At 72.1% G+C, this 53871-nt stretch carries 58 protein-coding genes (1 of these 58 running past the window's edge); 23 read left to right on the top strand and 35 right to left on the bottom strand.

The features are described from left to right. Positions 1 to 64: 64 nt before the first annotated feature. Genes AC2EAQ_RS10845 through AC2EAQ_RS10830 form a run of 4 tightly spaced genes read right to left on the bottom strand, consistent with a single transcriptional unit; the run spans position 65 to position 2088 of the window. Positions 65 to 472 carry a YkvA family protein gene (locus AC2EAQ_RS10845; protein WP_484643337.1) on the bottom strand — a complete coding sequence of 136 codons (408 nt, stop codon included), beginning with the start codon at positions 470 to 472 and terminating at the stop codon, positions 65 to 67. Positions 473 to 483: 11 nt separating this feature from the next. Continuing rightward, a complete protein-coding gene (locus AC2EAQ_RS10840; RefSeq protein ID WP_484643332.1) occupies positions 484 to 981 on the bottom strand; it encodes a TspO/MBR family protein in 498 nt (165 codons plus the stop codon). Positions 982 to 1013: 32 nt separating this feature from the next. Beyond that, positions 1014 to 1556 (bottom strand): hypothetical protein, encoded by a 543-nt coding sequence (locus AC2EAQ_RS10835; protein WP_484643329.1) that lies wholly within the window; start codon positions 1554 to 1556, stop codon positions 1014 to 1016. Positions 1557 to 1590: 34 nt separating this feature from the next. Beyond that, the gene (locus AC2EAQ_RS10830) at positions 1591 to 2088 is read right to left on the bottom strand and encodes a DUF6265 family protein (protein WP_484643327.1); all 498 of its coding nucleotides are present in this window, start codon (positions 2086 to 2088) and stop codon (positions 1591 to 1593) included. 101 nt (positions 2089 to 2189) lie between these two features. Here AC2EAQ_RS10830 and AC2EAQ_RS10825 point away from each other — a divergent pair, with 101 nt between their 5' ends. Together AC2EAQ_RS10825 and AC2EAQ_RS10820 are read left to right on the top strand one after the other, a co-directional pair. Next, the gene (locus AC2EAQ_RS10825) at positions 2190 to 2876 is read left to right on the top strand and encodes a hypothetical protein (RefSeq protein ID WP_484643325.1); all 687 of its coding nucleotides are present in this window, start codon (positions 2190 to 2192) and stop codon (positions 2874 to 2876) included. Beyond that, on the top strand, positions 2876 to 3646 hold the full coding sequence (locus AC2EAQ_RS10820) for an ankyrin repeat domain-containing protein (RefSeq protein WP_484643323.1): 771 nt from the start codon (positions 2876 to 2878) through the stop codon (positions 3644 to 3646). Before AC2EAQ_RS10825 ends, AC2EAQ_RS10820 begins: the two co-directional genes overlap by 1 nt. Before the next feature lie 60 nt (positions 3647 to 3706). On the opposite strand, the gene AC2EAQ_RS10815 is transcribed toward AC2EAQ_RS10820, so the two are convergent. Further along, positions 3707 to 4072 (bottom strand): DUF1428 domain-containing protein, encoded by a 366-nt coding sequence (locus AC2EAQ_RS10815; RefSeq protein ID WP_484643321.1) that lies wholly within the window; start codon positions 4070 to 4072, stop codon positions 3707 to 3709. A 105-nt stretch (positions 4073 to 4177) separates the two neighbouring features. Here AC2EAQ_RS10815 and AC2EAQ_RS10810 point away from each other — a divergent pair, with 105 nt between their 5' ends. Then, a complete protein-coding gene (locus AC2EAQ_RS10810) occupies positions 4178 to 4756 on the top strand; it encodes a flavin reductase family protein (protein ID WP_484643315.1) in 579 nt (192 codons plus the stop codon). Between the two features lie 13 nt (positions 4757 to 4769). Here AC2EAQ_RS10810 and AC2EAQ_RS10805 read toward each other — a convergent pair whose 3' ends face one another. Further along, on the bottom strand, positions 4770 to 5240 hold the full coding sequence (locus AC2EAQ_RS10805; protein WP_484643313.1) for a YybH family protein: 471 nt from the start codon (positions 5238 to 5240) through the stop codon (positions 4770 to 4772). 85 nt (positions 5241 to 5325) lie between these two features. Between AC2EAQ_RS10805 and AC2EAQ_RS10800 the strand changes: the two genes are divergently transcribed. The 6 genes from AC2EAQ_RS10800 to AC2EAQ_RS10775 all read left to right on the top strand — a co-directional run bounded on the left by AC2EAQ_RS10800 (position 5326) and on the right by AC2EAQ_RS10775 (position 10579). Next, a complete protein-coding gene (locus AC2EAQ_RS10800; RefSeq protein ID WP_484643310.1) occupies positions 5326 to 6630 on the top strand; it encodes a M16 family metallopeptidase in 1305 nt (434 codons plus the stop codon). A 149-nt stretch (positions 6631 to 6779) separates the two neighbouring features. Then, the gene (locus tag AC2EAQ_RS10795) at positions 6780 to 7589 is read left to right on the top strand and encodes a GntR family transcriptional regulator (protein ID WP_484643305.1); all 810 of its coding nucleotides are present in this window, start codon (positions 6780 to 6782) and stop codon (positions 7587 to 7589) included. Then, positions 7586 to 8374 (top strand): transporter substrate-binding domain-containing protein, encoded by a 789-nt coding sequence (locus AC2EAQ_RS10790; RefSeq protein WP_484643300.1) that lies wholly within the window; start codon positions 7586 to 7588, stop codon positions 8372 to 8374. Before AC2EAQ_RS10795 ends, AC2EAQ_RS10790 begins: the two co-directional genes overlap by 4 nt. Positions 8375 to 8483: 109 nt before the next feature. Continuing rightward, on the top strand, positions 8484 to 9161 hold the full coding sequence (locus AC2EAQ_RS10785; protein WP_484643297.1) for an amino acid ABC transporter permease: 678 nt from the start codon (positions 8484 to 8486) through the stop codon (positions 9159 to 9161). Between the two features lie 7 nt (positions 9162 to 9168). Then, positions 9169 to 9819: an amino acid ABC transporter permease gene (locus AC2EAQ_RS10780; RefSeq protein WP_484643294.1), complete on the top strand. Its 651-nt coding sequence runs from the start codon at positions 9169 to 9171 to the stop codon at positions 9817 to 9819. Next, positions 9809 to 10579 (top strand): amino acid ABC transporter ATP-binding protein, encoded by a 771-nt coding sequence (locus tag AC2EAQ_RS10775; protein WP_484643291.1) that lies wholly within the window; start codon positions 9809 to 9811, stop codon positions 10577 to 10579. The genes AC2EAQ_RS10780 and AC2EAQ_RS10775 overlap by 11 nt, the downstream gene beginning before the upstream one ends. Positions 10580 to 10589: 10 nt before the next feature. Here AC2EAQ_RS10775 and AC2EAQ_RS10770 read toward each other — a convergent pair whose 3' ends face one another. Both AC2EAQ_RS10770 and AC2EAQ_RS10765 read right to left on the bottom strand, forming a co-directional pair. Continuing rightward, a complete protein-coding gene (locus tag AC2EAQ_RS10770) occupies positions 10590 to 11576 on the bottom strand; it encodes a questin oxidase family protein (RefSeq protein WP_484643289.1) in 987 nt (328 codons plus the stop codon). A gap of 70 nt (positions 11577 to 11646) precedes the next feature. Beyond that, entirely contained in the window at positions 11647 to 11859 is a 213-nt protein-coding gene (locus AC2EAQ_RS10765) for a hypothetical protein (protein WP_484643287.1), read from the bottom strand. 175 nt (positions 11860 to 12034) lie between these two features. On the opposite strand from AC2EAQ_RS10765, the gene AC2EAQ_RS10760 reads away from it, so the two are divergent. Both AC2EAQ_RS10760 and AC2EAQ_RS10755 read left to right on the top strand, forming a co-directional pair. After that, positions 12035 to 13255 carry a hypothetical protein gene (locus tag AC2EAQ_RS10760; protein ID WP_484643284.1) on the top strand — a complete coding sequence of 407 codons (1221 nt, stop codon included), beginning with the start codon at positions 12035 to 12037 and terminating at the stop codon, positions 13253 to 13255. Between the two features lie 11 nt (positions 13256 to 13266). Beyond that, complete coding sequence (locus AC2EAQ_RS10755; protein ID WP_484643282.1) at positions 13267 to 14415, top strand: HupE/UreJ family protein; 1149 nt, start codon at positions 13267 to 13269, stop codon at positions 14413 to 14415. 8 nt (positions 14416 to 14423) lie between these two features. On the opposite strand, the gene AC2EAQ_RS10750 is transcribed toward AC2EAQ_RS10755, so the two are convergent. Together AC2EAQ_RS10750 and AC2EAQ_RS10745 are read right to left on the bottom strand one after the other, a co-directional pair. Next, positions 14424 to 15146: a GntR family transcriptional regulator gene (locus AC2EAQ_RS10750; protein ID WP_484643279.1), complete on the bottom strand. Its 723-nt coding sequence runs from the start codon at positions 15144 to 15146 to the stop codon at positions 14424 to 14426. 2 nt (positions 15147 to 15148) lie between these two features. Further along, complete coding sequence (locus AC2EAQ_RS10745; RefSeq protein ID WP_484643274.1) at positions 15149 to 15748, bottom strand: malonic semialdehyde reductase; 600 nt, start codon at positions 15746 to 15748, stop codon at positions 15149 to 15151. Between the two features lie 91 nt (positions 15749 to 15839). Here AC2EAQ_RS10745 and AC2EAQ_RS10740 point away from each other — a divergent pair, with 91 nt between their 5' ends. From AC2EAQ_RS10740 to AC2EAQ_RS10730, 3 genes are read left to right on the top strand one after another with little or no spacing between them, the layout of a single operon-like run. Beyond that, positions 15840 to 16832 carry a tripartite tricarboxylate transporter substrate binding protein gene (locus AC2EAQ_RS10740; protein ID WP_484643271.1) on the top strand — a complete coding sequence of 331 codons (993 nt, stop codon included), beginning with the start codon at positions 15840 to 15842 and terminating at the stop codon, positions 16830 to 16832. Between the two features lie 16 nt (positions 16833 to 16848). Next, positions 16849 to 17715, top strand: coding sequence for a fumarylacetoacetate hydrolase family protein (locus tag AC2EAQ_RS10735; RefSeq protein WP_484643269.1), 867 nt, complete (start codon positions 16849 to 16851; stop codon positions 17713 to 17715). Positions 17716 to 17738: 23 nt separating this feature from the next. Beyond that, a complete protein-coding gene (locus AC2EAQ_RS10730; RefSeq protein ID WP_484643266.1) occupies positions 17739 to 18581 on the top strand; it encodes a dioxygenase family protein in 843 nt (280 codons plus the stop codon). Positions 18582 to 18615: 34 nt separating this feature from the next. On the opposite strand, the gene AC2EAQ_RS10725 is transcribed toward AC2EAQ_RS10730, so the two are convergent. From AC2EAQ_RS10725 to AC2EAQ_RS10695, 7 genes are all read right to left on the bottom strand, one after another. Further along, entirely contained in the window at positions 18616 to 19395 is a 780-nt protein-coding gene (locus tag AC2EAQ_RS10725; protein ID WP_484643262.1) for a DUF4198 domain-containing protein, read from the bottom strand. 34 nt (positions 19396 to 19429) lie between these two features. Continuing rightward, positions 19430 to 20092 carry a HupE/UreJ family protein gene (locus AC2EAQ_RS10720; RefSeq protein ID WP_484643259.1) on the bottom strand — a complete coding sequence of 221 codons (663 nt, stop codon included), beginning with the start codon at positions 20090 to 20092 and terminating at the stop codon, positions 19430 to 19432. Beyond that, positions 20089 to 20667: a HupE/UreJ family protein gene (locus tag AC2EAQ_RS10715; RefSeq protein ID WP_484643257.1), complete on the bottom strand. Its 579-nt coding sequence runs from the start codon at positions 20665 to 20667 to the stop codon at positions 20089 to 20091. Before AC2EAQ_RS10715 ends, AC2EAQ_RS10720 begins: the two co-directional genes overlap by 4 nt. A gap of 2 nt (positions 20668 to 20669) precedes the next feature. Next, positions 20670 to 22781 carry a TonB-dependent receptor gene (locus AC2EAQ_RS10710; RefSeq protein WP_484643255.1) on the bottom strand — a complete coding sequence of 704 codons (2112 nt, stop codon included), beginning with the start codon at positions 22779 to 22781 and terminating at the stop codon, positions 20670 to 20672. A gap of 78 nt (positions 22782 to 22859) precedes the next feature. After that, complete coding sequence (locus tag AC2EAQ_RS10705; RefSeq protein ID WP_484643253.1) at positions 22860 to 23288, bottom strand: hypothetical protein; 429 nt, start codon at positions 23286 to 23288, stop codon at positions 22860 to 22862. A gap of 25 nt (positions 23289 to 23313) precedes the next feature. Next, the gene (gene gshB, locus AC2EAQ_RS10700; protein ID WP_484643250.1) at positions 23314 to 24261 is read right to left on the bottom strand and encodes a glutathione synthase; all 948 of its coding nucleotides are present in this window, start codon (positions 24259 to 24261) and stop codon (positions 23314 to 23316) included. 17 nt (positions 24262 to 24278) lie between these two features. Continuing rightward, on the bottom strand, positions 24279 to 25457 hold the full coding sequence (locus AC2EAQ_RS10695; RefSeq protein WP_484643248.1) for a benzoate/H(+) symporter BenE family transporter: 1179 nt from the start codon (positions 25455 to 25457) through the stop codon (positions 24279 to 24281). Between the two features lie 131 nt (positions 25458 to 25588). Between AC2EAQ_RS10695 and AC2EAQ_RS10690 the strand changes: the two genes are divergently transcribed. Further along, on the top strand, positions 25589 to 26290 hold the full coding sequence (locus AC2EAQ_RS10690; protein ID WP_484643246.1) for an outer membrane lipoprotein: 702 nt from the start codon (positions 25589 to 25591) through the stop codon (positions 26288 to 26290). Between the two features lie 15 nt (positions 26291 to 26305). Here AC2EAQ_RS10690 and AC2EAQ_RS10685 read toward each other — a convergent pair whose 3' ends face one another. From AC2EAQ_RS10685 to AC2EAQ_RS10660, 6 genes are all read right to left on the bottom strand, one after another. Further along, on the bottom strand, positions 26306 to 26596 hold the full coding sequence (locus AC2EAQ_RS10685; protein ID WP_484643244.1) for a hypothetical protein: 291 nt from the start codon (positions 26594 to 26596) through the stop codon (positions 26306 to 26308). Positions 26597 to 26768: 172 nt separating this feature from the next. Beyond that, positions 26769 to 28652, bottom strand: a complete 1884-nt coding sequence (locus AC2EAQ_RS10680) for a potassium transporter Kup (protein WP_484643242.1) — start codon at positions 28650 to 28652, stop codon at positions 26769 to 26771. 70 nt (positions 28653 to 28722) lie between these two features. Further along, a complete protein-coding gene (gshA, locus tag AC2EAQ_RS10675) occupies positions 28723 to 30018 on the bottom strand; it encodes a glutamate--cysteine ligase (RefSeq protein WP_484643239.1) in 1296 nt (431 codons plus the stop codon). Positions 30019 to 30152: 134 nt separating this feature from the next. Next, entirely contained in the window at positions 30153 to 31643 is a 1491-nt protein-coding gene (locus tag AC2EAQ_RS10670) for an ammonium transporter (RefSeq protein ID WP_484643237.1), read from the bottom strand. Between the two features lie 25 nt (positions 31644 to 31668). Beyond that, positions 31669 to 32007 (bottom strand): P-II family nitrogen regulator, encoded by a 339-nt coding sequence (locus AC2EAQ_RS10665; protein WP_484643234.1) that lies wholly within the window; start codon positions 32005 to 32007, stop codon positions 31669 to 31671. Between the two features lie 28 nt (positions 32008 to 32035). Next, positions 32036 to 32761 (bottom strand): TorF family putative porin, encoded by a 726-nt coding sequence (locus AC2EAQ_RS10660; RefSeq protein WP_484643232.1) that lies wholly within the window; start codon positions 32759 to 32761, stop codon positions 32036 to 32038. 282 nt (positions 32762 to 33043) lie between these two features. Between AC2EAQ_RS10660 and AC2EAQ_RS10655 the strand changes: the two genes are divergently transcribed. Genes AC2EAQ_RS10655 through AC2EAQ_RS10645 form a run of 3 tightly spaced genes read left to right on the top strand, consistent with a single transcriptional unit; the run spans position 33044 to position 36028 of the window. Next, entirely contained in the window at positions 33044 to 34576 is a 1533-nt protein-coding gene (locus AC2EAQ_RS10655; RefSeq protein WP_484643229.1) for a YifB family Mg chelatase-like AAA ATPase, read from the top strand. Positions 34577 to 34598: 22 nt separating this feature from the next. Then, positions 34599 to 35189: a putative signal transducing protein gene (locus tag AC2EAQ_RS10650; protein WP_484643227.1), complete on the top strand. Its 591-nt coding sequence runs from the start codon at positions 34599 to 34601 to the stop codon at positions 35187 to 35189. An 8-nt stretch (positions 35190 to 35197) separates the two neighbouring features. Further along, positions 35198 to 36028: a sterol desaturase family protein gene (locus tag AC2EAQ_RS10645; RefSeq protein WP_484643225.1), complete on the top strand. Its 831-nt coding sequence runs from the start codon at positions 35198 to 35200 to the stop codon at positions 36026 to 36028. Positions 36029 to 36052: 24 nt separating this feature from the next. Here the strand turns inward: AC2EAQ_RS10645 and AC2EAQ_RS10640 are convergent, their stop codons facing one another. The 8 genes from AC2EAQ_RS10640 to AC2EAQ_RS10605 form a co-directional block, all read right to left on the bottom strand. Beyond that, the gene (locus AC2EAQ_RS10640) at positions 36053 to 36979 is read right to left on the bottom strand and encodes a sugar kinase (RefSeq protein WP_484643883.1); all 927 of its coding nucleotides are present in this window, start codon (positions 36977 to 36979) and stop codon (positions 36053 to 36055) included. A 46-nt stretch (positions 36980 to 37025) separates the two neighbouring features. Then, positions 37026 to 37910 (bottom strand): 2-hydroxy-3-oxopropionate reductase, encoded by an 885-nt coding sequence (locus AC2EAQ_RS10635; RefSeq protein WP_484643223.1) that lies wholly within the window; start codon positions 37908 to 37910, stop codon positions 37026 to 37028. A gap of 16 nt (positions 37911 to 37926) precedes the next feature. Then, positions 37927 to 39216 (bottom strand): glucarate dehydratase family protein, encoded by a 1290-nt coding sequence (locus AC2EAQ_RS10630; RefSeq protein ID WP_484643222.1) that lies wholly within the window; start codon positions 39214 to 39216, stop codon positions 37927 to 37929. After that, complete coding sequence (locus tag AC2EAQ_RS10625) at positions 39213 to 39986, bottom strand: HpcH/HpaI aldolase family protein (protein ID WP_484643220.1); 774 nt, start codon at positions 39984 to 39986, stop codon at positions 39213 to 39215. Before AC2EAQ_RS10625 ends, AC2EAQ_RS10630 begins: the two co-directional genes overlap by 4 nt. A gap of 22 nt (positions 39987 to 40008) precedes the next feature. Continuing rightward, on the bottom strand, positions 40009 to 41574 hold the full coding sequence (garD, locus tag AC2EAQ_RS10620; protein WP_484643218.1) for a galactarate dehydratase: 1566 nt from the start codon (positions 41572 to 41574) through the stop codon (positions 40009 to 40011). Beyond that, positions 41571 to 42566 carry a Bug family tripartite tricarboxylate transporter substrate binding protein gene (locus AC2EAQ_RS10615; protein ID WP_484643216.1) on the bottom strand — a complete coding sequence of 332 codons (996 nt, stop codon included), beginning with the start codon at positions 42564 to 42566 and terminating at the stop codon, positions 41571 to 41573. Before AC2EAQ_RS10615 ends, garD begins: the two co-directional genes overlap by 4 nt. Before the next feature lie 76 nt (positions 42567 to 42642). Beyond that, positions 42643 to 43998 (bottom strand): glucarate dehydratase, encoded by a 1356-nt coding sequence (gene gudD / locus AC2EAQ_RS10610; protein WP_484643213.1) that lies wholly within the window; start codon positions 43996 to 43998, stop codon positions 42643 to 42645. Between the two features lie 124 nt (positions 43999 to 44122). Further along, entirely contained in the window at positions 44123 to 44905 is a 783-nt protein-coding gene (locus AC2EAQ_RS10605; RefSeq protein ID WP_484643208.1) for a FadR/GntR family transcriptional regulator, read from the bottom strand. A gap of 157 nt (positions 44906 to 45062) precedes the next feature. Between AC2EAQ_RS10605 and AC2EAQ_RS10600 the strand changes: the two genes are divergently transcribed. From AC2EAQ_RS10600 to AC2EAQ_RS10580, 5 genes are all read left to right on the top strand, one after another. Continuing rightward, complete coding sequence (locus tag AC2EAQ_RS10600) at positions 45063 to 45884, top strand: NAD-dependent epimerase/dehydratase family protein (protein ID WP_484643204.1); 822 nt, start codon at positions 45063 to 45065, stop codon at positions 45882 to 45884. Between the two features lie 70 nt (positions 45885 to 45954). Next, positions 45955 to 46929, top strand: coding sequence for a TRAP transporter substrate-binding protein (locus tag AC2EAQ_RS10595; RefSeq protein ID WP_484643200.1), 975 nt, complete (start codon positions 45955 to 45957; stop codon positions 46927 to 46929). A 90-nt stretch (positions 46930 to 47019) separates the two neighbouring features. Beyond that, complete coding sequence (locus tag AC2EAQ_RS10590; RefSeq protein WP_484643197.1) at positions 47020 to 47547, top strand: TRAP transporter small permease; 528 nt, start codon at positions 47020 to 47022, stop codon at positions 47545 to 47547. Next, the gene (locus AC2EAQ_RS10585) at positions 47547 to 48830 is read left to right on the top strand and encodes a TRAP transporter large permease (RefSeq protein ID WP_484643195.1); all 1284 of its coding nucleotides are present in this window, start codon (positions 47547 to 47549) and stop codon (positions 48828 to 48830) included. The genes AC2EAQ_RS10590 and AC2EAQ_RS10585 overlap by 1 nt, the downstream gene beginning before the upstream one ends. 10 nt (positions 48831 to 48840) lie before the next feature. Then, the gene (locus AC2EAQ_RS10580; RefSeq protein WP_484643192.1) at positions 48841 to 49794 is read left to right on the top strand and encodes an SMP-30/gluconolactonase/LRE family protein; all 954 of its coding nucleotides are present in this window, start codon (positions 48841 to 48843) and stop codon (positions 49792 to 49794) included. Positions 49795 to 49892: 98 nt separating this feature from the next. On the opposite strand, the gene AC2EAQ_RS10575 is transcribed toward AC2EAQ_RS10580, so the two are convergent. From AC2EAQ_RS10575 to AC2EAQ_RS10560, 4 genes are all read right to left on the bottom strand, one after another. Next, positions 49893 to 50735: a carbohydrate ABC transporter permease gene (locus AC2EAQ_RS10575; protein ID WP_484643190.1), complete on the bottom strand. Its 843-nt coding sequence runs from the start codon at positions 50733 to 50735 to the stop codon at positions 49893 to 49895. After that, positions 50732 to 51604 carry a carbohydrate ABC transporter permease gene (locus AC2EAQ_RS10570; protein ID WP_484643185.1) on the bottom strand — a complete coding sequence of 291 codons (873 nt, stop codon included), beginning with the start codon at positions 51602 to 51604 and terminating at the stop codon, positions 50732 to 50734. Before AC2EAQ_RS10570 ends, AC2EAQ_RS10575 begins: the two co-directional genes overlap by 4 nt. Before the next feature lie 480 nt (positions 51605 to 52084). Continuing rightward, on the bottom strand, positions 52085 to 53371 hold the full coding sequence (locus AC2EAQ_RS10565; RefSeq protein ID WP_484643182.1) for an ABC transporter substrate-binding protein: 1287 nt from the start codon (positions 53369 to 53371) through the stop codon (positions 52085 to 52087). A 72-nt stretch (positions 53372 to 53443) separates the two neighbouring features. After that, positions 53444 to 53871 carry the final stretch of an ABC transporter ATP-binding protein gene (locus AC2EAQ_RS10560; RefSeq protein WP_484643178.1) on the bottom strand. 586 nt of this gene lie beyond the right edge of the window, so only the last 428 of its 1014 coding nucleotides appear in the window; its start codon lies beyond the right edge, outside the window; its stop codon occupies positions 53444 to 53446.

The following is a 53871-nucleotide window of genomic DNA, read 5'->3' as shown; positions in this document are numbered from 1 at the left end:
AGGCCGCCATCTGCCGCTCCGTGGAGAGGGACACCGCACGCCATGCTACGGCACCGCACGCGTTTCAGCGAAGCCCCGGCGCCCAGCTGTTCCAGGCCCACAGTCCCAAGCCCAGCGCGGCGGCCAGCCAGATCGCGACGATTGCCACCGCACCGACCCGACTGCGCGGTCGCTCGCGCGACGACGCCATCCACGCCTCGGCCTGCTCGCGACACTGCGCCAGCACGTCGGCCGGCAGCCAGCGCACGGCCAGCCAGATCAGCGCGGGCAGCAACAGCACGTCGTCCAGATAGCCCAGCACGGGGACGAAGTCGGGGATCAGGTCGATCGGGCTCAGTGCATAGGCCACGATCACCGCCGCCAGGACCTTGGCGTGCCAGGGCGTCCCGGGATGTCGGCCGGCGAACCACAAGGTCAGGCCGTCGCGACGCACGCGGTGAGCCCAGGCCCGCAGGGTGGCACCGGCCCTCATCGCGGCCGCCCTCAGCCCAGCAGCGACGGGTTGAGCCGCCACAGCGTGAAGTTCAGCGCCGACGCGAACGCCACCCACGCGAGGTAGGGCACCAGCAGCAGCGCCGCCAGCCGGTGCAGGCGCCAGAACTGCCACGCGGTGGCGGCGATCAGCAGCCACAGCACGATCACTTCCGCGAACGCCAGCGCGCCCTGTCGCCAGGCGAAGAAGAGCCAGCTCCACAGTGCATTGGCCACCAGCTGCACGCCAAACAGGCGCAGCGCGAGCGCGGCGCCCGAGAACCCATGGTCGCGCCACACCAGCCACGCGGCGACGGACATCAGCACGAACAGCACGGTCCACGCCGGCCCGAACAACCAGGCCGGCGGCGCCCACGCGGGCTGCACGAGCTGGGCGTAGAAGCCCGCGGCGTCGATGGACGCCAGGGCGCCGATGGCCCCGGTGACGAAGCTGGCCAGCAGCCAGGCGGCCAGGCCCAGGGCCTGGGTGGTGGGGGGCGGTCGGGTCATGGACGGACTATGGGGCATCGTCACCGGTCGCGTCAGGGGCGACCGCGTGCTGCCTCGATGCGCCGGAACAGCGTGCGGTTCCACTCGGCGTGGACCTGAGGATGCAGGTGGTTCGCCGCCCTGGGCGGGATCTCCACGCCGGCTGCCACAGCCGCGGCCTGGAGGTCGTGCAGCCGATCCGGCCAGCCGGCGGGCCAGGGGTGCAGCAGCGCGCGAAGCATCTGCAGGTCGACGTCCCAATGGCGGTCATACAGCGACTGGGCATCGTCACCCAGGCGGAACCAGTCCGCGAAGCTGCGGCATGTCGGGATCCAGGCCCAGAACTCGTCGACCGGGCCGCAGAACGCCACCACCTCGGCCGCGAGGCGAGCGCGGCTGAAGCGAGGCTCGGTGGGCGAGATGAGCCGGAACACCCCCGACATGAAAGCGTTGCGCGTGGGGTCGATCTCCACCTCGGACGAGATGCCGTACCAGGAGCGGCCGTCCTCGTCCGCGAGGCCCACCCACATCAGCGCCGCGTCGGGCGACCAGGGCGGCGCCGTCCACTCGGTGTCGACGAAGATGCGGCGCGTCATGACCTGTGCCGCTCGTCGAAGGACGTCGCGGCGCTCATCGCGCCGGCCCGCCGGCCGCCGTGTCGCAGCCGATGCGCGTGAACGCGAACTCGATGCTTCGCGCCGATCCCTGGCGAACGCCCTCGATGCGGGCCAGCAGGCGCGTCGGCTCCGGCCGCGCATAGACGACGCGCTGCGGGAAGTCGTGCTCGCGGTTCTCGAACACGGCTTCGCCGGGGCGCACGCTCTGCGCGCGGAACACGGTGGGCGGGCGGCCCGAAGGCTGGGCGATGAAGGCGAGCATGCCGTCGGGCAGCAGGCGCAGCTGCATGAACTCGAAGCCGACCGTGCGGCCCTGGCGGACCGTGCGGCTGACGCCGAGCATCGTGCCGCCTGCGGGCGCCAGCCAATGCTCGACGGTACCGGGCTCGCCGGGATCCGCCTGCCAGCAACCAGCCAGCCACGACAGGGCTTCGACGCCGCCGTCGTTCGCGAGCGCGCCGCCGCTCGCCAGACCGGCCGCCGCAGCGAAGACGAGGGATGCGATGCGCATGGCAGCCTCCGATGTGCCTGACCCGGGCCCGCCCGGCCGGGCCAGCCCGCAGCGCGGATGATGACATCGGCGCGCGCCGCACCATGCCTACACTGCCGGCCATGTGGTGGCAGAACCCCGCGGAGTACGTGAAGGGCGCGCTCGGCATCGCCGCCGCGCTGGCCGTGGTGGCGCTGGCGCTGTGGATCGAGTGGCGGCGCCTGCGGCGATGGCCCTGGCCGCGGGACCGGCGGCCCGCCCTGGGCGTGGCGATGGCCATGGTGGGCGTGGCCGCCGGCTTCGTGGCGCTGATCGGCGGCGGCTACCGGTTCCACGGCGGCCACGCGCCGGCCGGGCTGGACCGCGCGTTCTGGCCCGCACTGGCGGTGCTGGTCGGCGTGGTGGCCTGGTTCGCCGCGGTGCAGGTGCCGAAGTGGCGGGCCCGCGCGGGCGGGCTCCGCACCCCCGAAGCCGTGGACTACCACCTCGACCCCGACGCACGGGCCCTGTGCGCCCACCTGAAGCCGCTCGAGGACGATCTGCGCCGTGCCGTGCCCGGCCTGCACCGGCTGCCGGGCGCGTCGCTGCACGTGCCGTGCCGGCTCGACCGGCCGGCGCTGCAGCGCCGCCTTTCGCTGTCCGATGCGGTGCGCTACGAGGAGCCGGTGTACCGCAACCGCCATGGCGACGACGAACTCGGCGCCCTGCTGCGCTGCACCCACTGCGCAGCCACGGTGAGCTTCGTGCACGACAGCGTGGCGCGGCCCGGCACGCCGGTGTATCCGCCCGGGCCGGGCGGCAGCGGCTGATGACGGCCGGGCCGACGGCGCGCGGCCTGGTGCTGGCGCTGGGTCTCGCGTGGGCCCTGGTGGGCGCGGCCCCGCGGATCGCTTCCGCGCAGGCCGCCACCCTGCCCGAGGCCTGGGCCAGCGCACTGAAGGCCCGCGACGCGTCGCGCCTGGGCATGCTCGCGCGTGATGCCGGCGGTGTGCTGCCGCGCGGCCGGCATGGCATGACACCGCTGCACAGCGCGGTGGTGGACGACTGCCTGCCCTGCGTCGACGCGCTGCTGGCCGCGGGCGTGTCGCCCGCGCTGGCGCGCGACGACGGCGGCACGCCGCTGCACCGGGCCAGGCCGCCGATCCGCCAGCGGCTGATCGCTGCCGGCGCCGACGTGGCCGCGCGCGACGCGCTGGGCCGCACGCCGCTGATGACCAGTGCCGAGCCGGGCCCCGAGCTGCTGCCCGCGGGCGTGAACGCGGTGGACCGGCACGGCTTCACCGCGCTGCACTGGGCCGCGCTGGCCGGCAGCCACGACAGCGTGGCCTGGCTTCTTGCCCAGGGGGCGGACCCGCGCCTGCGCAGCACCGCGCGCTACGAGCATCGCGAGGGCGTGCTGGCCGCCGAGTTCGACCCCGTGATCCCGTTCGAGCCCGGCCAGCGCGCCTTCGACCTCGCGCGCTTCCAGCACGACCGCACCAAGTGGGCCACCAGCCGCTACACGCGCACGAAGGAACTGCTCGACGCCGCCACGCCGGCCGACCCCGGCGGCTGGCTGCGCAGGCTCACCGGGCGCTGAGGCTCGGCTTCAGCCGGACGCCGGCCCGCGACCCACCGCGGCGTGCTCGCGAACGCCACGTCAGTCGCCCATGCCCACGATCTCCTTGAACCCGCCCCAGAACATGCGCTTCGGATCGAAGGGCACGTCCGACGAGTCCATCGCGGCGATGCGGGGGTCGGCCATCACCTTGCGGTTGACGCTGTCGCGGTGACGCCGGCTGCGGTAGAGGATCCAGGACAGCATCACCGTCTCGTCGGGCTCGAGCAGCACGGCCTGCGGGAACGACGTCACCTTGCCCGGCTTCACGTCGTCGGCGATGCACTCGTGGAAACCGAGCGCGCCGTGCTCCATCCACACCTTGCCGGCGGCGCGCGCCAGGCGGCGGTAGTCCGCCACGCGCGCGATCCTGACCGGCAGCACGAAACCGTCCACATACAGGGCCATCGGTGTCTCCTTCGGTTGCAGACGCCAAAGCATGCCGCGGCATGGCGGCCGCTGTCGAGCCAGGCACACAATGCAGGCCGTCCATCCAACCCGTGCCGACGCCCCGTGAACGCGCCCCGCATCGCCCCCGTCGCGCTCGCCCACGCCTGCCGCCTCGTCAACCACGGCCCCACCGTGCTGGTCTCCACCGCCCACGGCGGACGGCGCAACGTGATGGCCGCGGCCTGGAGCATGCCGGTGGAGTTCACCCCGCCGCGCATCGCGGTGGTGGTGGACAAGAGCACGTTCACGCGCGAGCTGCTGCTGGCGTCGGACCGCTTCGCGCTGAACCTGCCGTGCCGCGCCCAGGCCGACCTCGCCTACACCGTGGGCAGCGAGAGCGGGCGCGACGGCGACAAGTTCGCGCGGCACGGCATCGGTGCCTTCGACGGCCCGGCGCTCGGCCTGCCGCTGATCGAGGGTTGCGTGGCCTGGCTGGAATGCCGCCGCCTCGCCGAGCCGCACAGCGAGGCGGCCTACGACACCTTCTTCGGCGAGGTGGTGTCGGCGCAGGCCGACGCGCGCGTGTTCGCCGACGGCCGCTGGCGTTTCGCCGACGACAACGCCGCGTTGCACACGCTGCACCACCTTGGCGGCGGCCTGTTCGCGCTGCCCGCCGCCACGGTGCAGGGTCGGCGCCTGTAGGCCTGCGCCGGGCCTAGCGCGGGCAATTGCAGACGGCGTAGCCGTTGTCGAACACCACCTGCCAGCGCCCGCTGGCCGGGTCGCGGCGCCAGGTGGAGACGTAGCGCACGGTGACCTTGCCGTCGGCATTGGTGACGGGGCCTTCGCTGTAGCCCAGTTCCCCGCCGGCGGCCACTTCCACGATCTCGGGCCGCCAGGAGAACGGCGCGACCGGCCCGTCGAAGTAGGCCTTCCACTGCGCCAGCACGGCGGCCTTGCCGCGCAGCGGACGACCGCCGCCGATGAACACCGCGTCGTCGGCCACATGGGCGGCAAAGGCGGCGAAGTCGCGCTCGGCCATCGACCGGGCGAAGGCCGTTTCGGCGGCGCGCACCTCGGCGGCACGCGCGTGCAGGTCGACCGTGCCGCCCGCGCCGGGCGCGACGACGGCGCAGCCGGCGAGCGCCAGCGGCAACAGCAGGTGCAGGGTCCGGGTCGGCGGCATGAGGCGATCATCGCCCCGCCGCGCAGTCGCATCAAGGGCGCGACTACGATGCATGCTGGCCGCAGCCCCTGATTCGCCCGCCCGCATGCCGACCCCTGCTCCCGACACGCTCACCCTGCCCAGCGGCGCCCGCGTCGTGGCCCTGCCCACGCCGGCGCAGGCCACCGCCACGGTGGCGGTGTTCGTGCGCAGCGGCAGCGCGCACGAGGCGCGCCTGGTCAACGGCATCAGCCATGTGGTGGAGCACATGCTGTTCAAGGGCACGGCGCGGCGCGACGCGCGGCGCATCAATGTGGACGCCGAGCGCCTGGGTGCCGAGGTCAATGCGCACACCGACCGCGACCACACCGCGTTCTACATGCGCGGCCTGCCCGAGCACGTGGGCGAGTTCACGCGCATGCTGGCCGAGCTGGTGCTGGAGCCGGCGTTTCCCGCCGACGAGCTGGAGCGCGAGCGCCAGGTGCTGCTGCAGGAGCTGGCCGAGGACGAGGACGACCCCGTCTCCACCGCCTACAAGCTGTTCGACGCCGCCTGCTACGGCACGCACCCGGCGGCGATGCCGGTGATCGGCTCGCGCGCCCGGGTGGAACGGCTCACGCGCGACGACCTCGTGCAGTACGTGCAGGGCCAGTACCGCGGGCCCAACGTGGTCGTCGGCGCCGCCGGTGCGTTCGACGCCGACGCGTTCCTGCGCGACGCGGCCGCGGCCTTCGCGCCGCTGCCCGCAGGCACGCCCAACCAGGTGCCACTGCCCGGCTACGTGGGCGGCGTGCGCACGCGTGCCCAGGCCGGATCGAGCCAGACCCACGCCGTGCTGGGCGGCGCGCTGACGGCGCGGCGCGAGGCCTCGCCGGCGCAGGAGGCGGCGGCGGCGCTGGCCGCGGCGGTGCTGGGCGAGGGCATGAGCTCGCCGCTGCTGCACGAGCTGCGCGAGAAGCGCGCGCTGGCCTATCACGCGTCGGCAGCGGCCGACGCGATGGACATGTGCGGCCAGTTCGTGATCGAGACCTCGACCGCGCCGGAGCGCTTCGACGAGTGCCTCGACGCAGTGCTGGAACTGCTGCTGGCCCACGCGAAGGCCATCGACCCGGCCGAGCTGGCGCGCGCCAAGCGCCAGCTCGCGGTGCGCCGCCTGCGCGCCCAGGACAAGCCGCTGCGCCGCATCGAGGAGGCCGCGCTCGACCTGTTCGCCCGCGGCCGGCTGCATTCGCCGGCCGAGCGGCTGGCGGCGATCGAGGCCACCAGCGCCGCAGCGGTGCGCGCCGTGTTCGAGCGCATGCTCGACGCCGGCCTGTCGCTGGCGATCACCGGCGAGCTGCGCCGCGCGGCGGGGCAGCGGGCGCGGGCCCGGCTGACGGCCGCCGGCCTCGCCCCCCGCGCTATCTCCTAGCGCGCCGTGCCCCTCGGGCATGCCTCTTGCCTGCTGCTTGCTCAGCAGGCTTGCATACAAGTCTGGCATGTAACGCTTGCACTCCCAGGGTGCGCGGCCAGTCCCGGCCGCACCACCGGGGAGCGCCTTCCGAGGAACCCGCACCGCCGATGAGCACGCGCGCCAGCCCCGACGAGATCGCCGACCGCATCGTCGACGCGATCCTGGCCGGCAGCCTTGCGCCGGGCCAGCGCCTGGGCGAGCAGTCGCTCGCCGACCTGTTCGGCGTCAGCCGCACGCTGGTACGCGAAGCGCTGGCGCGGCTGTCCGCGCGCGGCATGGTGGAGGTGAACTCGCGCCGTGGCTGGTTCGTCGTGCAGCCCTCGCGCGAGGAGGCGCTGGAAGCCTTCCAGGCGCGCGTGGCCATCGAGACCGGCCTGCTGCACTCGATCGACGCGGCGCCGCCGCGCGCCGCGCTGCGCCGGCTCAAGCAGCACGTGAGCGCCGAGCGCGCGGCGATCCGCGCCGGCGAGCCCGGGCCGCGCAGCTACCTGCTCGGCGACTTCCATGTCTGCCTGGCCGACTGCCTGGGCAACCCGGTGCTGGCCGAGATCCTGCGCGACCTGACCGCGCGCACCACGCTGATCGCCACGCTGTTCCAGTCCAACCACGACGCGGCGCAGTCCTGTGCCGACCATGCCGCGATCGTCGCCGCCCTCGAAGACGGCGACCTGCCGCAGGCCCGCCGCCTGGTGCGCGAGCACATCGAGACGGTGGCGCAGCACCTCGGCGTGCGCCATGCCGCGGCCGACCCCATCAACCAGTTGCGCCAGGCGCTCGCCGCCGCGCCGGCCGCCGCGGCGCGCGCGCCGTCGGCCGCGGCGGCGCGCCCCGCCCGCAAGCTGTTCACCGCCCTCGTTCCCCCCTCAACCCCCACAGCCCGTGCCGTGCGCGGGCGCACCCAGGAGAAGTCCGCATGAACCGCAACCGACGCCTCGTCGCCCTGGCCCTGGCCGCCATCCCCTGCCTGCCGCTGACCGCGGCGGCCCAAACCGCGCTCGACGACGTGATGACGCGCAAGCTGCTGCGCGTGGCCATCCCGACCGACTTCCCGCCCTACGGCTTCGTCGGTACCGACCTCAAGCCGCAGGGCCTGGACATCGACATGGCCAACTACATCGGCGCCAAGCTCGGCGTGCCGGTGGAACTGGTGCCGGTGACCAGCGCCAACCGCATCCCCTACCTGCAGACGAAGAAGGCCGACCTCGTGATCTCCACGCTGGGCAAGAACGCCGAGCGCGAGAAGGTCATCGACTTCTCGGCCGCCTACTCGCCGTTCTTCCAGGCGGTGTTCGCGGCCAAGGCGCTGCCGGTCAAGGGCGCCGCCGACCTCGCCGGCAAGACCGTGGGCGTGACGCGCGGTGCCATCGAGGACCTGGAGCTGACCAAGATCGCCCCGCCGACGGCCGACATCAAGCGCTTCGAGGACAACAACGCCACCGTCGCCGCCTTCGTGTCGGGTCAGGTGCAGGTGCTGGCCACCGGCGCCTCGGTGGCCGGCAACATGATGGCGCGCAACCCGCAGCTGGGCACCGAATACAAGTTCGTGCTGAAGGACTCGCCGAACTTCATCGGCCTGAACAAGGGCGAGGACAAGCTGCGAGCCAAGGTCAACGAGATCATCGCCGGCGCCAAGGCCTCGGGCGACCTCGACAAGATGGCCGTCAAGTGGCTCGGCCGCCCGGCGGGCGATCTGCCGAACTGAGGCCCCCCCCGTTGCGCCTTCGGCGCTCCCCCCCGGGGGGGCGGCGCTGGCGGACCGGCGGAGCCGGATCCGCGGCGCCTGCTGGGAACTTGCACAGGACATCTGGTTGATGGTGACGTTGGACTTTGCGGCGGTGCTGGGGGAGTGGCCCTCGTTGGCGCGCGGCGCGGCCTTCACCGTGGGGCTGACGGCGGTGTCGGCGGTGCTCGGCGTGGCGCTGGGCGTGGCCTGCGGCTGGGCGCGCGCGTGGGGCCCGCGCTGGCTGGCGGCGGTGGTGGCGACCTATGTGGAGCTGATCCGCAACACGCCGTTCATCGTGCAGCTGTTCTTCGTGTTCTTCGGGCTGCCGAGCCTGGGCGTGAAGCTCACGCCCGAGCTGGCCTCGGTGATCGCGATGGTGATCAATCTCGGCGCCTACGCCGCCGAGATCGCGCGCGCCGGCATCGAGGGCACGCCGCGCGGCCAGATCGAGGCGGCGCGCAGCCTCGCGCTCACCGAGACCCAGGTCTTCGTGCGCGTGGTGCTGCCGCCGGCCCTGGCGCGCGTGTGGCCGGCAATGACGAGCCAGATCGTCATCGTGATGCTGGGCTCGGCCGTGTGCGGCCAGATCGCGGCGCAGGAGCTGAGCTACTACGCCAACCTGATCCAGAGCCGCAACTTCCGCGCCTTCGAGGCCTACATCGTGGCCACGCTGGTGTACCTGGGCCTGGCCGTGGCGCTGCGCCAGGTGCTGAACTGGGCCGGGCCGCGGCTGATCTTCGGCCGCGTGCCGTCGGCAGGAAGGTAGGCGCGCGATGGTCGACTTCAGCTTGTGGGACATCCTGCGCAACCTGCTGCTGGCGGCGCGCTGGACCGTGGCCCTGTCGCTGATCGCCTTCGTCGGCGGCGCGCTGGTGGGGCTGGCACTGCTGCTGGCACGGCTGGCCGCGCTGCCCGGCGCGGTGCGCGGCGTGTCGCTGTACGTGCAGCTGTTCCAGGGCACGCCGCTGCTGATGCAGCTGTTCCTGGCCTACTTCGGCATGGCGCTGCTGGGCTGGGAGGTGTCGGCGTGGCTGGCGGCCAGCGTGGCGCTCACGCTGTACGCCAGCGCGTTCCTGACCGAGATCTGGCGCGGCTGCGTCGACGCCATTCCCAAGGGCCAGTGGGAGGCGGCCGACAGCCTGGCGCTGTCCTTCGGCGAGAAGATGCGCCACGTGATCGGGCCGCAGGCCGCGCGCATCGCGGTCGCGCCGACCGTGGGCTTCCTGGTGCAGGTGATCAAGGGCACCGCGCTGGCGTCGGTGATCGGCTTCATCGAGCTGACCAAGGCCGGCACCATGATCAGCAACGCCACCTTCAAGCCGTTCACCGTGTACGCCTGCGTGGCGTTGATGTATTTCGCGCTGTGCTGGCCGGTGTCGGCCTGGAGCCGGCGCCTCGAGAGGAAGCTGAGCCGTGCCCACTGACGCGAACCCGACCGACCGCCCCTCCGATCGTCCGATCGTCAGCGTGCGTGCGCTGCGCAAGCGCTTCGGCGACAACGAGGTGCTCAAGGGCATCGACCTCGCGGTGCAGCGCGGCGAGGTGATCGCCATCATCGGCAAGAGCGGCTCGGGCAAGAGCACGCTGCTGCGCTGCATCAACGGGCTGGAGGTGTTCCAGGACGGCACGCTCGAGGTGGACGGCCAGCCGCTCGAGCATGGCAACGCGAAGGCGATGCGCGCGCTGCGCCAGCACGTGGGCATGATCTTCCAGAGCTTCAACCTGTTCCCGCACCTGAGCGTGGGCCGCAATGTGATGCTCGCGCCCACGCTGGTGAAGCAGGAGAACGCCGCGCAGGCCGAGGCGCGCGCGCGCAAGCTGCTCGACCGCGTGGGCCTGGCCGAGAAGTTCGACGCCTGGCCCGACCAGCTCTCCGGCGGTCAGCAGCAGCGCGTGGCGATCGCGCGCGCGCTGGCCATGGAGCCCAGCGTGATGCTGTGCGACGAGATCACCTCCGCGCTCGACCCCGAACTGGTGGGCGAGGTGCTCAAGGTGGTGGAGTCGCTGGCCGACGAGGGCATGACGCTGCTGATGGTCACGCACGAGATGAACTTCGCGCGCAAGGTGAGCGACCGCGTGGTGTTCATGCACGCCGGCCGCATCCACGAGATGGGCCCGCCGGAGCAGTTGTTCGGCGCCCCGGCCACGCCCGAGCTGAAGCAGTTCCTCTCGGCCCTTCACTGAGCCGCGCGGCTCAACCCAGCGCGCGCGCCGCGGCGGCGTGCCACACCGCGCCGCCCCAGGCGCGCTCGAGCTCGCGGCAGGTGTCCACCAGCTTGATCACGTGGTCGTCGTCGCTCTCGGCGGCGCGCGCCACGATCTCGGGCCAGGGCAGCAGGGTCAGCGGCGGCAGCGGCGCGGCGGTGGCCGGCACCGTGGCCCAGCCGGCCAGGAACGCGCGCGCGTAGTGCGCCACCGCCAGCGCCCGGTCGGGCTCGTCCAGCCAGGGCAGCAGCACCTGCATGGCATGCGCGCTGGTCACGAGGTGCAGCACGGTGAAGTCGGCGCTGGCGACGTAGCGCTCGGCGGCGCAGTGCGCCAGACGCGGCAGCGTGCGGCCCGCGTCCACGTGCAGCCGGTCGGCCACCTGCGCGAAGCGCGGGTGCGCCGCAGCGGCGGCCAAGCGCTGCGAGATCAGCGGCGCGGCCGGCAGCGACGACGCGAAGTCGAGCTGAGCCAGCAGCGGCGCCGGGTCGGCCTGGCTGCCGGACCGCGGCGGATCGCCGATCGGGAACCAGCGGCAGGCCCAGTAGGCCAGCGCGTCGGCCAGTTCGTCGGCATGGTTGGCCGCCAGGGCATAGGCGGTGCGGATGGCGCCGTGGAAGGCCGCCGCGCCCACGCCGCGCATCAGCTCGGGCAGCACCTGCTCCAGCACATCGGTCGGCCCCTCGTGAAACATCCAGTCGCGAAAAAGGCTGCGGTACTGCGGCCAGGCCCGCGGCCGGCCCAGGTCGGCGCGCCAGGCGTCGCCGGTGGGCCAGGGCTCGGCCGGCGGGGCGGCGTGCAGCCGCTGCGCGTAGTGCTGCGCGAACGCGGCACAGCGCTCGCCGTCGGCGCCCAGGCGGGTCAGCGCCGTCAGCGCCATCGGCAGGTGGTTGGTCAGGCTGGCGCCGTACTCGGCGTCGTACCGGCGCGCATCGTCGATGCGCAGGCGCAGGTCGGGGGTGTCGACGGTGTTCATGGCAGCGGCAGAAACGACAAAGGCAGGAGCTTGCGGCCCCTGCCTTCGATTCGAGAAGGTCCGAAGCGGATTACTTCTTCTTCTCGTCCTTCTTGGCGGCGCTGGCAGCCGCGGCAGCCGGCTTGGCGTCCTTCTTGGCTTCTTCCTTCTTGGCCGGCGCGGCGGCAGCCGCCGGCTTGGCCTCTTCCTTCTTGGCCGGGGCGGCGGCGGCGTGGGAAGCGGCGAAGGCCGGAGCGGCGGCGACGCCGAGGGCCATGACGAGGGCGGTCAGGAGCTTGCTCATGAGATTTCCTTGTTTGAAAGGGTCAGGATTGCTTGGAGGCCGCCTCTGGCGACCCCAGGGCCGATTTCAGCGACGGCGCACGATAGCGCAGCCGGCCCCGAGCCTGTAACAGGGCTTGCACGGAGGGTTCCGGGCAGCAGACCGCTGTCACGGGACCTGAGTAACATGACCGGCCTTGCTTGCGACCTCCCCGATCCCCTTTCGCCGCCTCTGCGCCGCCGCCTGCGTCGCCCTGACCGGGCTGGCACCAGCGGCCCAGGCGGCTCCGTACAAACCCGGATCCGACGCCCAGGTGCTGGAACGCGTCAGCGCCCGCGCGTCCGACCCCCGAACGCGCGAGATCGAGGCCCTGCGCGCCGCCTGGCAGCGCGACCCGCGCAACCTGGACGTCGCGGTGCGGCTGGCGCGGCGCTGGTTCGACGAGGCGCTGGCCCAGGGCGACCCGCGCTACGTCGGCCATGCGCAGGCCGCGCTCGGCCCCTGGTGGAGCGACCCGGCCCCGCCCACCGCGGTGCGGGTGCAGCGCGCCCGCGTGCTGCAGTACGGCCACCGCTTCGCCGAGGCCCTGGCCGATCTCGAAGCGGTGACGCGCGCCGACCCCGCCGACGCCGAAGCCTGGGCCACCGCGGCGGCGATCCGCATGGTGCAGGCCGACTATGCCGGCGCCCGGCGCGACTGCCTCACGCTGGCGCCGCTGACCACGCCGCTGCTGGGCGCCGCCTGCACCGCCTATGCCGAGTCGATGACCGGCCGCATCGACGAATCCGCGCGCGCCATCGAGGCCGCGCTGGCCGCGGCCCCGGCCGACACGAGCGCGGCCGAGCGGCTGTGGGCGCTGACCCGCCTGGCCGAGATCGAGGACCGCCGCGGCAGCGACGTCGGCGCCGAGCAGGCCTTCCGCAGCGCGCTCGCGCTCGGCCTGCCCGACGTGTACCTGCTGGCGGCGTATGCCGACTTCCTGCTCGACCGCAACCGCGCCGCCGACGCGCTGACCCTGCTGACCACGCCGCGCGGCGGCATGCAGGAAGCCGCCCGCGCCGACGTGCTGCTGCTGCGCCTGGCGCTGGCGGCCAAGGCCGCCGGCGACGGCCGCGCCGTGGCCTGGACGCGCGAGCTGGCGGCGCGCTTCGACGCCGCCCGCGCCCGCGGCGACACCACGCACGAGAAGGAGGAGTCGCGCTTCGCCCTCGTGCTGCAGGGCGACGCCAAACGCGCCGTGGCGCTGGCGCGGCGCAACTTCGAGGTCCAGCGCGAGGTGGCCGACGCGCGCGCGCTGCTGGAAGCCGCCGTGGCCGCGGGCGACGCCGCCGCGGCCGAGCCGGCGCTGGCCTGGATGCGCACCCACGGCGTGCAGGGCGTGGTGCTGCGCCGGCTCGAGAAGCAGGTGAAGAAGTGAGGGCCGGCGCGATGCGGCGGATGCGCCTGCTGCTGGCCCTGGCGCTGTGGGCGCTGGCGGGCCCCGTGCTCGCGCACAAGCCGTCCGACAGCTACCTGGCGCTGGAAGTGCATGGCGACACGATCACCGGTCGCTGGGACATCGCGCTGCGCGACCTCGACTTCGCGCTCGGCCTGGACGCCGACGGCAATGGCGAGATCACCTGGGGCGAGGTGCGTGCGCGCCACGACGACATCGCCGCCTACGCCGTGGCGCGGCTCACGGTGCAGGGCGACGGCGCGGTCTGCCTGACCAGCGTCGGCGAGCAACTGGTGGACGACCACACCGACGGCGCCTACTCGGTGCTGCCGCTGGTGCTGCGCTGCCCCACGCTCGGCCGCACGGCGCCGCAGCAGCTGTCGGTGGCGTACTCGCTGTTCGCCGACCTCGACCCGCAGCACCGCGGCCTGCTCAAGCTGCAGGCCTGGGGCAGCACGCGCACCGCGGTGCTGGTGCCGCAGTCGCCGCCGCAGGTGTTCGACCTGGGCGCGGCCAACCGCTGGAACCAGTTCACCGACTACGTGCGCGAGGGCGTCTGGCACATCTGGATCGGCTTCGACCACATCCTGTTCCTGCTGTCGCTGCTGCTGCCGGCGGTGCTGGTCTGGGACGCGGCGGCCGCGCGCTGGCGTGCCGTGTCCAGCGCGCGCGAGGCGGGGATCGACGTGCTCAAGGTCGTCACCGCGTTCACGCTGGCGCACTCGATCACGCTGTCGCTGGCGGTGCTGGGGGCGGTGGAGCTGCCGTCGCGCTTCGTCGAGTCGGTGATCGCCGCGTCGGTGGTGGCCGCGGCGCTGAACAACGTCTACCCGCGCGTCACCGCGCGGCTGTGGCTGGTGGCCTTCGGCTTCGGCCTGGTGCACGGCTTCGGCTTCGCCAGCGTGCTGGCCGACCTGGGCCTGCCCGGCGACGCGCTGGCGCTGGCGCTGGTGGGCTTCAACGTCGGCGTCGAGCTGGGACAGCTGGCCATCGTGCTGCTGTTCCTGCCGCTGGCCTTCGCGCTGCGGCGCACCTCGTTCTACCGCCGCTGGGTGATGCAGGGCGGCTCGTTCGCGATCGCGCTGCTGGCGGCGGTGTGGTTCGTCGAGCGCGCGTTCGCGGTGCGGCTGCTGGGCGTCTAGACCCGCCGTCAGGCCTTGCGCCGCGCCTGGCGTGCCACGGTGCGCTCGGTGCGCTGGAAGTGCGCTTCCAGCAGGCGCACTGCCTCGTCGGCCTTGCCGTCGATCGTGGCCTGGAAGATGGCCAGGTGCTCCGCGTGCTCGTCGCGCCGCGTGAAGGTCGCGCCCGCAGCCACCTGCCGGTAGCGGTAGGCCTCGTCGGCGAGCGCATCGCAGAATCCGCGCAGCCAACGCGACGGGCAGCGCGACAGCAGCGCGCGGTGGAACGCCCGGTGCAGCGCCTCCCATTCGGGATTCGGCTGGTACTGGGTGGGCGACAGCGATCGCGCCGTGCGCCCGAGCCTGTGCACCAGCAGCACCAGCTCGTCCTCCCAGGCCGCGTCACGCCGGGCAATCGACTCGCGCAGCGCGATCTCCTCGAGCTGGATGCGGTTGCGGGTGAGCACCGGCAGCTCGTCCCACTGCAGCGGCGCCACGCTGAAGCCGCGCTGCTCGCTGCGCAGCACCAGCCCTTCGGCTGACAGACGGCTCAGCGCCTCGCGCAGCGGCGTGGCGCCGACGCCGTAGCGCTGCACCATGGCTTCCATGCGCAGCTTGCCGCCGGGAGGCAGCAGGCCGCGCGTGATGTCGTCGCGCAGCCTCTCGTACACGGCGCTGGCGCGGGTCAGGCCGCCGGCGTCGGCCTCGGCGCCGCGCGAGGCGGCGGCCACGGGCAGGGCGGGCTTGCGTGCCACGGCTAGAGGATCCTGCACGCCTCGTCGAAGCGCAGGCGCCTCGGGCGGGGCTTGAGATGGCTGCCGTCGCCGTAGCCCAGGCTGCACAGGAAGTTCGTCCGCACCGTGGTGCCGGCCCAGAACGCCCGGTCCACCGCGTCGGCATCGAAGCCCGACATCGGCCCGCAGTCGAGCCCGACCAGCCGCGCGGCCAGCATCAGCCAGGCCGCCTGCAGGCTGCTGTTGCGCAGCGCCGTGGCCTCGGTGAACGCCGGCTTGCCGGCGTAGTAGGCCGGCGCGTCGGCCTTGTGCGGAAACAGCACCGGCAGCCATGCGGGGAAGTCGAGGTCCATGCCGAGCACGGCCACCACCGGCGCGCGGCGCACCTTGTCGACGTTGCCGGCGTTGACGCACTGCGCCAGCCGCTCGCGCTGCGCCGGGCTGCGCAGGAACAGCACGCGCAGCGGCTGCGTGTTCATCGACGTGGGCGCCATCGCCGCCAGCTCGTGGATCTCGCGCAGCAGGGTGTCGGGCACTTCGCGCGGCAGCCAGTGGGCCAGGCTGCGCGCCTCCGTGAAGAGCCGGGCGCGGGCGTCGATGGGGTCGGGCGAGTGAGTCGGCATGCGGGAAACTCCGGCCCGAAGATTATCGCGAAAACGACCCATTCCATTTTTTATCGATTAAATTGAAGCATCTCGAACGTCAGGAGCCGCCATGCCCGACCCCCGCTTCTCACGCCGGGCCGCCGTCGCCCGCGCAACCGCTCCGCTGCTGCTGGCTGCGGCGGCGCTGTGGGCGCCGCTGTCGGCCCGCGCCGCCTTCCCCGACAAGCCGGTCAAGCTGGTGGTGGCCTTCGCCCCCGGCAGTTCCACCGACATCGTCGCGCGGTTGATCGCCGAGCAGATGCAGGCCTCCATCGGCCAGCCCGTGGTGGTGGAGAACAAGCCCGGGGCCGGCGGCAACATCGCCACGCAGCAGGTGATGAACTCGCCGGCCGACGGCTACACGCTGCTGTTCCACAGCGTGGCCTACACGGTCAATCCGTCGCTGTTCGCCAATGCCGGCTACGACGCGGTGAAGGACCTGCAGCCCGTGGCCATGGCCGCAGTGACGCCCAACCTGCTGTACGTGCACCCGGAGGTGAAGGCGAACTCGCTGGCCAAGCTGATCGCGCTGGCGCGCAACTCGAAGATGGCCTACGCCAGCTCCGGCAACGGCACCACGACCCACCTGGGCGCCGAGCTGCTGTTCCGCGCCCTGGCCAAGGTGGACGTGACGCACGTGCCCTTCCAGCCCGCGGCTGCGACCAACGCGGTGGTCAGCGGCCAGGTGCCGATCGCCAGCACCAGCATGCCGCCGGCCGTGCCGCATGCCAAGGCCGGCAAGGTACGGCCCATCGCGGTAATGTCGGCGCGCCGCAGCCCCGCGCTGCCCGACGTGCCCACGGTGGCCGAGAGCGGCTACCCCGGCTTCGAGGCCGTGACCTGGTTCGCGGTGTTCGCACCGGGCCGCACGCCCCCGGCGGTGCTCGACCAGCTCAACGCGGAGATCAACAAGGCCCTCGGGCAGAAGGCCGTGCGCGATCGCTTCGAGGCGCTGTCGCTCGATGCGCAGCCCAGCGACCGCGCCAGCCTGCGCGCCTATGTCGAGGCCGAAGTCGCCAAGTGGGGCAAGCTGGTGCGCGACATCGGCATCAAGGTGGACTGAGGACCGGGACCGCACCATGCGCTACGTGAGCTTCCTGCATCAGGGCGCGCCGGGCTGGGGCGTGGAGCGCGCCGACGGCAGCGTCGTCGCCGCCGCGTCGCTTGGCGCCCTGCCCGCCACCTTGTCGGGCTGGGTCCGGCAGCTCGCCGCGCTGCCCGACGCGCCGGCGCGGCACGCCGCACTGGCGGCGCGGGCAGCGGCCGCCGCCGCCCTGCCGGCCGCGTCCCTGACGTGGCTGCCCGTGCTGCCCGACGCGGGCAAGCTGGTCTGCCTGGGCGTGAACTACCACGACCATGCCAAGGAAGGCGGCAACACCATCGTCGAGTACCCGGCACTCTTCCTGCGCTGCAACACGTCGCTGCTGGGCCACGAAGCGCCGCTCGTGGTGCCGCCGGTCAGCAGCCACCTCGACTACGAGGCCGAGCTGGCGGTGGTGATCGGCCGCACGGCACGTCGTGTGGCCGAGGCCGACGCGCTGACGCACGTGTTCGGCTACGCCTGCTTCAACGACGCGACGTTGCGCGACTACCAGCGCAAGACCTCGCAGTGGACGATCGGCAAGAACTTCGACGCCACGGGCGGCTTCGGCCCCAGCCTGGTCACTGCCGACGAACTGCCGCCGGGTTGCACCGGGCTGCGCATCGAGTCGCGCCTGAATGGCCAGGTGATGCAGCACGCGAACACCTCCGAGATGGTGTTCGGTGTGGCCCGCACCATCAGCCTGCTGTCCGAGGCGATGACCCTCGAGCCCGGCGACGTGCTGGTGATGGGCACGCCGGCCGGCGTGGGCTATGCGCGCAAGCCGCCGGTGTGGATGAAGGCCGGCGACGTGATCGAGATCGACATCGAGCGCGTGGGCGTGCTGCGCAACCCCGTGCGCTAGGGCGCGCCCCCGCACCGCCGGCCATGCGCAACATCCACCTCGGCAACATCACCGACGCCGCCGCGGCCAGCTTCGCCGGGATCGCGGACGAACGCCGCCGCCAGCTCACGCAGGCGCTGGTGCGCCACCTGCACGCCTATGCGCGCGAGGTGGGCCTGACGCACGCCGAGTGGCGCGCCGCGCTGGCCTTCCTGCACCGCACCGGCGACATCAGCAATGCCGAGCGCAGCGAGTTCTCGCTGCTGTCGGACGTGCTCGGCCTGTCCAGCCTGGTGGACCTGATCGCCAGCCGACCGGGCGCCACGCCGGGCAGCGTGCTCGGTCCGTTCCATGCCGTCGGGTCGCCGTGGCTGGACAACCCGGCCGACCTGGTGCGCGACAACGCCGGGCAGCCGGTGCGGCTGGAAGGCCGCGTCGTCGGCGCCGGCGGCCATCCGCTGGCCGGCGCGGTGATCGACTTCTGGCAGAACGCGGCCAACGGGCTGTACTGGCAGGTGGACCCGGCCCAGCCGCGCGACAACCTGCGCTGCCGCCTGCGCACCGACGCCGGCGGCCGCTTCGCGCTGCGCACGATCCGGCCCGTGCCCTACCCGATCCCGACCGATGGCCCGGTGTGGCACGACCTGGTGCAACCCGCCGGGCGAGGCTGCTGGCGGCCGGCGCACTTCCACCTCGTCGTCGAGGCCGAGGGCCATCGCACGCTGGTGACCGAGCTGTTCGACGCCGAGGACCCGCACCTCGACGACGACGCGGTGTTCGGCGTGCGCGAGGCGCTGGTCGGGCGCTTCGAGCCGCGGCCGGGCGGCGACGCCGTGATGCAGGTGGAGATCGCGCTCGCCCGCGACGGCGGCGCGACCGGCCCGTGACCGGGCGCTGGCGCGAAGCCGAGCGACGCTGCGCTCAGCGCGCCACGTCGAACGCGTACGTGATGAACTGGCTGTCCCAGCGCGTGGGGTCGTCCGCGCGCAGGCGCAGATCGGTGCCGCGCAGCAGCCAGCGGCCCGGCTGCGGCAGGCGCGCGCGCACGCGGCCCTGCGCATCGGTGCGCAGCCACTGCGCCGCCGCGGCGCCCTCGTGCACCAGCTCCACGTTGAAGTCGGCCAGCGGCCGGCCCTCGCGCAGCACCTGGAACACGGCGTCGGCGCCGCTGACCAGCGGCCCGGCCGGGGCTTCGCGCAGCACGTCCATCGCCGTGCCCACCGGCCGCGGCGCGGCGCTGGCGCCGTCGATGCGCGCGCTCTTGGTGTAGCGCTCCACGAAGGGCAGGCCGCGCGCGCGCAGCGAGGCCCAGGCCGCCAGCACCGCCGCGCCCGGGCGGATCTCGTCGAAGTAGACCTCGATGCGGTCGGCCGGCAGCTCGAACTCGAACGGCTCGAGCTGCACGAAGCACGCGAGCGCGGCGCGCGGCGCCGCGGGCACGCGCAGCAGCGTGGTGGTGTCGGTGTAGCGCAGCATCTGCAGGCCGTGCGCGCGGCCGTCGGCAGCGCGGCAGCCGGCGCGGGTGAAGTACTTCGGGTCCACCGCCAGCTCGGTGACGGGAAAGCGGTTGCCGGTGCCGAGCGCGAACTGCGCCTCGCCGGCCGGGGCGGGCAGCGGCGCGAACCAGGTGTCGTGCGCGCGGGCGCCGGAGGCGGCGCACAGCAGGGCGGCGGCGATCGCCGCGGGCAGGCAGGAGCTCATGCCCCGACTCTACGCAAGGCGGGCCGGCCCGGCGTCAGCCGCCGCGCGCCGGCGCGAACGACAGCGCCAGCACCAGCAGCGCCGCAGCCGCCATCCACGAGCCGAGCACGCGCACGCCGATGGCCAGCCAGGGCGGCCGGCGCGCCATGGCCACCATCGCCGCGACATAGGCGCCCAGCAGCAGCGCCGCGACCGCGGTGCCGGCCAGCGAGGTCCAGCGGTCGGCGCTGGACACGCCGCTGGGCGCCGACGCGAGGCCGGCGGCCAGGCCGACCGCCAGCGCCACGACCAGCCGCACGCCGGCCGGCGCACGCCACGCCGCCGCGACCGCGAGCCCGGTGGCGGCGGCCAGCGCGAGCAGCACGCGGTCGGTGTCCGGCTCCTCGGCGGGATGCAGGCCGGCGCGCAGCACGCCCGCGCCCAGCGCGACGGCCAGGGCCACCAGCGGCGCGGCCAGCACGGCCAGCGGCGCGTCGTCGTCGCCCTGCACGCGCTGGCCCGCCTGGCCCAGCAGCAGGCCCAGTGCCAGCAGCGCGATCAGGTGCGGCGGCGTCACCAGCGGATGCAGCGCGCCGCTGTAGAAGATGCCGATGCCCTCGATCGGGCTGTGCGCCCACGACGGCGCCGACAGGGCCGCCAGCAGCGCGACGGCGCCCAGGCGCGCGCCCCGGCGCGCCGCGGCAGCCACCGCCCTCACAGCGCGCGCGCCAGGAACACCAGGCCCAGCAGCGCGATCACCGCGCCGAGGCCGCGCACCACGTGCATGCCGCGCGCGCCGTGCGCCAGCAGCGACAGCGCGATGCCCGCGGCATGCAGCAGCCCGGTGGCGATGACGAAGCCCAGGCTGTAGGCCAGCGGGTTGGCCGCCTCGGGCAGCTCGGTGCCGTGGGCGTGGCCGTGGAACACCGCGAACACGCCGACGATCACGGCCGCCACCCACAGCGGCGGGCGCGCGGCCGCGGCCACCATCGCACCGAGCGCGATGGCCGACGCGGCGATGCCCACTTCCACCCCCGGCAGCGGCACGCCCAGCACGCCGAGCGCGCCGCCGAAGGTCATGACCAGCGGGAACACCACCGGCAGCAGCCAGACCGCGGGGCGCCCGAGGAAGGCGCCCCACAGGCCCACGGCCACCATGGCCACCACATGGTCCCAGCCGGCGATGGGATGGAAGAAGCCGGAGACGAATCCGCCGGCGGCGTCGCCGGCTTCGTGGGCGAAGGCCGGGCCGGCCGCCAGGGCGGCGACGATCAGTGCGATGAGCTTGTTCATGGTCAGAAGCGTAGTTGCAGGGTGAGACGGATCGATCGGGGTTCTGCCGGATGCACGTGCCGGTCGGCCACCGGGGCGGCCTCTCCGGGGAGCTGGGACTCGTAGAAGTACTGGATGTCGTTGAGCCGGCGGTCGAACAGGTTGAACACGTCCAGCGTGGCCTCGGCGCGGGGCGTGATGCGGTAGCCCACGCGCAGGTTGGTCGACAGCGACGACAGCGACCGCACGCTGTTGTCCTCGATCAGCGCTCCCGGGCCGAGGTAGCGCCACTGCAGGCTGGCCGACCAGCGGCCGAGGTCGCGCACCGTGGCGGCCACCGAGGCCACGCGGTCGATCGAGTTGGGAATGCGGTCGCCGTTGCGGAAGCGCGCCCGCGTCCAGGCCAGGTCGGCGTCGAACAGCAGCCACGGCGCGGGGATCCAGCGGTTGTTCCACTCGATGCCGCGCCGCGTCGACGCACCGCTGGCCTCGGTGGCGCCGGCGTCGCCCACATAGACCAGCTCGGAGTCGAAGTCGAGCTTCCACAGCGCCACCGAGCTCTGCAGGCCAGGCAGTGCCTGCGTGCGCGCGCCCACCTCGACGCCGCGCGACGCCACCAGCGGGGGCACCTTGTCCACCGGGTCGCCGGTGCGCGGGTCCTGCGTGGCGGTGGTGCCACGGGCGTCGTTGCTGTGCAGGCCGCGGCCGGCGTTGAGGAAGAACTCGGTCTTCGCGAAGGGCCCGACCACCAGGCCCATCCGCGGCGAGACCTGCGTGTCGCTGGAGCGGCCGCCGTTGGCGGCCAGCGTCAGCGCGTCGACCCGGCTGCGCAGGTGGTCCACGCGCACGCCGCCCAGCGCGCGCAGCCACGGCGCCAGCGCCACCGAGGTCTGCGCGTAGACGCCGGTCATGGTCTGGCGCACCTCGTCCTCGCGCGTGGTGGCCACGATCTGCCGCGCCACGGTGTCGTACAGCCCGACGCGCGCGCGGTCGTGGCGCAGCGACAGGCCCACCTCGCTGCGCGCTTCCAGGCCGGCGATGTCGTGGTCGATGCCCTGGCTGGCGTCGAGCCCGACCACGGTGCGGCGGTCGCGCTGCTTGAACTGGTCGCTGCCGGCACCGGCGGGGCCGGGCCGCTCCAGCGCATAGGCGAAGTTGGAGTTCAGGTCGAGCGTGTAGCGGATCGCGTAGGCCGCCACCTTGCTGCGGCCGAGGGCGCCGTCGCGGTGCCACTCGGCCGACAGGCTGGCCCGCGTGGTGTCGCCGCCGGTGGTGGGGTCGAGCGAGTCGAAGCGGCCGAACGGTCGGCCGTCGAAGGTGCCCGCGTCGATCAAGCGCTGCGGCACCTGGTCGGTGGCGGTCCACTCGGCGCGGTAGCCCATCAGGCTGGCGCTCCAGCCGTCGGCCGCCGTGCCGCCCGACAGCGTGAGCACGCCGTTGTGCTTGCGCATGCGCTCGGGCACGGTCCACGGCCCGTCGTTGCGCGCCACCTCGCCGGCGGCCAGCAGCGTGACGCCGGGCGCCACGGCCCACGACCCGCCGGCCACGCCGCGTCGGTAGCGGCCCTCGCCCAGCGTGATCTGCCCGAACGGCGCCTCGAGCTGCTGAAGGTAGACGATGTCGGCCGCGCCGGCAGAGGCAAAGTCGCCGCCGGTGGCGAAGTACGGGCCCTTGCGATAGTCGATGCGCGACACCAGCTCGGGCAGCAGGAAGTTCAGGTCCGTGTAGCCCTGGCCATGACCATGCGACGGCATATTGACCGGCATGCCATTGATGCGCGTGGCGAAGTCGGTGCCGTGGTCGAGGTTGAAGCCGCGCAGGAAGTACTGGTTGGCCTTGCCGTCGCCCGAGTGCTGCGTGACGATGATGCCGGGCACGAACTCGAGCACCTCGCCGGGGCGCTGCGCCGGGCGGCTGCGCAGCAGCTCGCGCTGGATCACGCCCTGCGACGCGGCGTCGGACGTGCCGACCGCGTTGTCGTAGTGGCCCTTGACGGTGATGGTCTGCGCGTCCGGCGGCGGCGCCGGCTTCTTCGGCGGCTCCGTGTCGGTCTGGGCCCCTGCGAGGGGCGATGTCAATGTCGTGGCGGCCAGTGCGGCCGCGGCCAGCGCATGGCGCCGGAAAGCGGAATTCATGGGGCAAGCTCCTGCCTGGAAGTGCGGGACCGCCGGCGCGCGAGCGCGGCGCCGGCGGCGAAGTCGGGACAGCCGGGCTCAGGCGCGGCGGGGCGGCTTCAGGGCAGGAGACGGTGTGGTGCTGCGCCAGCGCGACGCGGGGGCGGCATGCCAGACGTGCCGACGCGCGTCGGCGGGGCGGGCCGGCGATGCGCCGATCGCCATCAGGGCGAGCGCGGCGGTCAGCGCGAAGGCGGTGCCGTCGATGCCCTCGCCCAGGTCGCCCGCGGTGCCGGCGACGAGTTGCACGCCCGCGTCGAAGGCAACGTGCACATGGCGCTCGGCCGTGTCGTGATGCACGTGTGCCGTCGGCGCAGCGCCGGCCTCGGCCGGGCGGTGCACGTGCAGCGGCCCCAGGCCCAGCGCATGCGCCGCGGCCACGCCCTGCACCAGCACCACGACCACCAGCCACGCCGACGCCAGCCGCAGCAGGTCGGCGACGGTGGAACGCGGGCGCGGGCTCAGCATGGGGAAGGCGGGCGCGGCCGTCGGCTCAGGCCAGCGCGCGCTCCAGCGCGTCGACGAACATCTTCGCCACGTCGAAGCCGGCCTGGTCGGTGATCTCCTGGAAGCAGGTCGGGCTGGTGACGTTGATCTCGGTGAGGCTGTCGCCGATGACGTCCAGGCCCACCAGCAGCAGGCCGCGCGCGGCCAGCACCGGGCCCAGCGCGGTGGCGATCTCGCGGTCGCGCGGCGACAGAGGCTGCGCCACGCCCTTGCCGCCGGCGGCCAGGTTGCCGCGCACCTCGCCGCCCTGCGGGATGCGCGCCAGCGCGTAGGGCACCGGCTCGCCGCCGATGACGAGGATGCGCTTGTCGCCCTGCGCGATCGCGGGCAGGTACTTCTGCACCATCACGCTGACCGCGCCGTCGCGGTTGAGCGTCTCGATGATCGAGCCCAGGTTCAGGCCGTCGGGCCCGACGCGGAAGATGCCCATGCCGCCCATGCCGTCCAGCGGCTTGAGGATCACGTCGCGGTGCTCGGCGTGGAAGGCGCGAACGGCGCCCGCGTCGCGCGTGACGATCGTGGGGCCGATGAACTGCGGGAACTCCAGGATCGAGAGCTTTTCCGGGTGGTCGCGCAGCGCGGCCGGGCGGTTGAACACGCGCGCGCCCTCGCGCTCGGCCTGCTGCAGCAGGTGCGTGGCGTAGAAGTACTCGCTGTCGAAGGGCGGGTCCTTGCGCATCAGCACGGCGTGCACCTCGGCCAGCGGCAGGTCGCGCTCCTGCGCCACCGAGTACCAGGCCTCGGCATGGCCGGTCAGACCGATGCGGCGCGCGCCGTGCGCGGTGACACGGCCGCCGCGCTGCCACACCAGGTGGCGCGGCTCGCAGGCCCACAGCGCATGGCCGCGGCGCGCCGCCTCGCGCATCATCGCGAAGGTGGAGTCCTTGTAGGTGCGGAAGGTGTCGAGCGGGTCGGCGACGAAGAGCAGGTCCATCGGTGTTCGCATCCGGGTCAGCGCGCGGCGCCGGGTCGCCACTGTTGCACAAGGAGCGCGATCGTGCCGGCGACCACGCCCCAGAAGGCCGAGCCGATGCCCGCCAGCGTCACGCCCGACAGCGTGACCAGGAAGGTGATCACCGCCGCGTCGCGATGCCGCTCGTGCGCCAGCGCGGCGGCCAGCCCGCCGCCGATGGTGCCCAGCAGCGCCAGGCCCGCCACCGCCAGCACCAGCTCGCGCGGGAACGCCTGCAGCGCGCCCACCACCGCGCCGCCGGCCAGCCCCACCAGCAGGTAGAACACGCCGGCCATCACGGCCGCGGTGTAGCGGCGCTGCGGGTCCTCGTGCGCCTCGCGGCCCATGCAGATGGCCGCGGTGATCGCGGCCAGGTTGAAGGCATAGCCGCCGAACGGCGCCAGCAGCACGCCCGCGGCACCGGTGGCGGTGATCGACGCCGACACCGGCGTGCGGTAGCCGGCGGCGCGCTGCGCGGCCACGCCGGGCAGGTTCTGCGACGCCATCGTCACCACGAACAGCGGCAGCGCCACGCCGACGAAGGCGCTCATGCTCCACGCCGGCGCGGTCCATACCGGCCAGGCCGGCTCGAGCACCACGCGCGCCCACTGCATGCGGCCCTGCGCCGCGGCCACCGCCACGCCGGCCAGCAGCACGCCGGGCACCGCGTAGCGCGGCCACCAGCGCCGGCCGGCCAGGAAGGCCAGCGCCATCGCCACCACCAGCAGCGGCGCACTGGCCAGCGCGCCCGCGGCGTCGAGGCCGAAGCGCGCCAGCACGCCGGCCAGCAGCGCGGCGGCGATGGCCTGCGGGATGCGGTCCATCACGCGCTCGAAGGCGCGCGTGACGCCCGCCAGCACGATCAGCGCGCCGCAGGCGACGAAGGCGCCCACGGCCTCGGCCATCGGCACGCCGCTCGTGCCCGCCAGCAGCGCCGCGCCGGGCGTGGACCAGGCCGTGAGCACCGGCTGGCGCGTGGCCAGCGACAGGCCGATCGAGGTGAGGCCCATGCCCAGGCCGAGCGCCCAGACCCAGGACGTGGTCTGTGCCGGCGTGGCGCCCAGCGCCTGCGCCGCGGCGAACACGATGACCACCGAACTGGTGAAGCCCACCAGCACGGCGACGAAACCCGCCACCGCGGCGGACAGGGACAGGTCGGCGAGGAAACGTCTGAACACACCCGAGTATCGCCAAGGCCCGGAGGTAAGCGGCCGTCACCGTTGGTGGCGATTGGACGCAACTGCGGCGTGTCCGCGGCGCGTTTGCGGCGTTGAATGGGCATCGAAGAACGCTCCAGGAGGGCCCTGCCATGAACCCGACCCCCAACCCCGCTGCCTCCGCCCCCGGCGACGCGACGCTGCGCGCGCGCTCGGGCTTCTCGCGCCCGGCCGCGCTGATCGGCGGCGCCACCGCCCTGGTGGCGCTGACGGCCATCGCCACCACGCTGGCGGTGCGGCCGTCGCCGATGGCCGCCGCCGATGCCGGCGCGGTGGCCGTGGCCGCGCAGGCGCTGCCGGCCCCCGGCAACGCGCAGCGCGCCACCGGCACCGTGCCCGACGACGGCCCGGCCGACAAGCCCGCGGCGGCCAAGCCGGCCCCGGCGGCCGGCGAACGCGGCGCCGACGCGCGCACCGACGGCGCCAAGCGCCCCGCCCCCGCGCGCACCGCCGCCGCGGCCTGCGCCACCTGCGGCGTGGTCGAGGCGGTGACGCCGGTGCAGAAGAAGGGCGAAGGCACCGGCGTGGGCGCCGTGGGCGGCGCGGTCGTCGGCGGCCTGATCGGCAGCCAGATGGGCGGCGGCGACGGCAAGAAGGCGATGACCGTGCTGGGCGCGGTGGGCGGCAGCATGGCCGGCCACGAGATCGAGAAGCGCCAGCGCGCGACGACGCTGTATCAGGTGAAGGTGCGCATGGACGACGGCACGCACCGCACCATCACGCAGGCCACGGCCCCGGCCGTGGGGCAGAAGGTCACCGTCGAGGGCAGCCAGCTCAAGGCGCGCGGCGCCTGAGCGCGGCCGCGGCGGCTACAGGTCGGCCATCGCCGCCTGGCGGCGGTCCATCGCGGCCATCGCGACGCGGGCCATGCGCTGCTGCGCCGCACGTTCGCGCGCAGCGCGGATGTAGTGCGCCACCAGCGTGGCGCGTTCCAGCAGCGCGGGCGTGTCGCTGCCCATGGCCAGCGACACCGCGAACTCGGCGTACTCGAGGTCGCGTTCCATGCGCGGCACGTCCAGCGCCACGCCGAACTCGCGGCGCAGCGGCACGACCATGCGTCGCATGGCGTCCTGCAGGTGGGCGTAGGCGGTAGCGTCCATCACCGGTTCTCCTGGGGCGGCAGGCGCGTGGCCTGCGGCGGGCTCCCTTGACGACACACCCGTCCGTATGCGGGTTTGCCCTGATTCTGAAGGGGCGGAAGGAGCCCGGTTCGCGCCCGGCCGACGCATCCGGACACAGCTCGTGACAAATGTCCCGGCGCGCCGCGAAACGCTAGATCTCGACCTTCGCGCCCAGCTCCACCACCCGGTTGGCGGGCAGGTTGAGGAAGTCCGCCGCCGCGGCGGCGTTGCGGTGCATCGACGCGAACAGCTTCTCGCGCCAGATCGACATGCCCTCGCCGAAGGTGGGGATCACGATGTCGCGGCTGAGGAAGTAGCTGGTCTGCAGGTCTTCCAGCGGCACGCCGCGGCCTTCCAGCAGCTTCAGCGCCTCGGGCACGTCGGGGTCGTTCTTGAAGCCGAAGTTCAGCGCCACGGCCCAGCAGTCGTGGCCCAGCGGCGTCATCGTCACGCGGTCCTGGAAGCCCACCCAGGGCACGTCGTGCAGGTTCACGGTGACGAACAGGTTGTGCTCGTGCAGCACCTTGTTGTGCTTCAGGTTGTGCATCAGCGCGTTGGGCGTCACGCCGGCCTCGGAGGTAAGGAACACCGCCGTGCCGTCGGCGCGCATCGGCGGGCTCACGAAGATGGCCTCGAGGAAGTCCGTCAGCGGGATCGCGTCGTCGCGCAGCTTGGCCGCCAGCAGCTTGCGCCCCTGCACCCAGGTGAGCATCAGCGTGAACATGCCGATGCCGATGACCAGCGGGAACCAGCCGCCGTTCAGCAGCTTGAGCAGGTTGGACGCGAAGAACAGCACGTCGATGACGAAGAAGAAGCCGGTGGCGGCCACGCACAGCGCCAGCGGGTAGCCCCAGCCGTAGCGGATGACGTAGAAGGTCATCACGGTGGTGATGGTCATGTCCAGCGTGACCGCGATGCCGTAGGCCGACGCCAGGTTGGACGACGACTTGAACATCACCACCGCCAGCACGATGAAGGCGAACAGCCCCCAGTTGACGAAGGGGATGTAGATCTGCCCGGTGTCGCGCACCGACGTGTGGTGGATCGCCATGCGCGGCAGGATGCCAAGCTGGATCGCCTGCTTGGTGACCGAGAACGCGGCCGAGATCAGCGCCTGCGACGCGATCACCGTGGCCGCGGTGGCCAGGAACACCAGCGGCAGCCGCGCCCACGTCGGCGCCATCAGGTAGAACGGGCTTTCCACCGCGGCGGGCGTGGACAGCAGCAGCGCGCCCTGGCCGAAGTAGTTGACCACCAGCGCCGGCATCACCAGGCCGTACCAGGCGATGCGGATCGGCAGCTTGCCGAAGTGGCCCAGGTCGGCATACAGCGCCTCGCCGCCGGTGACCACCAGCACCACCGCGCCCAGCGCCACGAAGGCCAGCAGCGGCTGCGCGGCGATGAACGACGCCGCGTAGGCCGGGTTCAGCGCCACCAGCACGCCGGGGTGCGCGGCGATGTGCGGCAGGCCCAGCGCCACCAGCGTGGCGAACCACACCAGCGTGATCGGCCCGAACCAGCGCCCGATGCCGGCGGTGCCGAAGCGCTGCACCGCGAACAGCGCGGTCAGCACCAGCAGCGTCAGCGGGATCACCCAGTCGTGCAGCTTCGGTGCGGCCACCTCCAGGCCTTCCACCGCGGACAGCACCGAGATCGCCGGCGTGATGACGCCGTCGCCATAGAACACCGCGGTGCCGAACAGGCCCACCACCATCAGCCGGCGGCGCAGCACGGGCCGGTCGCGCACCGCATGCGTGGCCAGCGCCAGCATCGCGATCAGGCCGCCCTCGCCCTTGTTGTCCGCGCGCAGGATCAGCAGCACGTACTTCAGCGAGATGACGGTGGTGAGCGTCCAGAAGATCAGCGACAGCACGCCCAGGATGTTGTCGGGCGTGGGGGCCAGACGGCCGCCGTGGAAGATCTCCTTGAGCGCGTAGAGCGGGCTGGTGCCGATGTCGCCGTAGACGATGCCCAGCGCCGCCAGCGTCAGGGCGGCCAGGGCCGACGGTGTCTTCGTCGAGGTGGAGGCACTCAAGGGAGCGGAGCAGCGGCCGCGCGGGCCGCCTCGTTCTTGCTGTGGGCGCTATTGTGCGCCGCAACAAGGCTCAGTCGTAGATTTCTGCGTCGGGGTCGGTGGCTTCCAGCTCGTAGGCCGCCGCCAGCATCGCCAGGCGCCCGATCACGCCGTACATGTAGAACCGGTTGGGGGCGCTGGCGCCGGGCTTGGCGCCCGGCCGCGGCAGCTGGGTGCTCTCGGCAAAGGCCAGCGGCACGAAGCTCGCGCCGGGGGCGTTGAGGTTCTCGTCGATGCCGCGCTCGGCGTGCACGCGGTAGAAACCGCCCACCACGTAGCGGTCGAGCATGTAGACCACCGGCTCGGCCACCGCGTCGTTGACGCGCTCGTAGGTGGGCACGCCCTCCTGGATGATCACCTGCGTGACCTGCTGGCCTTCCTTGACCACGCTCATCTTGTTCTTGGTGCGGCGGTTGACGACGTCCAGCTCCTTGGCGTCGCGCACGGTCATGATGCCCATGCCATAGGTGCCGTTGTCGGCCTTGACGATGACGAAGGGCTTCTCGTTGATGCCGTATTCCTTGTACTTGCGGCGGATCTTGGTCAGCAGCGCGTCGGCATTGCTGCGCACGCACTCCAGGCCTTCCTCCTCGGCGAAGTTGACCTCGCCGCACTGGCCGAACATCGGATTGATGAGCCACGGGTCCATGCCCAGCAGCTTGGCGAACTTCTTGGCCACCTCCTCGTAGCTCTGGAAGTGGTTGGTCTTGCGCCGCACCGCCCAGCCGGCGTGCAGCGGCGGCAGCAGGTACTGCTCGTGAAGGTTCTCCAGCACCGGCGGGATGCCGGCCGACAGGTCGTTGTTGAGCAGGATCGTGCAGGGGTCGAAGTCCTTCGTGCCCAGGCGGTGCTTGCTGCGCACCAGCGGCTCCACCGTCAGCGTGCCGCCGTCGGGAAGGGCCAGGTCCATCGGCTCCTTCACCTCGGGGTCGAGCGTGCCCAGGCGCACGTTCAGGCCGGCCTGGTGGAAGATCTGCTTCAGCCGCGCCACGTTCTGCAGGTAGAAGGTGTTGCGCGTGTGCTTCTCGGGGATCAGCAGCAGGTTCTTGGCCTCGGGGCAGATCTTCTCGATCGCCGCCATGGCCGCCTGCACCGCCAGCGGCAGCATCTCGGGCGTGAGGTTGTTCCAGCCGCCGGGGAACAGGTTGGTGTCCACCGGCGCGAGCTTGAAGCCGGCGTTGCGCACGTCCACCGAGCTGTAGAACGGCGGCGTGTGCTCCATCCATTCGAGCCGGAACCAGCGCTCGATGGCGGGCATCGACTCGAGGATGCGCGCCTCGAGCTCGTTGATCGGGCCGTTGAGGGCGGTGATGAGGTGGGGAACCATGAAAGGGCCTTGCCGGCGGAAGATGCGTCGATTCTAGGAACTCGCGCCGCGGCGCGCTGGCGGGCCCGGCGCGCCAGAAAAAAGGGCCACCTCGCGGTGGCCCCAATCTCGCCCTGAGAGAAGAATCGAATGGCTTACTTGCTGTAGGCGGTCTCGCCGTGCGAGGTGATGTCCAGGCCCTCGCGCTCTTCCTCTTCCGCCACGCGCAGGCCGATGGTCAGGTCGACGATCTTGTAGGCGATGAAGGCCACCACCGCGGAGATCACGATGGTCCAGAACACGCCCTGGGCCTGGATCCAGACCTGGCCGCCGATGCTGCCCCACTCGCCGCACTTGTTGGTGACGTAGTTGCAGATGCCGGTGCCGCCCAGGCTCGGGGCCGCGAACACGCCGGTCAGCAGCGCGCCGACGATGCCGCCGACGCCGTGCACGCCGAACACGTCCAGCGAGTCGTCCGCGCCGAGCATGCGCTTGAGGCCGTTGACGCCCCACAGGCACAGCAGGCCGGCCACCAGGCCGATGACGAGCGCGCCGCCCACGCCGACGAAGCCGCAGGCCGGGGTGATGGCCACGAGGCCGGCCACCGCGCCCGACGCCGCGCCGAGCATCGACGCCTTGCCGCGCATCAGCGCCTCACCCGCGGACCAGGCCAGGGCCGCCATCGCGGTGGCGACCACCGTGTTGATGAAGGCCAGAGCCGCCACGCCGTTGGCTTCCAGGTTGGAGCCGGCGTTGAAGCCGAACCAGCCCACCCACAGCAGCGAGGCACCGACCATGGTCAGCGGCAGGCTGTGCGGCGGCATGGCTTCCTTGCCGTAGCCCACGCGCTTGCCCAGCACGTAGGCACCCACCAGGCCGGCGACCGCGGCGTTGATGTGCACCACGGTGCCGCCGGCGAAGTCCAGCGCGCCCTTGGCCCACAGGAAGCCGGCGTTGTTGGTCACCGCCTCGAGCGTCTTCTCGTCGGTGATCGCGTCCGGGCCGTCCCAGTACCAGACCATGTGCGCGATGGGCAGGTAGGCGAAGGTGAACCACAGCACCGAGAACAGCAGCACCGCCGAGAACTTGATGCGCTCGGCGAAGGCGCCGACGATCAGGCAGGCGGTAATGGCCGCGAAGGTGCCCTGGAACGCGATGAAGGTGAACTCCGGCAGGTACACGCCCTTGCTGAAGGTCGCCGCCACGCTCTCCGGCGTCACGCCCTTGAGGAACAGCTTGTCGAGCGTGCCGAAGAACGGGTTGCTCGCGGTGAAGGCCAGCGTGTAGCCGTACACCACCCACAGCACGGTGATCAGCGAGAACACCATCAGCACCTGCATCAGCACCGACAGCATGTTCTTGCTGCGCACCAGGCCGCCGTAGAACAGCGCCAGGCCGGGGATGGTCATCAGGATCACCATCGCCGTGGCGACGGTCATCCAGGCGGTGTCGCCCTTATTGGGCACCGGCGGCGTGGGGGCCGCGGCCGAAGCGGCCTCGGCGGCCGCGGGGGCGGCCGCGGAAGCCGCCGGCGCCGCGGCCGACGCCGCGTCGGCAGCAGCCGAGGCGGCCTGCGCCAGGGTGGCGTCGGACAGGCCGAACAGCGCCGCGCCGAGCACCAGGGAAGCGAAGATCTTTTTCAACATGTTGGTTGTCTTCCGGTTGTGCGCTTCAGAGCGCGTCCTTGCCGGTTTCGCCGGTACGGATGCGGACGACCTGCTCGAGGGCGCTGACGAACACCTTGCCGTCGCCGATCTTGCCGGTGCGGGCCGAAGCCTCGATGGCCTCGATGACGCGGTCGACGATCGAGTCGTCCACCGCGGCGTCGATGCGCACCTTGGGCAGGAAGTCCACGACGTACTCGGCGCCACGGTACAGCTCGGTGTGGCCCTTCTGGCGGCCGAAGCCCTTGACCTCGGTCACCGTGATGCCCTGCACCCCGATGCCCGACAGCGCTTCGCGAACTTCGTCCAGCTTGAACGGCTTGATGATTGCGGTGACCATCTTCATGGCCTGCTCCTTGGGCTTTGCCCCGTGATCAGAAGTTGTACTTGACGCCCAGGACCAGCGTCGTCTTGCCCAGCTCCTTGCCGTTGACGGGCGACGAGTAGAAGGACTTGTCGGCGTCGGTGCCGATCAGCGCGCCGGACACGACGATGCCGCTGAAGTCCTTGGACACGGTCAGCGCGTAGTCGGTGTAGGAGCCGACGCCGCTGAACGGGCCCTTGATCTTCTGGTAGCCGATGTGCGGCGTGAGCATCAGGCCGCCGCCGAGGTCGAAGCTGGCCGACAGGTCGAGGTAGTAGCTGTTCTTGCTGTCCGGGTTGGCGAAGGTGTCGGTCAGCGAGTGCGAGTACTTCAGCGTGGCCGGGCCGTAGGTCAGCGCGCCGTAGATCTCGGTGGTGTTGGCGCTGGGCGACAGGCCGTTGCTCGGGTACACGTAACCCAGCACGCCCACGTCGTAGGACAGTTCCTTGGTCAGCGAGCCCTTGTAGCCGCCGTACAGGTCGATCTCCACCTTGGAGTCGCCGCCGAAGTCGTCGATCCACTTGATGGTGGAGGCCCAGGCGCCGACGTAGAACGGGCCGGCGGCGTAGTCGATGCCGCCCTGGATGGCCGGCTTGACGCGCGACTGGGAGATGCCGCGATAGCGGTAGTCGGTGACCGCGCCGACGTTGAAGGACACCTGGGCGTACGAGATCGCGGGGGCGCCCGTGCCGATCAGGGCGAAGGCGGCAGCGGCGAGGAGGGTCTTCTTGCTCATGTGGGGGGCTCCGAGGGGTGAGGAAAGGGTTGCGGAACCTTTCAGCAGCTTCCGTGCCTGCCCGGCCCGCCCGCCAGCCGCCCCAGCGCGGGGCAGCATCGGCGCCGCGCACCCCGACGATGCACCAAGGCGGGGAATTCGCCGGTCGCGCACCGAACCGGTGCCCCGCTTCCGGGTGAACGACGGCGGCCTCTCGCCTGCCCAGAATCGCCCGGCGATGCCCCCGGCCCCACCTTTCCCCGCCCCCGCCCCCGCCCCCGCCGCCACCCCCGGCCCCGCCCGATGACCCTGGCCGTCGTCACCAGCCGCGCCCTCGACGGCCTGGCCGCGCCGCCGGTGCAGGTGGAGGTGCACCTGGCCAACGGGCTGCCGAGCTTCACCCTCGTGGGCCTGGCCGACACCGAGGTGAAGGAGGCGCGCGAGCGCGTGCGCGCCGCGCTGGCGCACAGCGGGCTGGCCTTCCCGCACAACAAGCGCATCACGGTCAACCTGGCGCCGGCCGACCTGCCCAAGGAGTCCGGCCGCTTCGACCTGCCCATCGCGCTGGGCATCCTGGCCGCCGACGGGCAGCTCGACGCCGCCGCGCTGGCGCGCCACGAGTTCGCCGGCGAGCTGAGCCTGGCCGGCGAGCTGCGCCCGGTGCGTGGCGCGCTGGCCCTGGCCCTGGCCGCACGCCACGAGGGCGCGGGTCGCACGCTGGTGCTGCCCGAGGCCAGCGCGGCCGAGGCGGCCCTGGCCGGCGGCGTGCCGGTGCGGGCCGCGCGTCACCTGCTCGACGTGGTGGCGGCCCTGCAGCCTGGCGACGCCGCAAAGCCGCTGCCAGACGCCGTGCCGGCCGTGCGCGACGTGCAACCCGCGCTGCACAGCCCCGACATCGCCGACGTGCGCGGGCAGGCCGCGGCCAAGCGCGCGCTGGAGATCGCCGCGGCCGGCGCGCACAGCCTGCTGCTGGTGGGCCCGCCCGGCGCCGGCAAGTCGATGCTGGCGCAGCGCCTGCCCGGGCTGCTGCCGCCGATGACCGACGCCGAGGCATTGGGCAGCGCCGCGCTGGCCAGCCTGGCCGGCGCGTTCGACGCGGCGCGCTGGCGCGTGCGGCCCTTTCGCGCGCCGCACCACAGCGCCACCGCGCCAGCCCTGGTGGGCGGCGGCACGCCGCCGCGGCCGGGCGAGATCTCGCTCGCGCACGGCGGCGTGCTCTTCCTCGACGAACTGCCCGAAATGCCGCGCGCCGCGCTGGAGGCGCTGCGCGAGCCGCTGGAGACCGGCCGTATCACCATCTCGCGCGCGGCGCGGCAGGCGTCGTTTCCGGCGCGCTTCCAGCTCGTGGCGGCGATGAATCCCTGCCCCTGCGGCTGGCTCGGCGCGCCGGCCGGCGGCGCGCGCAGCTGCCGCTGCACGCCCGACCAGGTGTCGCGCTACCAGGGGCGGCTGTCGGGCCCGCTGCTCGACCGCATCGACCTGCAGGTGGACGTGCCCGCGGTGCGGCCCGACGAGCTGATGGGCGGGCGCGACGGCGAGCCGAGCGCCGCGGTCGCCGCCCGGGCGCAGGCCGCCCGCGAGCGCGCGCTGATGCGCCAGGGCGTGCCCAATGCTGCGCTGGAACCCGCCGCGATCGACACCCACTGCCCGCTCGACGCCGGCGCCGCCGCGCTGCTGCAGCGCGCCGCCGAACGCCTGGGCTGGAGCGGCCGCGGCCTGCACCGCGTGCTCAAGGTGGCCCGCACCGTGGCCGACCTGGCCGGCAGCGAGCGCATCGGGACGGCGCATCTGGCCGAGGCGATGCAGTGGCGGCGATCGCTGCCGGGGTCGGGGTGAACACTGCGCGACACGCACGGGCATGGCGGGCCGCGCAGCCCCCCCCCCTGCATCTTCGATCGCCCCAGAGGATGAGCCAAAAGAAGGCCCCGCCAGAACCCAACCCGACACCAATCACAGGGCGCCACCTGAGTTGCTGCTCAGTCGTGTCATCTATTCTTCGGAGATCGTGAAGTGCGTTCTCCAGACGAACTCTGCGGCCGAGGCCGACGCCGCCGTGGCGGCTCTGAAGGCAGCGGGCATTGCCACGTTCCTCGACGGTCAACACACTGCCTCGCTGCCGGGATTCTTCGTTCCGGGCGCACTCAGGGTTTGCGTGCTGGACCCCACACAAGTCGAGCGAGCCGAAAGGCTCGTCGAAGTGAGTCTGCTGGAGGTCCATGCGCACCTGAGTTCCCGCTCGACTTCGGCCAAAGCGAGACGCTCCTGGGTGGTGACGATTGGCGCGCTCCTTCTTGGCGTGGCTGTCTTGGCGGGAGTCGCATCCATTGCATTCAAGCTGTCTTCGTTCGGCAGCAGCGCAGCTCCAACACGCAGTGGCAGATGGCTCAGGGGCGGTAAACCCGACAGACACATGCCCGTGACACGTCTTGGGCAAACTGCGCCGCCATGACGAACCCCATGGCGACCGACCTCGCCGCCGACCCGCGCGTCTGGCTGCTGGTGGCCTTGCTGGCCGTGCTGACCGCGGCCACGGTGGAAGGCTTCGTGCTGTGGCGCCGCGGCGGCTACGACTGGCGCGCGTGGGCCGCCACGCTGGGCGACGTGGTCGGCCGCCGTGCGGTGGAAGCGCTCGGCCTGTCGCTGGCCGCGCCGGTGGTGGCCTGGGCCCATGCGAACCGCGTGGCCACGCTGCCGCTGGACGGGGTCACCGCGTTCGCGCTGCTCTTCGTCGGCCAGGAGTTCTGCTACTACTGGTACCACCGCGCCGCGCACCGCGTGCGCTGGTTCTGGGCCACGCATGCGGTGCACCACTCCAGCAACGAGCTCAACCTGATGGCCGCGCTGCGCCTGGGCTGGACCGGGCGGCTCGCCGGCACGGCGCTGTTCTTCACGCCGCTGATCTGGCTCGGCTTTCCGCCGGGCGCGGTGCTGGCCACGGTGACGCTGAACCTGCTGTACCAGTTCTGGCTGCATGCCACGTGGATCCCCAAGCTCGGGCCGCTGGAATGGGTGCTGAACACGCCGTCGCACCACCGCGTGCACCACGGCAGCAACCCGGAGTACCTGGACTGCAACTACGGCGGCGTGCTGATCGTGTTCGACCGCCTGTTCGGCACCTTTGTGGAGGAGCGCGCCGACCTGCCGCCGCGCTACGGCCTGGTCAAGCCGCTGCGCTCGTACAACCCGGTGTGGATCGCGCTGCACGAGTGGGTGGCGCTGGCGCGCGACGTGCTGCGCGCGCGCTCGCCGGGCGCGCTGTGGCGCGCGGTGCTCGGGCCGCCGCGCTGAGGCGCGGCGCCCGCGCCCGGTTCGTCAGCCGACCAGGTCGGCCATCGTGGCCGGGTCGATCAGCGCGCCGCGATGCTGCACCACGCGGCCGGCCAGCCGGTTGCCGGCCGCCGCTGCCGACCTCGCGTCCGCGCCCGCCATCCGCGCCGCCAGGTAGGCGCCGGCGAACGAGTCGCCCGCAGCCGTGGTGTCCACCACGCGCGGCGCCGGCGTCACCGGCACTTCCACCGGCGCCGCGTCGCCCACGCGCACCAGGGTCGACTGCGCGCCGCGCTTGACCACCACTTCCGGGCAGGGCGCGGCCAGAGACCGTGCCAGCTGGGCCTGCACGTCGCCGTCGTCGGCATGCAGCGCCACCTCGTCGTCCAGCGTCAGCAGGGCCACCGACGCCAGTGCCACGGCGCGCGCGAACGCGGCGCGTGCCACCGCCTTGTCCGGCCACAGCCGCGGCCGGTAGTTGTTGTCGAAGGCCACCACGGCGCCGCGCGCGCGCAGGCGCGCCGCCACCGCCCACAGCCGCTCGCGCGCGTCGGGCGGCAGGATCGCCAGGCTGATGCCGCTGAAGTACAGCGCGTCGATGGCGTCGGCCTGCTGCTCCAGCGGCGTGGTGCCGGCCGGCACATCGAAGTAGGCCCGCGCTGCGGCCTGGTCGCGCCAGTAGCTGAAGCGGCGCTCGCCCGACGCGTCCACCTCGATCAGGTACAGCCCCGGCATGCGCCCGGGCAGCCGCCGCACCAGGTCCAGGCCGAGGCCCTCGGCGGTCCAGCGCTGCATCAGGCCGCTGCTCAGGCCGTCGTCGCCCAGCGCGGTGGCATAGGACACCCGGATGCCGCTCGCGCGGCCGCAGCGCGCCAGGTACACGGCGGTGTTGAGCGTGTCGCCGCCGTAGGTCTGCTGCATGGTGCCGAAGGCCTCGCCCTGCAGCTCGATCATGCATTCGCCGAACGACACGACGTGCAAGCCGCGCGGGCGATCGGCGCCGCGGCCCGGGCCCATGTCAGCCCTGCGCCACCGGGTGGTTGGCCAGGCGCTCCAGGGCCTGCACCAGCGCCGAATGGTCGAGCTGGTCGCCGCCGTGCGCGGCCATCGACTGCATCAGCTGCGCCGTCATCGCGGTGTTGGGCAGCGACACGCCGAGCGAGCGAGCGCCCTGCAGCGCGAGGTTCAGGTCCTTCTGGTGCAGCTTGATCCGGAAGCCCGGGTTGAAGGTGCGCTTGATCATGCGCTCGCCGTGCACCTCGAGGATGCGCGACGACGCGAAGCCGCCCATCAGCGCCTGGCGCACGCGCGCCGGGTCGGCGCCGGCCTTGCTGGCGAACACCAGCGCTTCGCCCACGGCGGCGATGTTCAGCGCCACGATGATCTGGTTGGCCACCTTGGTCACCTGGCCCGCGCCGGCCGGGCCGACATGGGTGATGTTCTTGCCCATCAGCGCGAACAGCGGCTGCACGCGCGCGAACACCTCGTCGCGGCCGCCCACCATGATGGTCAGCGACGCCGCCTTGGCGCCTACCTCGCCGCCGGAGACCGGCGCGTCGAGCCAGTCGGCGCCGGTGGCTTCCACCTGCTTGGCGAACGCCTGCGTCTCGATCGGCGAGATCGAGCTCATGTCGACCACCGTCTTGCCCTTGCCGAGCGCGCCGGCCACGCCGTGCTCGCCGAACAGCACCTTCTGCACGTCGGGCGTGTCGGGCACCATCAGGAAGGTGACCTCGGCCTGGCGCGCCACGTCGGCCGGCGTCCTGCACGCCACCGCGCCGGCGTCGAGCAGCGGCTGCGGCACGGCCGAGCGGGTGTTGACGAACAGCTCGTGGCCGGCGGCGCGCAGGTGGCCCGCCATGGGCGCGCCCATGATGCCCAGGCCGATGAATCCGAGTTTCATTGAAGGGTCTCCGAGATCAGTAGCGCGGCGCGCGGCCGCTAAAGGTGGGGTCGTACTTTCGCATCTGCGCGAGGTCGTTGCGTGTGCGGATGCCGCAGTCCAGGTACTGCTGGTGCAGCACGGCCAGCGCCTGGCGGTCGAGCTCGACGCCCAGGCCCGGCGCGCGCGGCACCGCCACCGAGCCGTCGACGATGGGCACACGGCCCCCGACGATCACCTCCTCCTCCTGCCACGGGTAATGGGTGTCGCAGGCATAGGTGAGGTTGGGTACGCAGGCGGCCAGGTGCGTCATCGCCAGCAGGCTGATGCCCAGGTGCGAGTTGCTGTGCATCGAGATGCCCAGGCCGTGCAGCTCGCACATCCGCGCCAGCTGCTGCGTGGCGCGCAGGCCGCCCCAGTAGTGGTGGTCCGACAGCACCACCTGCACCGAGCCGAGGGCCAGGCTGCGCTTGAGCTCGTCGAAGGTGGTGACCACCATGTTGGTGGCCAGCGGCAGCCGCGTGTGCCGCACCAGCTCGGCCATGCCTTCGAGGCCGGGCGTCGGGTCCTCGTAGTACTCGAGCAGGTCGTCCAGCGCCGGGGCCGCGGCCTTGCTGGTGGGCAGCGACCAGTTGGCGTTGGGGTCCAGCCGCAGCGGCACGCCGGGGAAGGCCTGGCGCAGCGCACGGATGCAGGCGATCTCGTGCGCGGGCTCGAACACGCCACCCTTGAGCTTGATGCTGCGAAAGCCGTACAGGTCGATCATGCGCCGCGCCTGCGCCACCACCTGCGCCGGCGTCACCGCCTCGCCCCAGGCGTCGGGGGCGTAGGGGCGCTCCACATGCTCGGCGTACTTGAAGAACAGGTAGGCGCTGTAGGGCACGGCGTCGCGCACCGGGCCGCCCAGCAGGTCGGCCACCGGCGCACCCAGGCGCTGGCCCTGCAGGTCCAGCATGGCGATCTCCAGCGCGCTGGTCACCTTGGCGGCGTTCTTCGCGCCATGCGAGCCCGGCGCCAGCTCCAGCTCGGCGGCGGAGCGCGTGGCCTTGACGCCGGCCTTGACGCGCTGCTCCATCGCGTTCAGGTCGAAGGGCGACAGCCCCGGCACCAGCGGCGCGGCGGCGGCCAGCGCGTCGAGCATGGTCTGGTCGCCGTAGGTCTCGGCCAGGCCGACGCGGCCGTCGCTGGCTTCCAGCTCGACGATGGCGCGCAGCGCCCAGGGCTCGTGGATGCCGCTGGCGTTGAGCAGCGGCGGGTCGCGGAAGGCGATCGGCGTGACGCGCAGTGCGCGCAGGGTCCAGTCGCTGCGGGCGGTGCGCTGCGTCATGTGCGCGACCCCGGCGCGCGCATCTCCGACACGATCTGCTGCGACCCGGCGATCAGGATGCGCGCGTCCGAGCTGATGGTGACGAAGTCGAAGCCCTTGGCGATGCGCGCGCGGGCCACGTCGGTGCGGCCGTTGTGCACGCCGGCGCGGATGCCGTGCGCCTTGGCCCGCGCCAGGATGTGGTCGATGGCCTGCGCCACGGGCGGGTCCACGTCGTCGAACACGGGCTTGCAGCCGAGCGACAGCGACAGGTCCGACGGCCCGATGTAGACCGCGTCGATGCCCTCCACCGAGCAGATCGCGTCGAGGTTGTCCAGCGCCTGCGCGGTCTCGATCATCGCGAACACCAGGGTGTTCGCATCGGCCTGCGTGGCGTAGTCGGCACCGTGCACGAGGGCCGCGCGCACCGGGCCGAAGCTGCGCCCGCCGCGCGGCGCGTAGCGGGTGTAGGACACGAGGCGCTGCGCGTCCTCGCGCGTGTTGACCATCGGGCAGATCAGCGTCTGCGCGCCGGCGTCGAGCGCCTTCATGATGATGCTGGGCTCGAGCCAGGGCACGCGCACCACCGGCATCGTGGGCGTGGACTGCACGGCCTGCAGCATCGTCACCAGCGCGGCGTCGTCGATCAGGCCGTGCTGCATGTCGATGGTCAGCGTGTCCCAGCCCTGATGCGCCATCACCTCCGCGGCGAAGCTGTTCGGGATGGCGAGCCAGCCGTTGACCGCGGCCTTGCCCTGCGCCCACAGGGCGCGAAGCTTGTTCTCTCTCATGGGGACTCCTCGTTCGTTGTCTTCAGGTGACCGGGGCCGGGTTGAACAGCACCAGGGCGTTGTGCAGCTTCCAGTGCTCGGCGCAGGTGCGGCGGCCGCTGGCCACGTCGAGCATCAGTCGGAACAGTTCCCAGCCGGCCTGCTCGACGGTCTGCTCGCCGTCGGCGATGCGGCCGGCGTTGACGTCCATCAGGTCGTGCCAGCGGCGGGCCAGGTCGGTGCGCGTGGCCACCTTGACCACCGGGCACTCGGCCAGGCCGTAGGGCGTGCCGCGGCCGGTGGTGAACACGTGCAGGTTCATGCCCGCGGCCAGCTGCAGCGTGCCGCAGATGAAGTCGCTGGCCGGCGTGGCGGCGAACACCAGGCCGCGCTGGTCGCGGCGCAGCTTCTCGCCGGGGCCGATCACATGGGCGATCGGCGCGCTGCCGCTCTTGACGATCGAGCCCATCGCCTTCTCGACGATGTTGGACAGCCCACCGGCCTTGTTGCCCGGCGTGGTGTTGGCGCTGCGGTCGACACGGCCGCGCTCCAGGTAGGCGTCGTACCAGGCCAGCTCGCGCACGATGGCCTGCGCCACCTCGGGCGTGGCGGCGCGCGCGGTGAGCTGGTCCACCGCGTCGCGCACCTCGGTGTTCTCGCTGAACATCACGGTGGCGCCGGCGCGCACCAGCAGGTCGGTGGCGAAGCCCACCGCCGGGTTGGCGGTGACGCCGGAGAACGCGTCGCTGCCGCCGCACTGCACGCCCACCACCAGCTCGCTGGCCGGCACGGTCTCGCGCCGGCGCGCATCGAGGCGCTGCAGGTGGCGCTCGGCGCTGGCCAGGATGGCATCGATCATCGAGCCGAAGCCGATGTGGCGCTCGTCCTGCAGGCGCACCACGTCCGGCCCGATCTCGCCGGCGGCCAGCGGGATCGATCCCGGCGGCAGCAGGCGCTCGGGCTGCAGCTTCTCGCAGCCCAGGCTCACCACCATCACCTCGCCGCCGAAGTTCGGGTTCAGCGCGAGGTGGCGCACGGTGCGGATCGGGATCGGCGCGTCCGGCGCGTCGATGGCCACGCCGCAGCCGTAGCTGTGCTCGAGCGCCACCACGCCGTCGACGTTCGGGTAGCGCGGCAGCAGCTCGTCGCGGATGCGGCGCACCGCGTGGTCCACCACGCCGGCCACGCACTGCACGGTGCTGCTGATGGCCAGCAGGTTGCGCGTGCCGACCGAGCCGTCCGGGTTGCGGAAGCCCTCGAAGGTGAAGCCGTCGAGCGCGGGCTGCGGCGGCGGCTTCACCGTGGCCACGGGCAGGCCGTCGAAGCCGCGCGCCGCGGGCATGCGCAGCAGCCGCTCGTGGACCCAGGCGCCGGCGGCGATATCGCGGTCGGCATGGCCGATGGTCACGCCGTAGCGGCGCACGGCCTGGCCCTCGGCCAGCGCCGTCAGCGCCACCTTGTGGCCCTGCGGCACCTTGTCCACCAGCGTCGGGCCGCCGGGCAGCACCGTGCCCGCCGGCAGCCCGCCGTCGTTGGCCACGATCGCGACGTTGTCGCTGTCGTGCATGCGCACCACGATCGGCGCCCGCGGCGCCGCGGCCGGGTTCATTCGGGCTTGATCCCCGCGGTCTTGATCACGCGCGTCCACAGCTCGAGCTCGGCCTGCACGAACTTCGTGTAGGCGGCGGCGCCCGGTGCGGGCACGACGAAGCCCACCGATTCGAGCCGCTGCTTGATCTCCGGCGAAGTCATCACCTTGCGCAGCGCAGCCTCGAGCTTGTCGACGACGGGCTGCGGCGTGCCGCGCACGACGCTCATGCCCGACCAGCTCAGCGCCTGGAAGCCCGCGATGCCGCTTTCGGCCACGGTGGGCGTGTCCGGGTACAGCGGGTTGCGCTGCAGGCTCGACACCGCCAGCGCGCGCAGCTTGCCGGACTTGATGTGCGGCAGCGCGACGTCCTGGTTGATGAACATCAGCGGGATCTGGCCGCCCAGCAGGTCCTGCATCATCGGGCCGCCGCCGCGGTAGGGGATGCCCACCATGAACAGGCCCTTGCAGTCCTTGACCGAGGGCGCGCACTTGCTGCCTTCGAGCTTGAACAGCTCCATCGCCATGTGGCCCGACGCGGCATGGGTGTAGCCGTAGTTGAGCTTGCCGGGGTTGGCGCGCACGTAGTCGACCAGCTCCTTGAAGGTCTTGAACGGCGTGGCGGCGTTGACCACCAGCACGTTCGGGCCCGAGTGCACCTGCGCCAGGTGCACGAAGTCCTTCATCGAGTCGTAGGCGAGCTTCGGGTCCAGGCCGTGCGCCACGGCGTTCTGGCCCACGCCGGTCTGGACGATCGTGTAGCCGTCGGCGGGCATGTTCTTCGCGCGCAGCGTGCCGATGGTGCCGCCGGCGCCGCCGATGTTCTCGACGATCACCTGCTGGCCGAGCTCGCGCGTCAGCGCTTCGGCCACCATGCGGGCCATGATGTCGCTGGTGCCGCCGGCCGGGAACGGGCTGACGATCTTCAGCGGCTTGCTGGGCCAGTTGTCCTGCGCGGCGGCCGGCAGGGTCAGGGCCGCGGCGGCCAGGGCGATGAGGGCACGTCGGATCATGGGGTGTCTCCTTGTGGGTTGTCTTGTCGGGCCGTTTGCCGATGCGCCACGCGCCGACGCAGGCCCTGGTGGTAAGTCAGCGGACCATGCAGGGCCGCTTGGGGTCGAAGGTCCAGCCGGGAATCAGGTACTGCATCGCGGCCGCGTCGTCGCGCGCGCCCAGGCCGTGCTGGCGGTACAGCTCGTGCGCCTTGGCCACCTCGGCCATGTCCAGCTCGACGCCCAGGCCCGGCTTGCGCGGCACCTGCACATGGCCGCCCTCGATGCGCAGCGGCTGCTTCGTGAGGCGCTGGCCGTCCTGCCAGATCCAGTGGGTGTCGATCGCGGTCACGCGGCCGGGCGCGGCGGCGCCCACGTGCGTGAACATCGCCAGCGACACGTCGAAGTGGTTGTTGGAATGCGAGCCCCAGGTCAGGCCCCAGTCGCGGCAGGTCTGCGCCACGCGGACGCTGCCCGACAGGGTCCAGAAGTGCGGGTCGGCCAGCGGGATGTCCACCGACTGCAGCGACAGCGCATGCACCAGCTGGCGCCAGTCGGTGGCGATCATGTTGGTGGCCGTGGGCAGCCCGGTGGCGCGGCGGAACTCGGCCATCACCTCGCGGCCGGAGAAGCCGCCCTCGGCGCCGCACGGGTCTTCCGCGTAGGCCACCACGCCGCGCATGTCGCGCATCAGGCGCACCGCGTCGGCGAGCAGCCAGCCGCCGTTGGGGTCGAGCGTGATGCGCGCGCCGGGGAAGCGCTCGTGCAGCGCGACGATGGCCTGCACCTCGTCGTCGCCGGCGAGCACGCCGCCCTTGAGCTTGAAGTCGTTGAAGCCGTAGCGCTCGCGCGCAGCCTCGGCCTGGCGCACGATGGCCTCGGGCGTGAGCGCCACCTCGTGGCGCACGCGCGACCAGGCGTCGGCCGCGTCGGGCTCGCTGCGGTAGGGCAGCGGCGTCTTCGTCCGGTCGCCCACGTAGAACAGGTAGCCGAGCATCTCCACCGACTCGCGCTGCTGGCCCTCGCCGAGCAGCGCGCACAGCGGCACGCCCAGGTGCTGGCCCAGCAGGTCCAGCAGCGCCGACTCCAGCGCCGCCACCGCGTGGATGGTGGTGCGCAGGTCGAAGGTCTGCTGGCCGCGGCCGCCGGCGTCGCGGTCGGCGAAGCGCTGCTGCACCGAGCGCAGCACCGCGTTGACGTTGCCCACGCTCTGGCCCACCACCAGCGCGGCGGCGTCCTCCAGCGTCTGGCGGATCTTCTCGCCGCCGGGCACCTCGCCCACGCCGGTGCGGCCGGCGCTGTCGGTCAGCACGACGAGGTTGCGGGTGAAGTACGGCCCGTGCGCGCCGGACAGGTTGAGCAGCATGCCGTCGCGCCCGGCCACGGGAATGGCCTGCAGGCGGACGACGGTGGGGGTGTCGCGCGCCACGGCGGCGTCGGTCGGAACGGGCATGGGCGTCGGGCCAGTGATCGTATGAGTGAAAACCCGGACCTCGCTGCAGGCGAGCCGAGACCAGTCATCGTACAACTGTCGGCGCGCCTGTCAAGCCGCGCCGCCCCGCACCCGCCCGGGCGGGTCAGGACGCCACGCGGGCCCGCCGCACGGCCGCGCCCGGCCGCGGCGGCGGCGCCTGCACCTGGGCCTTGCGCCGCCGCTCGCGGCTGTTGGCCAGGTGGGTGCGCATTGCCGCGCGCGCGGCGTCGGAATCCTGGGCGGCGATGGCGTCGTAGATGTTCTCGTGCTCGGCGTTGACGCGGCGCAGGAACTCGCGCCGCTCCTCGGTCAGCGCCACCGGCGCATCGAGCCGCGCGCGCGGGATCATCGTGGCGCCGAGCGCCGCCATCAGGTCGGCGAAGTGCGGGTTCTGCGTCGCCCGCGCTACCTCGAGATGGAAGCGGAAGTCCGGCGCCACCGCGTCGCGGCCGGCATGCACCGCCGAGGAGAACTCGTCCAGCGCCTCGCGCATCACCCGCAGGTTGGCGTCGGTGCGGCGCTGCGCGGCCAGCGAGGCGGCCTCGGTCTCCATGCCGATGCGCAGCTCCAGCATGGCCACCACGTCCTGCAGCGTGGCGAGCTGGTCGGGCGTGATGCGGAAGGGCGCCGCCTCGCCGGCGCCGACCACGAAGGTGCCGATGCCGTGGCGCGTGCGCACCTGGCCGGCGGCCTGCAGCTTGGACAGGGCCTCGCGCACCACGGTGCGGCTGACCCCGTACTCGGCCATGATGGCCGCCTCGGTGGGCAGCTTCTCGCCGGGCGGCAGCCGACCGTCGCGGATGCGGTCGCCGAGCGACTCGACGAGCTCGAGCGCCAGGTTGCGGGAGCGGCGAGGCGGGGACGGAAGTTCGGCTCGGGACGGCATCGTTCTCAGCGAAAACCCTGTGGCCGGCAGCTTGACGGCGTCGGGGGGATGGCGACAATCGGGGCAGTTGTACGACAACTGACGACGACGGCTTCTGCCGCGATGGTGCCGCAAGGCACGCCGCCGATCAAGCCACCTGCACCCACCCCCGCCCACGATGCTGCCCGCCCCCGCCACCGCTGTCCGATTCCACCGCCTGCTGCTCACCGGCGCCGCGGGCAACCTGGGCCGCATGCTGCGCCCGCGCCTGAAGGCCTATTGCGACGTGCTGCGCGTGTCGCACCGCAGCGAGTTCGGCCCGGCCGGCGACGGCGAGGAGGTGATGGTCGCGTCGCTGGAGGACAAGGCCGCGGTACACGGGCTGCTGGAGGGCGTGGACGCGGTGGTCCACATGGGCGGCGTGTCCACCGAGCAGCCGTGGGAGGCCATCCTTGCCGGCAACATCGTGGGCATGGTCAACCTGTACGAGGCCGCGCGCAAGCACAAGGTGCGCCGCATCGTGTTCGCCAGCTCGAACCACGTCACCGGCTTCTACCGCCAGGACGAGGTGATCTCGCCGCGCGACCCGGTGCGCCCCGACGGCTTCTACGGCCTGTCCAAGGCCTTCGGCGAGAACCTGGCCCAGATGTACTGGGACCGCCACGGCATCGAGACCGTGAGCCTGCGCATCGGCTCGTCGTTCGAGGCTCCGAAGGACCGCCGCATGCTCGCCACCTGGATGAGCTTCGACGACACCGAGCGCTTGGTCGCTGCGGCGCTGGGAGCGCCGATCGTCGGCCACTCCGTCATCTACGGCATGAGCGACAACACCACGCGCTGGTGGGACAACACCTGCGCCAGCCACATCGGTTACCGGCCGCAGGACAGCTCCGAGCGCTTCCGCGCCGAGGTCGAGGCGCGCCAGCAGACCATCGACAGGAATTCCCGCGTCGCCCAGTTCCAGGGCGGCGCGTTCGTCGAACAGGGTTACTACGACTGACACGCAGCAGCCCGCATCCGTTTTCATCAGGCCGCCAGCACAAGGCGCCATCACCCAGGAGACCTCCCTCATGATCCTTCGCAGAACCCTGATCGCCACCGTGGCCGGCCTGCTCGTCAGCGCCGGCGCCCACGCCCAGAACATCGTGCTCAAGGCCGCCGACACCCACCCGGCGGGCTACCCGACCGTGGTCGCCGTCGAGAACATGGGCAAGAAGCTCGAGGCCGCCACCAACGGCCGCATCAAGATGCAGATGTTCCCCGGCGCGGTGCTGGGCCAGGAGAAGGAGACCGTCGAGCAGACCCAGCTCGGCGCGATCCAGATCGCCCGCATCTCGCTCGGCGTGGTCGGCCCCGTGGTGCCGGACGTCAACGTCTTCAACATGCCCTTCGTGTTCCGCGACGTCGCGCACATGCGCAAGGTGATCGACGGCCCGATCGGCGACGAACTGCTCAAGAAGGTGACCGACAGCCCGGCCAAGCTGGTGGGTCTGGGCTGGATGGACGGCGGCTCGCGCAGCCTGTACACGAAGAAGCCCGTGCGCACGCCGGCCGACCTGGCGGGCCAGAAGGTCCGCATGATGGGCAACCCGCTGTTCGTGGACACCATGAACGCGATGGGCGGCAACGGCATCGCCATGGCCTACGGCGAGGTGTTCACCGCGCTGCAGACCGGCGTGCTCGACGGCGCCGAGAACAACCCGCCCAGCTACTTCACGGCCAACCACTACAACACGCCGGCCAAGTTCTACGCCCAGACCAACCACCTGATCATCCCCGAGATCTTCGTGATGTCGAAGGTGACCTGGGACCGGCTCAGCAAGGAAGACCAGGCGCTGGTGATGAAGGTGTCGCGCGAGGCCCAGCTCGACCAGCGCGCGCTGTGGGACAAGAGCGTGGCCGACTACACCGCCAAGCTCAAGGCCGCCGGCATCCAGTTCATCGACGTCGACCAGAAGCCCTTCTTCGACGCCACCGCCCCGGTGCGCGCCAAGTACGGTGCCCAGTTCGCCGACCTGATGAAGCGCATCAACGACGTCAAGTAAGCCCCCTCGTGCAGTGCGCGGCGCGGCCCCCTGGCGGGGCGGCGCCGCGCCGCCGCGTTCCCTCTCCGGACCCTCCTCAGCCGAATCGACATGGCCGAAACCTTTCACCGCTTCTGCGACCACGTGTACCTGGCGTGCATGTGGATCTCCGGCCTCGCCATCGCGATGATGTCGGTCATCATTCCCTGGGGCATCTTCACCCGCTACGTGCTGGGCACGGGTTCGCAGTGGCCCGAGCCGATCGCGATCCAGCTGATGGTGATGTTCACCTTCCTCGGCGCCGCGGTGGCCTACCGCGCAGGCGCCCACATCGCGGTGGCCATGCTCACCGACCGCCTGCCCGAAGGCGCGCGCCACGTGCTGCGCGGCGTGGTGCACCTGCTCATGCTCGTGGTGGCGGTGTTCACGGTGGTCAAGGGCACGCGGTTGTGCCTTGAGACCTGGAACCAGGTGATCGGCCAGCTGCCCTGGCTGCGCGTGGGCATTACCTACATGCCGGTGCCGCTGGGCGGCCTGGTCACGGCACTGTTCGTACTGGAGGTGATGATCTTCGGCTCGCAGCACCAGCGCGCGGTGGTCACCTTCGACCACCAGATCGAGGAAGGGAGTGCCGCCTGATGGACGCCTTCATCCTCCTCGGCTCCTTCGCCGTGCTGATGCTCATCGGCATGCCGGTGGCCTATGCCATGGGCCTGGCCGCGCTGATCGGCGCGCTGTGGATCGACATCCCGATCGACGCGGTGATGATCCAGATCGCCGCGGGCGTCAACAAGTTCTCGCTGCTCGCGATCCCGTTCTTCGTGCTGGCCGGCGCCATCATGGCCGAGGGCGGCATGTCGCGCCGGCTGGTCGCGTTTGCCGGCGTGCTGGTGGGCTTCATCCGCGGCGGGCTGTCGCTGGTGAACATCCTGGCGTCCACCTTCTTCGGCGCGATCTCGGGTTCGTCGATGGCCGACACGGCGTCGATCGGCTCGGTGCTGATCCCCGAGATGGCCAAGAAGGGCTACCCGAAGGACTTCGCCACCGCGGTCACGGTGAGCGGCTCGGTGCAGGCGATCCTGATCCCGCCGTCGCACAACGCGATCATCTACTCGCTGGCCGCCGGCGGCTCGATCTCCATCGCGGCGCTGTTCGTGGCCGGCGTGCTGCCCGGCCTGCTGCTCGGCCTGACGCTGGCCGCGCTGTGCATGTTCATCGCCAAGAAGAAGAACTTCCCGCGCGGCGAGCGCATCCCGCTGCGCCAGGCGCTGAAGATCTGCGTCGACGCGCTGTGGGGCCTGATGACGATGGTCATCATCCTCGGCGGCATCCTGTCCGGCGTGTTCACGGCCACCGAGTCGGCGGCCATCGCGGTGATCTGGGCGTTCTTCGTCACGATGTTCATCTACCGCGACTACAAGTGGCGCGACCTGCCCAAGCTGATGCACCGCACGGTGAAGACGCTGACGATCGTGATGATCCTGATCGGCTTCGCGGCGGCCTTCGGCTACATCATGACGCTGATGCAGATCCCGCAGCAGATCACCAGTGCGTTCACCAGCGTCAGCAAGGAACCCTGGATCATCCTGCTGATGATCAACGTGCTGCTGCTGCTGCTGGGCACGCTGATGGACATGGCGCCGCTGATCCTGATCATGACGCCGATCCTGCTGCCGGTGGCCACGTCCATCGGCGTCGACCCGGTGCACTTCGGCATGATCATGATGGTGAACCTGGGCATGGGGCTGATCACGCCGCCGGTGGGGGCCGTGCTGTTCGTCGGCGCGGCGATCGCCAAGCTGCCGATCGAGCAGGTGACCAAGGCGCTGTTCCCCTTCTTCGGCGCGATGCTGTTCGTGCTGGGCCTGGTGACCTACGTGCCCTTCTTCTCGCTGTGGCTGCCCAAGGTCTTCGGTCTGTGAGAATCGCGGCATGAGCTTCACGCCCTCGACCCGCTACCCCGACCCGGCGGTCGAGGTGCTGCACGACAGCTTCCTGTCGCTGCGCCTGTTCTCCGCTTCGGTGGAGCAGCTGCACACCGGCTGCCGCTGGAGCGAGGGGCCGGTGTGGTTCGGCGACGGGCGCTACCTGCTGTGGAGCGACATCCCCAACGACCGCATCCTGCGCTGGGACGACGCCTCGGGCGCGGTGAGCGTGTTCCGCCAGCCGTCGAACTTCGCCAACGGCCTGGCGCGCGACCGGCAAGGCCGGCTGCTGGCCTGCGAGCACCTCACGCGCCGCGTCACGCGCACCGAGTACGACGGCCGCATCACCGTGCTGGCCGACCGCTGGCAGGGCAAGCGCCTGAACTCGCCCAACGACATCGTCTGCGCCGCCGACGGCGCCGTGTGGTTCACCGACCCGCTGTTCGGCATTGCCGGCCACTGGGAGGGCGAGCCCGCCGCCAGCGAGACCCCCTGGGCGGTGTACCGCATCGACCCCTCCAGCGGCGAATTGCAGCGCGTGATCGACGACCTGGCCGCGCCCAACGGCCTGGCTTTCTCGCCCGACGAGAAGCGGCTCTACGTGGTCGAAAGCCGCGCCATGCCGCACCGCAAGGTGTGGCAATACGACGTGGGCGCGGGCGGCGCGCTCGCCAACAAGCGCCTGTTCGTCGACGCGCAGGGGCCCGGCGCCTACGACGGCATCGCGGTGGACACCCAGGGCAACGTCTGGTGCGGCTTCGGCAGCAACGGCGCACCCGGGGTGGACCCGGCGGGCCTGGACGGCGTGCGCGTCTACGACCCCACGGGCCGCGCGATCGGCCATGTGCACCTGCCCGAGCGCTGCGCCAACCTCACCTTCGGCGGCGCCAAGCGAAACCGCCTGTTCATGGCGGCGAGCCATTCGCTCTACGCGCTGTACGTCAACGTCCAGGGAACGTAACTGACAGCCCCCAGCTCGCTGCGCTCGCGTCCCGCGAGGGGAGCTCAAGCCGGCTTGGGGCGGCCCGGCGCCGGCCTGAGGTCATGCTGACCACAGCGTCACTTGATGCCTGCGCGCATGAAGCTCTGGACGAACTGACGCTGGAACAGCAGGAAGGCGATCAGCAGCGGCGCGGCGCTCATCAGCGTGGCCGCGGTAATGATCGACCAGTCGATGCCCTGGTCGGTGGACGAGAACACCTGCAGGCCCACGGTGAGCGGGCGCGCGCTGGTGCTGTTGGTGATGATCAGCGGCCACAGGAAGTTGTTCCAGTGGAAGCTCACCGACACCAGCGCGAAGGCCACGTACACCGGCCGCGCCAGCGGCACGTACACGCGCCACAGCACCTGCAGCGCCGAGGCGCCTTCCACCCGCGCGGCCTCGTCCAGTTCCTTCGGAATGCCCATGAAGGTCTGGCGCAGCAGGAAGATCGCGAACGCCGACGCGAAGTACGGCAGCCCGATGGCCAGCAGCGTGTCCACCAGGCCCAGGCGCGCCATCGTCTTGTAGTTCTCCACCAGCAGGATGTCGGGCATGACCATCATCTGCACCAGCACCAGCGCGAACAGCACGCGTTTGCCCGGGAACTCGAAGCGCGCGAACGCATAGGCCGCCAGCGTGGACAGCACGAGCTGGCAGGCCAGGATCATCGTCACCAGCATCACGGTGTTGACGAAGTAGCGCGCGAACGGCGCCGCGGCCCAGGCGCGCACGAAGTTGTCCAGCGTGAGCGGCGCGAACAGCGCGAAGCGCGTGGCGTACTCGCCGGGGTGGAAGGCCGTCCACACCGCATACACCAGCGGCAGCACCCACAGCAGCGCCAGCACCCAGGCGGCGATCGTGTCGAGCCAGCCCGGGTCGTTGTAGACCAGGCGCGATGCGGCGGGGGTGGCGGCGCTCACTTGTAGTGCACCCGCTTGTCGAGCACGAAGAACTGCACCAGCGCCACCGTGGCCAGCACCGCCAGCAGCACCATCGTCAGCGCCGCGGCGTAGCCGCTGTCCCAGTAGCGGAAGCCCACCTCGTACAGGTGGAACAGCAGCAGCGTGGACGCGTTGTCCGGCCCGCCGCGCGTGAGCACGACGATGTGGTCCACCATGCGCACGGAGTTGATCACCGCGTTGACCATGACGAACAGCGTGGTGGGCATCAGCAGCGGCCACTGCACGCGGCGGAAGAAGGTCCAGCGCGACGCGCCCTCGATGGCCGCGGCCTCGCGCAGGCTGGGGTTCAGGCTCTGCAGCGCGGCGAGGTAGAAGATCATGAAGAAGCCGGCTTCCTTCCACACGGCCACCAGCGTGACGGCCCCCAGCGCCGTGCGCTGGTCGCCGAGCCAGTTCTGCGCGTCCATGCCGAGCGCACCGCGCACCTGCTCGAGCAGGCCGTACTGCGGCGTGTAGAAGAACAGCCAGATGTTGGCCACAGCCACCATCGGCAGCACGGTGGGCGTGAAGTAGGCCATGCGCAGGAACGCACGCCCGGTCATGCGCTCGTTGACCCACAGTGCCATCAGCAGCGCCAGGCCGATCGACAGCGGGATGGTCGCCAGCGCGAACCACAGGTTGTTGACGAGCGCCTTCCAGAACACCGGGTCGGACACCATGACCTGGTAGTTCTCCAGCCCCACCCACACCGCGGGCCGGTTGCCCTTGGGCGTGGAGTGGAAGCTGTCCCATAGCGAGGCCACCGCCGGGAAGTGCGTGAACGCCACCAGCAGCACGAAGGCCGGCAGCAGCAGCAGGTAGGCGTGGACGGTGTGGCGCTGCGTCATCGTGCCTGCCCCCGCCATCCGTGCGTGAGACGTCTGCGCGTGTCGGGAAGGCCGGCTGCCGCCGGACGCGCGACGTCGACGGCCGTCGCTTCGCGACGGCTGCGCTGCGCTCCTCGGCGTCGCCCACGCGCGCCCGGCGGCACCCGGCCTTCCCGACAGGCAACCTGGAGGCACGCCATCAACCCGCGAACCACCGCCCTTGCAGGCGGCCGGGGCTGCCCGGGGGGCGACGGCGCGACCTGTGGGGCGGCGAGAAGCGCAGGGTCCGGGGTCGGCGCGCGCAGCGCGCTTCGTGAACTGACTCGCCGCGGCTGTCCGAGCGCAGCGAACGCAGTGAGCGAAGCGAGTTCGGCGGCGCGACCCCGGACCCGAGCATCGCAGCGCAGTCGTCGCGCAGCGACGACCGCCCCAGGGGGAGCGCCGGCGCCCCCCGGGCAGCCCCGGCCGCCACGCGCAACGATCCGCATGCTCAATGCAACGTCACTTGTAGGACCGAAGGATCCGGTCCGCCTCCGCCTGCGCGTCCTTCATCGCTTGCGCCGGCGTCTTGGTGCCGGTGAGCGCGGCCTGCAGGCCGTCGTTCAGCGCCTTGGTGACGCGCTGGTTCTCGTGCGTGGAGAACTCGGCCAGCGCGAAGGGCAGCTGGTCGCGCGCCACGAGCGCGGGCGGGAACTCGGTGCCGTACTTCTTCAGCGCCGCGGTGTTGTACGCCGCCTCGCTCACCGCCACGTAGCCGGTGTCCATGCTCCACTTGGCCGCGCGCTCGGGCTGGGTGATCCACTTGGCGAACCTGAACGCCGCCTCCTGCTGCGCCGGCGTGGCCTTCTTGAAGATGTAGAAGTTGCCGCCGCCGGTGGGCGAGCCGCGGCGCTTGCCTGCGGGCAGCATCGCCACGCCGAAGTCGAACTTGGCGTTGGTGCGTACGTTGGTCAGGTTGCCGGTGGTGGTCCACATCATCCCCGTTTTGCGCTCGAAGAAGTCCTTCGGCGTGGTGCCCCATTCCACGATGCCCGGCGGGTGCACGCCGGCCTTGACCAGGTCGGTCCAGTAGGTGAGCGCCTCCACCGTGCCCGGGTCGTCGAACTTCACCGCGTTGCCGGCGTCGTTGGCCAGCGCCACGCCGGCCTGGATCGCCAGGCCCTGGAACAGCCAGTACGGGAATCCCGACGAGGGGATCTGCACGCCCCACTGCGTGACCTTGCCCGACGCGTCCTTCAGCGTGAGCTTCTTCGCATAGTCGAGCATCTCGGCCCAGGTGGCGGGCGGCTTGTTCGGGTCCAGGCCGGCGGCCTTGAACGCCTCCTTGTTGTAGTACAGCACCACGGTCGAGCGCTGGAACGGGATGCCCCAGGTCTTGCCGCCGGTCTGGCTGTTGAGCATGAAGCCCTTGTAGAAGCTGGCCAGCCATGCGCGGTCGTCGGCGGTCTTGACGAAGTTGTCGATCGGCACGATCGCGTCCTCGTCGATCAGCGTGAACATGTCGGTGGACAGCAGCACCGACGTGACCGGCGGATTGCCGGCCTTGTTGGCGGTGAGCGCCTTGACGATGGTGTCCTGGTAGCTGCCGGCGTAGATCGGCGTGACCTTGATGCCAGGGTTCTCCTTGGCGAAGTCGGCGGCGTACTCGTCGATCAGCTTGGTGATCGGGCCGCCGACGGCCACCGGATAGAAGAACGAGATCTCGGTGGTCTGCGCGTGCGCTGCCATCGGCAGGCCGGCCAGTGCGGCGCCGGCCGCGAGGGATTGCAGGAAGGTCTTGCGCTTCATGGGGAGGCTCCTGGGTTGGCTCTTGGGGTTGCTCTTGCGGTGGGATGTGCGGGCGGAAAGTTCTCGTGTCGATCAGGCGACGCGCGCGCCCTGCGCGTCGAAGTAGTGTTCGTCCTCGGGGCGCCAGCCGAGCGCGACGCGCGCGCCCACGGCCAGGTCGGTGGCGCCGCCGGCGCGCACGGTGAGCTGCTCGCTGCCGACGGCGCAGCGCAGCACCAGGTCGGCGCCGAGGTACTCGAAGCTGCTCACGGTGGCGGCCACCGGGCCGCCGAGCGACACCGCCTCGGGGCGCAGGCCGAGCGTATGCCCGGCGCGCGACACCGCGGCGTCGCTGCCGGCGATGCGCGCGCCGTCCAGCCGCAGCAGGTTCATCGCGGGCGTGCCGATGAAGCGCGCCGCGAAGGTGGAGGCCGGCGCGGCGTACATGCCGCGCGGCGTGGCGTTCTGCTCGATGCGGCCCTTGTTCAGCAGCACCACCTGGTCGGCCATGCTCATCGCCT

It is taken from the genome of Aquabacterium sp. T101 (assembly GCF_057219775.1).
Note: the sequence above shows the minus strand (reverse complement) of the source record. Positions and strands in the feature narration are given on the sequence as shown.

Bases quoted from the DNA above. Each gene is read 5' to 3' on its own strand.
- AC2EAQ_RS10845 (WP_484643337.1), bottom strand. From the start codon at position 472: ATGAGGGCCGGTGCCACCCTGCGGGCCTGGGCTCACCGCGTGCGTCGC.
- AC2EAQ_RS10840 (WP_484643332.1), bottom strand. From the start codon at position 981: ATGACCCGACCGCCCCCCACCACCCAGGCCCTGGGCCTGGCCGCCTGG.
- AC2EAQ_RS10835 (WP_484643329.1), bottom strand. From the start codon at position 1,556: ATGACGCGCCGCATCTTCGTCGACACCGAGTGGACGGCGCCGCCCTGG.
- AC2EAQ_RS10830 (WP_484643327.1), bottom strand. From the start codon at position 2,088: ATGCGCATCGCATCCCTCGTCTTCGCTGCGGCGGCCGGTCTGGCGAGC.
- AC2EAQ_RS10825 (WP_484643325.1), top strand. From the start codon at position 2,190: ATGTGGTGGCAGAACCCCGCGGAGTACGTGAAGGGCGCGCTCGGCATC.
- AC2EAQ_RS10820 (WP_484643323.1), top strand. From the start codon at position 2,876: ATGACGGCCGGGCCGACGGCGCGCGGCCTGGTGCTGGCGCTGGGTCTC.
- AC2EAQ_RS10815 (WP_484643321.1), bottom strand. From the start codon at position 4,072: ATGGCCCTGTATGTGGACGGTTTCGTGCTGCCGGTCAGGATCGCGCGC.
- AC2EAQ_RS10805 (WP_484643313.1), bottom strand. From the start codon at position 5,240: ATGCCGCCGACCCGGACCCTGCACCTGCTGTTGCCGCTGGCGCTCGCC.
- AC2EAQ_RS10800 (WP_484643310.1), top strand. From the start codon at position 5,326: ATGCCGACCCCTGCTCCCGACACGCTCACCCTGCCCAGCGGCGCCCGC.
- AC2EAQ_RS10795 (WP_484643305.1), top strand. From the start codon at position 6,780: ATGAGCACGCGCGCCAGCCCCGACGAGATCGCCGACCGCATCGTCGAC.
- AC2EAQ_RS10790 (WP_484643300.1), top strand. From the start codon at position 7,586: ATGAACCGCAACCGACGCCTCGTCGCCCTGGCCCTGGCCGCCATCCCC.
- AC2EAQ_RS10785 (WP_484643297.1), top strand. From the start codon at position 8,484: ATGGTGACGTTGGACTTTGCGGCGGTGCTGGGGGAGTGGCCCTCGTTG.
- AC2EAQ_RS10780 (WP_484643294.1), top strand. From the start codon at position 9,169: ATGGTCGACTTCAGCTTGTGGGACATCCTGCGCAACCTGCTGCTGGCG.
- AC2EAQ_RS10770 (WP_484643289.1), bottom strand. From the start codon at position 11,576: ATGAACACCGTCGACACCCCCGACCTGCGCCTGCGCATCGACGATGCG.
- AC2EAQ_RS10765 (WP_484643287.1), bottom strand. From the start codon at position 11,859: ATGAGCAAGCTCCTGACCGCCCTCGTCATGGCCCTCGGCGTCGCCGCC.
- AC2EAQ_RS10755 (WP_484643282.1), top strand. From the start codon at position 13,267: ATGCGGCGGATGCGCCTGCTGCTGGCCCTGGCGCTGTGGGCGCTGGCG.
- AC2EAQ_RS10745 (WP_484643274.1), bottom strand. From the start codon at position 15,748: ATGCCGACTCACTCGCCCGACCCCATCGACGCCCGCGCCCGGCTCTTC.
- AC2EAQ_RS10740 (WP_484643271.1), top strand. From the start codon at position 15,840: ATGCCCGACCCCCGCTTCTCACGCCGGGCCGCCGTCGCCCGCGCAACC.
- AC2EAQ_RS10735 (WP_484643269.1), top strand. From the start codon at position 16,849: ATGCGCTACGTGAGCTTCCTGCATCAGGGCGCGCCGGGCTGGGGCGTG.
- AC2EAQ_RS10730 (WP_484643266.1), top strand. From the start codon at position 17,739: ATGCGCAACATCCACCTCGGCAACATCACCGACGCCGCCGCGGCCAGC.
- AC2EAQ_RS10725 (WP_484643262.1), bottom strand. From the start codon at position 19,395: ATGAGCTCCTGCCTGCCCGCGGCGATCGCCGCCGCCCTGCTGTGCGCC.
- AC2EAQ_RS10715 (WP_484643257.1), bottom strand. From the start codon at position 20,667: ATGAACAAGCTCATCGCACTGATCGTCGCCGCCCTGGCGGCCGGCCCG.
- AC2EAQ_RS10710 (WP_484643255.1), bottom strand. From the start codon at position 22,781: ATGAATTCCGCTTTCCGGCGCCATGCGCTGGCCGCGGCCGCACTGGCC.
- AC2EAQ_RS10705 (WP_484643253.1), bottom strand. From the start codon at position 23,288: ATGCTGAGCCCGCGCCCGCGTTCCACCGTCGCCGACCTGCTGCGGCTG.
- gshB (WP_484643250.1), bottom strand. From the start codon at position 24,261: ATGGACCTGCTCTTCGTCGCCGACCCGCTCGACACCTTCCGCACCTAC.
- AC2EAQ_RS10690 (WP_484643246.1), top strand. From the start codon at position 25,589: ATGAACCCGACCCCCAACCCCGCTGCCTCCGCCCCCGGCGACGCGACG.
- AC2EAQ_RS10685 (WP_484643244.1), bottom strand. From the start codon at position 26,596: ATGGACGCTACCGCCTACGCCCACCTGCAGGACGCCATGCGACGCATG.
- gshA (WP_484643239.1), bottom strand. From the start codon at position 30,018: ATGGTTCCCCACCTCATCACCGCCCTCAACGGCCCGATCAACGAGCTC.
- AC2EAQ_RS10670 (WP_484643237.1), bottom strand. From the start codon at position 31,643: ATGTTGAAAAAGATCTTCGCTTCCCTGGTGCTCGGCGCGGCGCTGTTC.
- AC2EAQ_RS10665 (WP_484643234.1), bottom strand. From the start codon at position 32,007: ATGAAGATGGTCACCGCAATCATCAAGCCGTTCAAGCTGGACGAAGTT.
- AC2EAQ_RS10660 (WP_484643232.1), bottom strand. From the start codon at position 32,761: ATGAGCAAGAAGACCCTCCTCGCCGCTGCCGCCTTCGCCCTGATCGGC.
- AC2EAQ_RS10655 (WP_484643229.1), top strand. From the start codon at position 33,044: ATGACCCTGGCCGTCGTCACCAGCCGCGCCCTCGACGGCCTGGCCGCG.
- AC2EAQ_RS10650 (WP_484643227.1), top strand. From the start codon at position 34,599: ATGGCGGGCCGCGCAGCCCCCCCCCCTGCATCTTCGATCGCCCCAGAG.
- AC2EAQ_RS10645 (WP_484643225.1), top strand. From the start codon at position 35,198: ATGGCGACCGACCTCGCCGCCGACCCGCGCGTCTGGCTGCTGGTGGCC.
- AC2EAQ_RS10635 (WP_484643223.1), bottom strand. From the start codon at position 37,910: ATGAAACTCGGATTCATCGGCCTGGGCATCATGGGCGCGCCCATGGCG.
- AC2EAQ_RS10630 (WP_484643222.1), bottom strand. From the start codon at position 39,216: ATGACGCAGCGCACCGCCCGCAGCGACTGGACCCTGCGCGCACTGCGC.
- AC2EAQ_RS10625 (WP_484643220.1), bottom strand. From the start codon at position 39,986: ATGAGAGAGAACAAGCTTCGCGCCCTGTGGGCGCAGGGCAAGGCCGCG.
- garD (WP_484643218.1), bottom strand. From the start codon at position 41,574: ATGAACCCGGCCGCGGCGCCGCGGGCGCCGATCGTGGTGCGCATGCAC.
- AC2EAQ_RS10615 (WP_484643216.1), bottom strand. From the start codon at position 42,566: ATGATCCGACGTGCCCTCATCGCCCTGGCCGCCGCGGCCCTGACCCTG.
- gudD (WP_484643213.1), bottom strand. From the start codon at position 43,998: ATGCCCGTTCCGACCGACGCCGCCGTGGCGCGCGACACCCCCACCGTC.
- AC2EAQ_RS10605 (WP_484643208.1), bottom strand. From the start codon at position 44,905: ATGCCGTCCCGAGCCGAACTTCCGTCCCCGCCTCGCCGCTCCCGCAAC.
- AC2EAQ_RS10600 (WP_484643204.1), top strand. From the start codon at position 45,063: ATGCTGCCCGCCCCCGCCACCGCTGTCCGATTCCACCGCCTGCTGCTC.
- AC2EAQ_RS10595 (WP_484643200.1), top strand. From the start codon at position 45,955: ATGATCCTTCGCAGAACCCTGATCGCCACCGTGGCCGGCCTGCTCGTC.
- AC2EAQ_RS10590 (WP_484643197.1), top strand. From the start codon at position 47,020: ATGGCCGAAACCTTTCACCGCTTCTGCGACCACGTGTACCTGGCGTGC.
- AC2EAQ_RS10585 (WP_484643195.1), top strand. From the start codon at position 47,547: ATGGACGCCTTCATCCTCCTCGGCTCCTTCGCCGTGCTGATGCTCATC.
- AC2EAQ_RS10580 (WP_484643192.1), top strand. From the start codon at position 48,841: ATGAGCTTCACGCCCTCGACCCGCTACCCCGACCCGGCGGTCGAGGTG.
- AC2EAQ_RS10570 (WP_484643185.1), bottom strand. From the start codon at position 51,604: ATGACGCAGCGCCACACCGTCCACGCCTACCTGCTGCTGCTGCCGGCC.
- AC2EAQ_RS10565 (WP_484643182.1), bottom strand. From the start codon at position 53,371: ATGAAGCGCAAGACCTTCCTGCAATCCCTCGCGGCCGGCGCCGCACTG.